This is a genomic window from Aphanothece hegewaldii CCALA 016, assembly GCF_003007785.1.
Lineage (GTDB): Bacteria > Cyanobacteriota > Cyanobacteriia > Cyanobacteriales > Microcystaceae > Chroococcus > Chroococcus hegewaldii.
The window spans coordinates 1-45,616 of record NZ_PXOH01000034.1 but is presented as its reverse complement, the minus strand read 5'-3'; the positions used below and the strand labels follow the sequence as shown (position 1 = coordinate 45,616).

General features: G+C 37.4%; 54 protein-coding genes. 30 read left to right on the top strand and 24 right to left on the bottom strand.

Going from position 1 to position 45,616, the window contains the following annotated elements; genetic code table 11:
* Positions 1-80: 80 nt before the first annotated feature.
* Entirely contained in the window at positions 81-1,166 is a 1,086-nt protein-coding gene (locus tag C7H19_RS20965; protein ID WP_106458872.1) for an ABC transporter ATP-binding protein, read from the top strand.
* 164 nt (positions 1,167-1,330) lie between these two features.
* Complete coding sequence (locus C7H19_RS20960) at positions 1,331-1,624, top strand: hypothetical protein (RefSeq protein WP_106458871.1); 294 nt, start codon at positions 1,331-1,333, stop codon at positions 1,622-1,624.
* Here C7H19_RS20960 and hrcA read toward each other — a convergent pair.
* Both hrcA and C7H19_RS20950 read right to left on the bottom strand, forming a co-directional pair.
* A complete protein-coding gene (gene hrcA / locus C7H19_RS20955; protein WP_106458870.1) occupies positions 1,611-2,693 on the bottom strand; it encodes a heat-inducible transcriptional repressor HrcA in 1,083 nt (360 codons plus the stop codon). The genes C7H19_RS20960 and hrcA overlap by 14 nt on opposite strands.
* 94 nt (positions 2,694-2,787) lie before the next feature.
* Positions 2,788-3,132: a rhodanese-like domain-containing protein gene (locus C7H19_RS20950; RefSeq protein WP_106458869.1), complete on the bottom strand. Its 345-nt coding sequence runs from the start codon at positions 3,130-3,132 to the stop codon at positions 2,788-2,790.
* Positions 3,133-3,248: 116 nt separating this feature from the next.
* On the opposite strand from C7H19_RS20950, the gene C7H19_RS20945 reads away from it, so the two are divergent.
* Positions 3,249-4,937, top strand: a complete 1,689-nt coding sequence (locus C7H19_RS20945; RefSeq protein ID WP_106458868.1) for a DUF3352 domain-containing protein — start codon at positions 3,249-3,251, stop codon at positions 4,935-4,937.
* Here C7H19_RS20945 and C7H19_RS20940 read toward each other — a convergent pair whose 3' ends face one another.
* A complete protein-coding gene (locus tag C7H19_RS20940; RefSeq protein WP_106458867.1) occupies positions 4,938-5,096 on the bottom strand; it encodes a DUF2256 domain-containing protein in 159 nt (52 codons plus the stop codon).
* A gap of 14 nt (positions 5,097-5,110) precedes the next feature.
* On the opposite strand from C7H19_RS20940, the gene C7H19_RS20935 reads away from it, so the two are divergent.
* The 5 genes from C7H19_RS20935 (at position 5,111) to phnE (ending at position 9,763) form a co-directional block, all read left to right on the top strand.
* On the top strand, positions 5,111-5,899 hold the full coding sequence (locus C7H19_RS20935) for an RNA methyltransferase (protein ID WP_106458866.1): 789 nt from the start codon (positions 5,111-5,113) through the stop codon (positions 5,897-5,899).
* A 16-nt stretch (positions 5,900-5,915) separates the two neighbouring features.
* Positions 5,916-7,088, top strand: a complete 1,173-nt coding sequence (locus C7H19_RS20930; protein WP_245927688.1) for a serine hydrolase — start codon at positions 5,916-5,918, stop codon at positions 7,086-7,088.
* 180 nt (positions 7,089-7,268) lie between these two features.
* On the top strand, positions 7,269-8,246 hold the full coding sequence (locus C7H19_RS20925) for a phosphate/phosphite/phosphonate ABC transporter substrate-binding protein (protein WP_106458864.1): 978 nt from the start codon (positions 7,269-7,271) through the stop codon (positions 8,244-8,246).
* A gap of 33 nt (positions 8,247-8,279) precedes the next feature.
* The gene (locus C7H19_RS20920) at positions 8,280-8,996 is read left to right on the top strand and encodes a phosphonate ABC transporter ATP-binding protein (protein WP_106458863.1); all 717 of its coding nucleotides are present in this window, start codon (positions 8,280-8,282) and stop codon (positions 8,994-8,996) included.
* Positions 8,990-9,763, top strand: coding sequence for a phosphonate ABC transporter, permease protein PhnE (phnE, locus tag C7H19_RS20915; RefSeq protein WP_106458862.1), 774 nt, complete (start codon positions 8,990-8,992; stop codon positions 9,761-9,763). The genes C7H19_RS20920 and phnE overlap by 7 nt, the downstream gene beginning before the upstream one ends.
* Positions 9,764-9,783: 20 nt before the next feature.
* Here phnE and C7H19_RS20910 read toward each other — a convergent pair whose 3' ends face one another.
* Entirely contained in the window at positions 9,784-10,182 is a 399-nt protein-coding gene (locus tag C7H19_RS20910; RefSeq protein WP_106458861.1) for a hypothetical protein, read from the bottom strand.
* Positions 10,183-10,329: 147 nt separating this feature from the next.
* Here C7H19_RS20910 and C7H19_RS20905 point away from each other — a divergent pair, with 147 nt between their 5' ends.
* Entirely contained in the window at positions 10,330-10,776 is a 447-nt protein-coding gene (locus C7H19_RS20905) for a hypothetical protein (RefSeq protein ID WP_219907705.1), read from the top strand.
* A gap of 31 nt (positions 10,777-10,807) precedes the next feature.
* On the opposite strand, the gene C7H19_RS20900 is transcribed toward C7H19_RS20905, so the two are convergent.
* The 6 genes from C7H19_RS20900 to C7H19_RS20875 form a co-directional block, all read right to left on the bottom strand.
* Positions 10,808-11,185 (bottom strand): hypothetical protein, encoded by a 378-nt coding sequence (locus C7H19_RS20900; protein ID WP_106458859.1) that lies wholly within the window; start codon positions 11,183-11,185, stop codon positions 10,808-10,810.
* 114 nt (positions 11,186-11,299) lie between these two features.
* A complete protein-coding gene (locus C7H19_RS20895) occupies positions 11,300-11,878 on the bottom strand; it encodes a hypothetical protein (RefSeq protein WP_106458858.1) in 579 nt (192 codons plus the stop codon).
* Positions 11,842-12,543, bottom strand: a complete 702-nt coding sequence (pyrF, locus tag C7H19_RS20890) for an orotidine-5'-phosphate decarboxylase (protein WP_106458857.1) — start codon at positions 12,541-12,543, stop codon at positions 11,842-11,844. Before pyrF ends, C7H19_RS20895 begins: the two co-directional genes overlap by 37 nt.
* 70 nt (positions 12,544-12,613) lie before the next feature.
* A complete protein-coding gene (gene ctpB, locus C7H19_RS20885; RefSeq protein WP_106458856.1) occupies positions 12,614-13,948 on the bottom strand; it encodes a carboxyl-terminal processing protease CtpB in 1,335 nt (444 codons plus the stop codon).
* Between the two features lie 120 nt (positions 13,949-14,068).
* A complete protein-coding gene (locus C7H19_RS20880) occupies positions 14,069-14,527 on the bottom strand; it encodes an NUDIX hydrolase (protein WP_106458855.1) in 459 nt (152 codons plus the stop codon).
* A complete protein-coding gene (locus C7H19_RS20875; protein WP_425428920.1) occupies positions 14,490-14,993 on the bottom strand; it encodes a DNA-binding protein in 504 nt (167 codons plus the stop codon). The genes C7H19_RS20880 and C7H19_RS20875 overlap by 38 nt, the downstream gene beginning before the upstream one ends.
* 139 nt (positions 14,994-15,132) lie before the next feature.
* Between C7H19_RS20875 and folD the strand changes: the two genes are divergently transcribed.
* Positions 15,133-16,011, top strand: coding sequence for a bifunctional methylenetetrahydrofolate dehydrogenase/methenyltetrahydrofolate cyclohydrolase FolD (gene folD / locus C7H19_RS20870; protein WP_106458853.1), 879 nt, complete (start codon positions 15,133-15,135; stop codon positions 16,009-16,011).
* Here folD and rsmI read toward each other — a convergent pair.
* Positions 16,008-16,853: a 16S rRNA (cytidine(1402)-2'-O)-methyltransferase gene (gene rsmI, locus C7H19_RS20865; RefSeq protein ID WP_106458852.1), complete on the bottom strand. Its 846-nt coding sequence runs from the start codon at positions 16,851-16,853 to the stop codon at positions 16,008-16,010. The genes folD and rsmI overlap by 4 nt on opposite strands.
* Positions 16,854-16,867: 14 nt before the next feature.
* On the opposite strand from rsmI, the gene C7H19_RS20860 reads away from it, so the two are divergent.
* From C7H19_RS20860 to C7H19_RS20810, 11 genes are all read left to right on the top strand, one after another.
* Positions 16,868-17,722: a sugar kinase gene (locus C7H19_RS20860; RefSeq protein ID WP_106458851.1), complete on the top strand. Its 855-nt coding sequence runs from the start codon at positions 16,868-16,870 to the stop codon at positions 17,720-17,722.
* 188 nt (positions 17,723-17,910) lie between these two features.
* A complete protein-coding gene (locus C7H19_RS20855) occupies positions 17,911-19,956 on the top strand; it encodes a type I restriction-modification system subunit M (RefSeq protein ID WP_106458850.1) in 2,046 nt (681 codons plus the stop codon).
* Positions 19,957-19,960: 4 nt separating this feature from the next.
* Positions 19,961-20,830, top strand: a complete 870-nt coding sequence (locus C7H19_RS20850; protein WP_106458849.1) for a DUF4351 domain-containing protein — start codon at positions 19,961-19,963, stop codon at positions 20,828-20,830.
* Between the two features lie 18 nt (positions 20,831-20,848).
* The gene (locus C7H19_RS20845) at positions 20,849-21,103 is read left to right on the top strand and encodes a hypothetical protein (RefSeq protein ID WP_106458848.1); all 255 of its coding nucleotides are present in this window, start codon (positions 20,849-20,851) and stop codon (positions 21,101-21,103) included.
* The gene (locus C7H19_RS20840; RefSeq protein WP_106458847.1) at positions 21,100-21,513 is read left to right on the top strand and encodes a putative toxin-antitoxin system toxin component, PIN family; all 414 of its coding nucleotides are present in this window, start codon (positions 21,100-21,102) and stop codon (positions 21,511-21,513) included. Before C7H19_RS20845 ends, C7H19_RS20840 begins: the two co-directional genes overlap by 4 nt.
* Before the next feature lie 140 nt (positions 21,514-21,653).
* On the top strand, positions 21,654-21,890 hold the full coding sequence (locus tag C7H19_RS20835) for a hypothetical protein (protein WP_106458846.1): 237 nt from the start codon (positions 21,654-21,656) through the stop codon (positions 21,888-21,890).
* A complete protein-coding gene (gene vapC / locus C7H19_RS20830) occupies positions 21,887-22,291 on the top strand; it encodes a type II toxin-antitoxin system tRNA(fMet)-specific endonuclease VapC (protein WP_106458845.1) in 405 nt (134 codons plus the stop codon). Before C7H19_RS20835 ends, vapC begins: the two co-directional genes overlap by 4 nt.
* Positions 22,288-23,562, top strand: a complete 1,275-nt coding sequence (locus C7H19_RS20825; RefSeq protein WP_106458844.1) for a restriction endonuclease subunit S — start codon at positions 22,288-22,290, stop codon at positions 23,560-23,562. The genes vapC and C7H19_RS20825 overlap by 4 nt, the downstream gene beginning before the upstream one ends.
* A gap of 72 nt (positions 23,563-23,634) precedes the next feature.
* Positions 23,635-23,895: a hypothetical protein gene (locus C7H19_RS20820; protein ID WP_106458843.1), complete on the top strand. Its 261-nt coding sequence runs from the start codon at positions 23,635-23,637 to the stop codon at positions 23,893-23,895.
* Between the two features lie 260 nt (positions 23,896-24,155).
* The gene (locus C7H19_RS20815) at positions 24,156-24,428 is read left to right on the top strand and encodes a PIN domain-containing protein (protein WP_106458842.1); all 273 of its coding nucleotides are present in this window, start codon (positions 24,156-24,158) and stop codon (positions 24,426-24,428) included.
* 453 nt (positions 24,429-24,881) lie between these two features.
* On the top strand, positions 24,882-27,893 hold the full coding sequence (locus C7H19_RS20810) for a type I restriction endonuclease subunit R (protein WP_106458841.1): 3,012 nt from the start codon (positions 24,882-24,884) through the stop codon (positions 27,891-27,893).
* Between the two features lie 315 nt (positions 27,894-28,208).
* On the opposite strand, the gene C7H19_RS20805 is transcribed toward C7H19_RS20810, so the two are convergent.
* Both C7H19_RS20805 and C7H19_RS20800 read right to left on the bottom strand, forming a co-directional pair.
* Positions 28,209-28,784: a pentapeptide repeat-containing protein gene (locus C7H19_RS20805; protein ID WP_106458840.1), complete on the bottom strand. Its 576-nt coding sequence runs from the start codon at positions 28,782-28,784 to the stop codon at positions 28,209-28,211.
* Between the two features lie 99 nt (positions 28,785-28,883).
* On the bottom strand, positions 28,884-30,275 hold the full coding sequence (locus C7H19_RS20800; RefSeq protein WP_106458839.1) for an HD domain-containing phosphohydrolase: 1,392 nt from the start codon (positions 30,273-30,275) through the stop codon (positions 28,884-28,886).
* A gap of 129 nt (positions 30,276-30,404) precedes the next feature.
* Between C7H19_RS20800 and C7H19_RS20795 the strand changes: the two genes are divergently transcribed.
* From C7H19_RS20795 to pgsA, 3 genes are read left to right on the top strand one after another with little or no spacing between them, the layout of a single operon-like run.
* Positions 30,405-30,923 (top strand): hypothetical protein, encoded by a 519-nt coding sequence (locus C7H19_RS20795; protein ID WP_106458838.1) that lies wholly within the window; start codon positions 30,405-30,407, stop codon positions 30,921-30,923.
* 54 nt (positions 30,924-30,977) lie between these two features.
* The gene (nblR, locus tag C7H19_RS20790) at positions 30,978-31,673 is read left to right on the top strand and encodes a response regulator transcription factor NblR (RefSeq protein ID WP_106458837.1); all 696 of its coding nucleotides are present in this window, start codon (positions 30,978-30,980) and stop codon (positions 31,671-31,673) included.
* Positions 31,674-31,681: 8 nt separating this feature from the next.
* On the top strand, positions 31,682-32,233 hold the full coding sequence (pgsA, locus tag C7H19_RS20785; protein WP_106458836.1) for a CDP-diacylglycerol--glycerol-3-phosphate 3-phosphatidyltransferase: 552 nt from the start codon (positions 31,682-31,684) through the stop codon (positions 32,231-32,233).
* Here the strand turns inward: pgsA and C7H19_RS20780 are convergent.
* From C7H19_RS20780 to aroA, 4 genes are all read right to left on the bottom strand, one after another.
* Entirely contained in the window at positions 32,170-33,114 is a 945-nt protein-coding gene (locus C7H19_RS20780) for an NAD-dependent epimerase/dehydratase family protein (RefSeq protein ID WP_106458835.1), read from the bottom strand. The genes pgsA and C7H19_RS20780 overlap by 64 nt on opposite strands.
* A gap of 143 nt (positions 33,115-33,257) precedes the next feature.
* On the bottom strand, positions 33,258-33,428 hold the full coding sequence (locus C7H19_RS25935; RefSeq protein ID WP_181280696.1) for a hypothetical protein: 171 nt from the start codon (positions 33,426-33,428) through the stop codon (positions 33,258-33,260).
* A complete protein-coding gene (locus C7H19_RS20775; RefSeq protein ID WP_106458834.1) occupies positions 33,425-33,775 on the bottom strand; it encodes a restriction endonuclease subunit S in 351 nt (116 codons plus the stop codon). The genes C7H19_RS25935 and C7H19_RS20775 overlap by 4 nt, the downstream gene beginning before the upstream one ends.
* A 5-nt stretch (positions 33,776-33,780) precedes the next feature.
* A complete protein-coding gene (gene aroA / locus C7H19_RS20770) occupies positions 33,781-35,130 on the bottom strand; it encodes a 3-phosphoshikimate 1-carboxyvinyltransferase (RefSeq protein WP_106458833.1) in 1,350 nt (449 codons plus the stop codon).
* Positions 35,131-35,342: 212 nt separating this feature from the next.
* On the opposite strand from aroA, the gene C7H19_RS20765 reads away from it, so the two are divergent.
* The gene (locus tag C7H19_RS20765) at positions 35,343-35,684 is read left to right on the top strand and encodes a hypothetical protein (protein ID WP_106458832.1); all 342 of its coding nucleotides are present in this window, start codon (positions 35,343-35,345) and stop codon (positions 35,682-35,684) included.
* A 114-nt stretch (positions 35,685-35,798) separates the two neighbouring features.
* Here C7H19_RS20765 and C7H19_RS20760 read toward each other — a convergent pair whose 3' ends face one another.
* Entirely contained in the window at positions 35,799-36,962 is a 1,164-nt protein-coding gene (locus C7H19_RS20760) for a GuaB3 family IMP dehydrogenase-related protein (protein ID WP_106458831.1), read from the bottom strand.
* Positions 36,963-37,149: 187 nt separating this feature from the next.
* On the opposite strand from C7H19_RS20760, the gene C7H19_RS20755 reads away from it, so the two are divergent.
* Complete coding sequence (locus tag C7H19_RS20755; RefSeq protein ID WP_106458830.1) at positions 37,150-37,857, top strand: NnrU family protein; 708 nt, start codon at positions 37,150-37,152, stop codon at positions 37,855-37,857.
* Positions 37,858-37,899: 42 nt separating this feature from the next.
* Here the strand turns inward: C7H19_RS20755 and C7H19_RS25930 are convergent, their stop codons facing one another.
* The 4 genes from C7H19_RS25930 to dusA form a co-directional block, all read right to left on the bottom strand.
* Positions 37,900-38,076 (bottom strand): hypothetical protein, encoded by a 177-nt coding sequence (locus tag C7H19_RS25930; protein WP_181280695.1) that lies wholly within the window; start codon positions 38,074-38,076, stop codon positions 37,900-37,902.
* Between the two features lies 1 nt (position 38,077).
* Positions 38,078-38,551 carry a type II toxin-antitoxin system VapC family toxin gene (locus C7H19_RS20750; protein WP_106458829.1) on the bottom strand — a complete coding sequence of 158 codons (474 nt, stop codon included), beginning with the start codon at positions 38,549-38,551 and terminating at the stop codon, positions 38,078-38,080.
* Positions 38,552-38,592: 41 nt separating this feature from the next.
* Positions 38,593-39,957, bottom strand: coding sequence for an NAD-dependent succinate-semialdehyde dehydrogenase (locus tag C7H19_RS20745; protein WP_106458828.1), 1,365 nt, complete (start codon positions 39,955-39,957; stop codon positions 38,593-38,595).
* Positions 39,958-40,188: 231 nt separating this feature from the next.
* A complete protein-coding gene (gene dusA / locus C7H19_RS20740; RefSeq protein WP_281261735.1) occupies positions 40,189-41,166 on the bottom strand; it encodes a tRNA dihydrouridine(20/20a) synthase DusA in 978 nt (325 codons plus the stop codon).
* Between the two features lie 20 nt (positions 41,167-41,186).
* Between dusA and C7H19_RS20735 the strand changes: the two genes are divergently transcribed.
* The 3 genes from C7H19_RS20735 to C7H19_RS20725 all read left to right on the top strand — a co-directional run bounded on the left by C7H19_RS20735 (position 41,187) and on the right by C7H19_RS20725 (position 43,312).
* Positions 41,187-41,606: a hypothetical protein gene (locus tag C7H19_RS20735; RefSeq protein ID WP_106458826.1), complete on the top strand. Its 420-nt coding sequence runs from the start codon at positions 41,187-41,189 to the stop codon at positions 41,604-41,606.
* Positions 41,607-41,741: 135 nt separating this feature from the next.
* Positions 41,742-42,119 carry a type IV pilus biogenesis protein EbsA gene (gene ebsA, locus C7H19_RS20730; RefSeq protein WP_106458825.1) on the top strand — a complete coding sequence of 126 codons (378 nt, stop codon included), beginning with the start codon at positions 41,742-41,744 and terminating at the stop codon, positions 42,117-42,119.
* A 122-nt stretch (positions 42,120-42,241) separates the two neighbouring features.
* On the top strand, positions 42,242-43,312 hold the full coding sequence (locus C7H19_RS20725) for a phosphotransacetylase family protein (RefSeq protein ID WP_106458824.1): 1,071 nt from the start codon (positions 42,242-42,244) through the stop codon (positions 43,310-43,312).
* A 61-nt stretch (positions 43,313-43,373) separates the two neighbouring features.
* On the opposite strand, the gene C7H19_RS20720 is transcribed toward C7H19_RS20725, so the two are convergent.
* Positions 43,374-44,588: an RNA-guided endonuclease InsQ/TnpB family protein gene (locus C7H19_RS20720; protein WP_106458873.1), complete on the bottom strand. Its 1,215-nt coding sequence runs from the start codon at positions 44,586-44,588 to the stop codon at positions 43,374-43,376.
* A 49-nt stretch (positions 44,589-44,637) separates the two neighbouring features.
* Here C7H19_RS20720 and C7H19_RS20715 point away from each other — a divergent pair, with 49 nt between their 5' ends.
* Positions 44,638-44,946, top strand: coding sequence for a hypothetical protein (locus tag C7H19_RS20715; RefSeq protein WP_106458823.1), 309 nt, complete (start codon positions 44,638-44,640; stop codon positions 44,944-44,946).
* A gap of 65 nt (positions 44,947-45,011) precedes the next feature.
* Here C7H19_RS20715 and C7H19_RS20710 read toward each other — a convergent pair whose 3' ends face one another.
* On the bottom strand, positions 45,012-45,290 hold the full coding sequence (locus C7H19_RS20710; protein WP_106458822.1) for a UPF0367 protein family: 279 nt from the start codon (positions 45,288-45,290) through the stop codon (positions 45,012-45,014).
* Between the last annotated feature and the right edge of the window lie 326 nt (positions 45,291-45,616).

The window sequence follows — 45,616 nt, the reverse complement described above, 5'->3', positions numbered from 1 at the left end:
CAACGAATCCGTCAATTTTAGTTAGTATCTTTATAGAAAAATTTGACGGGGGTATTCACCCGACATTCTAGATAAATTGTATGGCTAAAGTTTCCCTAAATCAGATTACCCGTGAATTTGGTTCAGTAATAGCAGTTTCCGACATTACTTTTGAAATTCCTGATGGCGAATTTTGGGTATTAGTTGGGCCGTCAGGATGCGGAAAATCGACGATTCTACGAATGATTGCGGGTTTAGAATCAATAACAAAGGGAGAAATTTATATTGGGAATACGTTAGTAAATTTAATTCCTCCTAGACAAAGAGATGTTGCGATGGTTTTCCAAAACTATGCGCTTTATCCTCACATGACTATCGCACAAAATTTGTCTTTTGGGTTACGAATGCGAAAAGTCGATCCCGTCACTCAAAATAGACGAGTAGAAAGCGTGGCACGTTCCCTTAATATTGAGCATTTATTACAACGTAAACCCAAACAATTATCAGGAGGACAACAACAAAGAGTAGCTTTAGGACGTGCTATGATTAGAGAGCCTAAAGCATTCTTATTAGATGAACCTTTATCTAATTTAGACGCTCAATTAAGGGATGAAACGAGAGCTTTTTTAAAACAATTACATGGGCAATTAGGAATTACGACTATTTATGTCACTCATGATCAAGTTGAAGCGATGACTTTAGCAGATAAAATCGTGATTCTTGATGAAGGAAAAATTCAACAAATAGGGACACCACAGACGATCTACCATCGTCCTATAAATCGAATGGTTGCTACATTTATCGGTAGCCCAACTATGAATATTTTACCAGCTATTTACAGTCAGGACAATCTATCTATACAAGGACAATTGATTACTCTTTCGGAATTTATTAAAAAGCAAATATCTTTCACAGAGTCTAGTCGGTTTGAAGTGGGAATACGTCCTGAGAATATTAGTCTTTCGTCTTCTTTTAAAGAAGGACAATTTTTAGCTATTGTAGAAGCGATCGAACCTTTAGGACGCGATAATTTAGTTAGAGTTGTTTTACCTAATTCCGAGATAAAATTAAACTTATATACACCGTTTTCTTGGACTGGTAAATTAGGTGATCGTTTAAGAATTTATTGGAGTTTAGATCATCTTTTTATATTTGATTCATTTACGGGTAAAACACTTTATCCTTAATTTTTTTTAAAATAATGACTTAAATCAGTTGAGTTGGAAAACCAAACCCCTACATTGTTGCAATAATTCAACGGGTTTTTAAACCATGTAAAATGAAACAATAAATATACATTTTATCGGCATATTATTGATATAATATAAAACGAAAATTATTAATATTTAACATGAAAGCTTATCTTAGAGAAGATATATTATATATAAAAAATGAAGACATACCGAACTATAAAAAAGGCGGTTCAGTAGTGCGTAATAGCTATTTTTGGGCTTTAAAATCAATTGCTTGTTTTTCTAATCGTGAAAGAGACTGGGAATTTGATCAAGAAATTTGGCTCGCTTTAGCAAGAATGTTACTTTTTTTTAGTCAATCAGGATATTTAGGATATTCTGAAACAATGCTAGAATTTGATTCAGATTCAATTATTCCCGACGATTTAAGATCTGTTTCTACGCGGTTATGAAATCACTCAACGCTTCTGTGAGATAATCGGCTGTAGTCTCAACTAATGAAATTGTATTTTCGTACAACATTCGAGTTGGTCCAATAATTCCGACACTTCCAACTGGATATTCACCCTGTCGATAAACCGCAGAAACTAAAGTACAAATACGCATTGATTTTAAAGGATTTTCTGAACCAATTCTGACATTGACTTTCTTACTTAATGTCTCACTTTCGGAATATTCGCAAATAAGCGGAATAAGTTGATCTTGTTGTTGTTCTAATAAATGTAACAACATTTGAACTTGTTGTAAGTGAGAAAATTCTGGATGACGTAAAACTTCTGAAACACCGTGCATAATAATAGAAGGAGTTTGCTCAACTTGTAATCGTTGACTAATTTCTTGGACTAAATTTTTAATAAAATTCTTATATTGAAGAAATTCTTGATCAATTCTACTCCAATCTAAATTAACTAATTCGGAAACTGAATAACCTTTGAGTTGATGGTTCAAGAAATTTGATAAAATATTCAATTCAGCTAATACTTCTGTCTCATCATCTAAGATTGTTGCAGGAATATCCATTAATACAGATTGTGTTTGATAACCATCCGTCACAATAATTAACATCATCTGTTTTGACGACACTTGAACCAACTGTAAATGTTTTAACTTATTGCTTGCAGTCTGCGGTAAGGTAATAATCGCAATGTAGCCGCTAATATTCGCTAAAATTTGGGTGGCTCTTTGCAAAAGCGTGTCAAAATGCCAAGATTCTCGCTTTAATTGATGTAACAAATTCTGTTCAACTTGTTTACTGATTGTCTCATCAGGACTCATCAATTCATCAACATAAATACGATAGCCTGAGTCAGACGGGACACGTCCAGAGGAGGTATGAGGTTGATAGAGAAAACCTTCTTTTTCTAATTGACCTAATACATTCCGAATAGTGGCTGAACTCACCCTAAAATTATAACCTTCTACTAGGGTTTTTGAACCAACAGGCTCGGCAGTTGCTATATAGTGCTTGACAGTTGCTTTTAAAATTTTTTGATAACGTTCATTAAGGTTGGATTTTGGCATGGCTTTTAAAAACAAGGGTTTTAACTTAATCTAAAGATAGTATAAAATTTTTGTTAGTATAACCTTACCATTCAACAAAAAGCCAGTCAGAGATTTAATATCGAGGAACACTGGTATCGACTAACAATGAATAAGCATCGATCCCACCCGATATATTTTTAACATTTGTAAAACCTTGAGCTTGTAGCCATTGGCACATCTGAGCCGAACGTATACCATGATGACAGAGGACTAAAGTTTCTGCGCCCTGGTTCAACTGAGTGGTAATATTTTGTGACCATTGTTCATACTCACTCAAGGGAAATACCAAAAAACCAGGAATACTAGCGATCGCAACTTCTTGCGGTTCTCGTACATCAATTAACTGAAGATTAGGATCTTGTTCTGCCATACGGAGTCCTAATGCTTCGACACTGATCTGAGTAATATACTGATTCATAATAATTAATTTATCGCAATGAGGTTAACAAATTTAACTTCTTGTTTGATCGAGTTAATTTTAGAAGCCTAGAATAGTTTCTAGCATATACCCACATCAATCAACAAAAAAGACTTGTGAAGCTTCGATCATTTTTTATCGCTTTAGGAATAGCTGTCGCTGTGTTATTACTGCTGAGTGCGACAACTCTTTCTTGGATCTTAGGGGAAAGTTCTTTAAGTTTGTTCAAAGGGGGTGTTACAAGAGAACCGATCGCCTCACTTTTTGTTTCCCGACAAGCACCTGTGATGATATCGTTGTTGGTTAACCCAGAACGATTAGAATCTTTTAGCCAGTATATCGCCTCTGTTGCTAATCGTAGACGATCGCGCCAAGAATTAAAAGACCTCGAAAAAACACTTTTAGCCAACACTGGACTAAACTACGATCAGGAAATCAAACCTTGGTTAGGTGAAGAAATTACCCTTGCTGTCACCTCACTCGACTATAATCATAATCCAACAGATGGCGTACAACCGGGATATTTACTTGCTGTAGCGACAAAAGATCCCCAACTCGCTAAAGAATTTCTCCAAGTATCTTATTCTAAAAAAGCGATCGCCGGCACATCCGATTTAGTCTTCAATGAATACAAAGGTATTAATATAGTAGACCAACGTTCCAGCAAAACAATTGTAAGTCGAAACTTTACGTCAAGTGCAGTGGTTGGTAATTTTGTATTATTTGCCAACGAAGCCAAAATATTACGCAATGCTATCAATAATGCCCAAGTTCCGGATCTTAATTTAAAAAATTCTCCCACCTATCAAGACTCACTAAAAACCATATCAGATCCCCGTATCGGAGTCGTTTACGCGAACCTTCCCGCATTGTCTGCATGGATCGGTAATTTGCCCGTTCCTGAAACTCCAGAAGCCCTACAAACCCTTTCTGTTGCCCTGAGCATCAAATCAGAAGGAATCGTCGCTCAAACCGCCCTCATTGGCGTTACAGGTGAAGAAAATCAGCCGCCCGCACTATCGGAGTTAGTCAGTGCATTAGGGTATGTTCCTGCTAATAGTATGTTAGCCGCCGCCGGAACTAACTTAGATCAATTGTGGCAGCAAGTAGAAACGGGTTTAGACGAAGATAGCCCATTACAACAGCTTTTTAAGGAGCTTTTAAACCGCTTCCAAGAGCCTTTAGGTTTGAATTTACCAAAAGATGTTTTTAGCTGGGTCAAAGGCGAATATAGTTTAGCGCTTGTGCCTTCTTTTAGGGGGGGTCAACCCGATTTAGTCTTTATTGCCGAACGAATGCCGGATGTAGAAATTGCTCCAGCTATTGCCCATTTAGATGAATTAGCGGTTAATCAAGGTTATAGTGTGATTGATCTGCCGATACAAAATACTAAGGTAAAAGTATGGACGAAATTAATCAAGAATTCTGATCCACAAAACTTAGCGCTTCTCAATGCGATCGTTAAAGGGGTTCACGCTACGATAACACAAGGCAATCAATACGAAATTTTTACATCATCTGTTGCAGCAATGGAGAAAATCTTATCAGATAAACAAACAATTATGGATAGTCGTAAGTTTCAACAGGCTATTTCTGCTTTACCGACTGATAATGATGGTTACTTTTATATTGATTGGAATGAAATTCAACCCTTGCTAGAACAGAAATTACCTATCGTTAAAGTCGCCGAATTTGCTGTTAAACCCTTTTTCAAAAATTTACGTTCTTTAACACTGAGTAGTCAAGGTAGCGAAAATGGAGTGCGTCGGGCGACTGTATTTCTAAATTTGGGTGTTAGAAAATAATTAATCTTCACCCGTTTGAGAGCGACGACGACGACATCGCTCAGAACAATATTTTACCTCATCCCAACAATTCGCCCATTTTTTGCGCCAAGTAAAAGGAAGTCCACACACGGGACAAATTTTAGTTGGTAAATCAGACTTAGAGCGTTGACGTGCCATATTACAAGATTAAAATGAACACTAATAGACTTGACAAAATTCGCATCGTGTTGGTTGAACCTGCTGGGCCATTAAATGTGGGTTCTATTGCTAGAGTAATGAAAAACATGGGGTTACAGCATTTAGTCATCGTTAACCCACAGTGTGATCCTTTGAGTGAACCCGCGAGGATAATGGCAGTACATGGCGTAGATATTTTAGAATCAGCCCAACAAGTTAATAGTTTGCCAGAAGCGTTGATTGGATGTCAAAGAGCGATCGCAACTACCGCCCGTACTCGTCATTTATCGACTCCTTTGGAATCCCCTAAAACTATTCTGCCCAAATTGCTGCAAGAAAATCTACCATCTGCACTAATTTTTGGGCCAGAAGATCGAGGCTTAAGTAATACTGAACTCAATTACGCTCAATGGTTTTTGCGTATTCCCTCAAATCCTAATTATCCTTCTCTTAATTTAGCGCAATCTGTGGCCGTCTGTGCTTATGAACTTTATCACACAGCATCAGCACCCATAAAACCAAGTGAAGAGACAGAAATACAAAATATAGCTACACTGGATATGCTAGAAGGCTATTATCAACATTTAGAGCGTGTTTTGTTGCAAATGGGCTATCTTTATCCTCATACGACAACAGCGAGGATGGAAAAATTTCGCCAAGTATATAACCGTGCCTCACTAACACCCGAAGAATTAGCATTATTACGAGGAATTCTCGGACATACTGAATGGTTATTGCAACATTTACCGCCGATTTCTAGTCTCAAAAGCAATAAAAAGCCCTCTGATTCAGAACAACCCTAATTAATCTTTTCTATTCATGATGCGTAAGAAAAACCCGACGGCACGACTGGTTACTAAAACAAAAACATTTTCGGTTCAACCTCGTAAAATTCAACCTTCTTTTTCTAATAAAACGTCTCTTCAAAAAAGCCAGTTAAATAGTAAAAAACGAATTCCTTCGCCAGTAATTTTACTTGTTACTTATTTACTTCGTCTATTGATTTTGGGCGGAGGTTTAGCCGCGATCGCTGGAACTTTATTAACGGTTTTTGATCCAACTAAGTTAGTATCTCCTCAAAACAATACAGCCTCTAAAAATGTGCAAAAAAGTACAGTGATTCAGCCTATTGAATCTTCAATTACGCACGATATATTACTAAAACAAGAATTAGTCCCACTTAAACAAAAAATTGAAAAGATTGCTGCTAAATATCCAAAATTACAATTAGGAACTTTTGTTGTTGATTTGGATAATGGAGCTTATGTTAATTTATCTGGGGATAGTATTTTCGCGGCGGCAAGTACAATTAAAATACCAATTTTAGTAGCTTTCTTACAAGATGTTGATGCGAAGAAAATATATTTAGATGAATCTTTAGTAATGGATAAAAATGTCATCGCTACAGGTTCAGGTAATATGCAGTATCTCAAACCAGATCAGAAATTTACTGCACTTGAAACAGCAACTAAAATGATTACTATTAGCGATAACACGGCGACTAATATGATAATTCGTCGGCTAGGAGGCAAAGAAGTTTTAAATCAAAGATTTCTAGAATGGGGACTTCAACAAACAGTTATTAATAATATATTGCCAGATTTAGAAGGAACAAATACAACAAGTTCTAAAGATTTAGTTTATATTTTAAATCGAGTGAATCAAGGAGATTTACTGTCGATAAAAATGCGCGATCGCCTGATTGAGATTATGCAAGGAACAATGACTAAAACCCTTTTGCCAGCAGGTTTAGAAAAAAGCGCGATGATTGCTCACAAAACAGGAGATATTGGCACAACTTTAGGAGATGCTGGCATAATTGATATGCCTAATGGAAAACGCTATTTAATGTCGATAATGGTTAAGCGCCCTCACAATGATGAAAATGGTAGAAAATTGATTCAAGAAGTTTCACGTGTCGTTTATCAACATTTAAAATGGTCTACACCTCATCCCATTACTCAAGCTAAACCAGAGCCGAAAAAAATTTAGACCGTCCTCTCTTCGTAATGAGATCGAGAACATAGCTCATTTAAGAACAAATATACTATAAAAATAGCGATCGCAAATTTGAAGTGTTTACCTGAATCCGACTGACTCATCTCATTTAAGGACAAACGCTCAATTATAATGTATATTAAAGAATTGTTGATTATCTTTTGCAAGAAGTAAATGTTATATAAACTATTAGTAGGGGTAGCATCCCTGTCCTTATTAGTGTCTGCTGGACTGAGCTTAAATTCAATTAATAATAAGATTAATCCGGCTTTTGCTGAAACTGATGATATTTCTCAAAAAGAAAAACTGGTTGCACAAGCACCGAACAATCGTATTGTTATTGTTTTTGCGACCCGTCGAGATGCTACAGATTTAGATAAAAAAGCACAAGCTGTTACTGATTTTCTTTCTAAACAAACAGGTTTAAAAGTAGAAGCAGTTGTGGCCGATGAAACAGCAGCCATCGAAGCATTACGCTCAAACCGTGCCGATGTAGCCTTTTTGGGAGGTCGTGGCGCAATCAAAGCAGAACAGCTTACTGGTGCAAGAATGTATTTAGCTGAAATTCGCTCTGATTATTCTGGAGGGAAAACCTATCGCTCAGTTTTAGTGGTTAGAAAAGATAGCAAGTTAGAAACCGAAAACAATGTCAAAAAAACACTGAGACAGCTAAAAGGCAAAAAAATCGCTTTTGCTTCTCGCACTTCTGGTTCAGGCTATATTATACCAACTAGCGAATTTGTCGGACAAGGTATGATTAAAAGCCCTGATGACTATGGCAAATTCTTTAGCCAAGTCATATATGGAGATGGTTATAGTAGTGCATTACAAGCAGTATTAAGAGGGCAAGTTGATGTCGCGGCTGTTTCTGAATATGCGTTAAACCCCCCTTGGATCACTGCCGAAGAAGCTAAACAATTAAAAGTAATTTTAGGAATTCCTGGTGTTCCTGCTCATGGTATTGTGATTGATAATGATGTTCCTGCAGCAACAAGAGAAAAATTAATTAATGCGCTTTTAGCGTTAAATGAACCGAAAAATAAAGCAATGTTTACGACTCTTTATAACTCTACCCAACTGGTGCGAGTTGATCATGATCAGCATTTAGCACCGATGAAAACCGCTTTACAAAGAGCAAAAATTGACCCGTAATTGAGTTGTTTTTGTTTTTTGCCGTCATATAATATGATTGAATGCCACGATATTTATAGTAATTACAATACGTCTTTGAGTCGTCCGATTCTCAATGGGATAACCTTGAAAATTAATCAGGGTGAATGTGTGGCACTCTTAGGACTTAATGGTGCAGGAAAGTCTAGTCTATTAAAAGCAATGGTGGGACTTTTACCATTACAAAAAGGGGAAATCTACATTAATAATTTAGTGATGACTCAAAAGACTCTTAATCGTGTGCGTCGTCAAATTGGTATGATTTGGCAAGGGGGAGGTTTGATCCCCCAACTCTCTGCATTAGATAATGTTCTTTGTGGTAAGTTGGGAACTGTGTCTAGTTGGTCTTCTTTATGGGGATTTTCGGCAAACGATCGCATCACAGCACAATCTTTATTAAGACAGTTGGGATTAGAACAACACGAAAAGCAAAAAGTGAGTAAACTGAGTGGTGGACAACAACAACGAGTAGCGATCGCACGTGCTTTAATGGAATCACCTAAAATTCTTTTCGCAGATGAACCCACATCAGGATTAGATTTAGTCGCCACTCAACAGATGATGAATATTATTACAGATCTCCGCAAACAAGGAATGACGATAGTTTTAGTACTACACGATTTAGCGATGGCTAGTGAATATACTGATCGTTCAATTATTCTCGATAAAGGCCGTGTAATTTATGATGGCAAAAGTGAAAATATACAGCATCAATTTGCACATCTATGTTAAAAAAATCTCAATCTTATCTACCTTCATTACTGCTCGGTTTATTATTGATTGGTGTATATATATGGGCATGGCAAGGCTTAAAAGTTGATCTAAATACTATAAAAGATGGTGGAAAATATATAGCGGTCTTTTTAAGTGATTTTTTTCCCCCTAATTGGCAAGTTTTACCCTTAGCGTTAGAAGCATTGCTAGAAACGATTCAAATGTCAATTATTGGAACAACGATCGGTGCATTTCTTTCTCTACCCATAGCAATTATTAGCGCACATAATTTATCGCCCTATGGCTTACAATTTTTGGGCAATCTCATACAAAATACTTTACGCTCAATTCCTTCAATTATTCTCGCTTTAATTTTTGTCTCAGCAATTGGTTTAGGTGCGACTGCGGGAACTTTTGCTCTAGGAATCTATAGTATTGGCTATTTGGCTAAGTTTTATCAAGAGGCGATCGAATCAGTAGAAGCTAATTCTTTACAAGCTTTAGAGGTAACGGGTGCATCTTGGTTACAAATTGCTCAATATGGGATTCTTCCTCAGATCTTACCATTGGCTTTGGGTTATACACTGTATATGTTTGAATATAATATCCGTGCTGCTTCTATTTTAGGCGTTGTGGGTGCGGGTGGTATTGGTTTTGAATTAGTCAGCTATATTAATGGATTTGAACGTACAAAAGCTTCTACTTTTATGATAGTTATGTTAGTGGTTGTGACTACAATTGATTGGGGAAGTTCTAAATTAAGACAAAAACTAGCCGATCGTTAAAGGCAATTTTTAGGATTTGCTTAAGGATTTGGGAAAAATACAACTTTTCCAATAATTCCTAATAATCCTGTTACTAAAACTCCAACGATACCTAAGAAACCTAGGGTAAATGTATTAATACGAGCATTGACCTGCTCAAATTGTTTGTCAACTTGCTCAAATCGCTTGTTAACCTGCTCAAATTGTTTGTCAACCTGCTCAAATCGTTTATCAACCTGCTCAAATCGCTTGTCAACCTGCTCAAATCGTTGATCAATCTGTAACTGAAGATCATTAAAACGTTGATCAATTTGGTCAAAGCGTTGATCTATCGATTTAAAACGTTCATCGGTTCTAGCTATGTGTACATCTAATTTCTTATCTATACCTAAAATTAAATCTTTTAATTCTTTAAGGTCTGAGTCGGTTACTGTTGACATTTGCGCTCACTCCTATTAATTAAAGGTCTTTTGGCTAAATTATTACGCTATCAAGTCAGTTTTGGTATAATTTTAACAAAGAAACTCGTTGCCTTCAACAACATTTTTTAATAAGCGTAAAATATTTCTTTTAAATAAAATATGTTCTTGTACACTCAGCTTTTAACTCTAGAACAAGATTCTAAAGTTATTAATCTATTACATTTTCCCAAAACTCCTTTATTGCCAACCGTATTTAAGCTTAGGTCGAGATTGTGGTCTAAAGGTCGTACTTTTGTCACAACTCCAAAAGATATTAGTCAATTAATCAATAACCTTTCAAAAAATAAATTTAATGAAGTCAAAGTTATTTATAATTTTGCTCCTGATAATATTCTATCAATAGATATTACCATTCATAAAATTACAAATATTTTAACGCTGGCTCCTTCTAATTCTCTTTGGGAACCTACAGGAACATATAAAGCTCTAAAAAAAACTGATGAATCGCTCCGTGCTAGTTTTGAATCTCAAGAAATTTTTGTGAAGCGAAACAATTCAATTTATCCTAATTTATTAGAAATATTTATAGAATTTGAGCTTGGATTAAACTAGCCGATCATTAAAGGCAATTTTTATGATTCTTTTAAGGATTTGGGAAAAATACAACTTTTCCAATAATTCCTAATAATCCTGTTACTAAAACTCCAACGATACCTAAGAAACCTAGGGTAAATGTATTAATACGAGCATTGACCGACTCAAATTGTTTGTCAACTTGCTCAAATCGCTTGTTAACCTGCTCAAATTGTTTGTCAACTTGCTCAAATCGCTTGTCAACCTGCTCAAATCGTTGATCTATTTGTAACTGAAGATCGTTAAAACGTTGATCAATTTGGTCAAAGCGTTGATCTATCGATTTAAAACGTTCATCGGTTCTAGCTATTTGTACATCTAATTTCTTATCTATACCTAAAATTAAATCTTTTAATTCTTTAAGGTCTGAGTCGGATACTGTTGACATTTGCGCTCACTCCTATTAGTTAAAAGTTTTTCAGTATCCCAAAGTTCGTACTAATTATATTATGGGTTTAATAGTATTATGATTGATGAACGCGTAGGGATTTGGTCTTACAAGTCACTTTTCTAAATTAGCTCCAGTTTTTAATACTCCAGCTTCACAATCTCTAAGCCATAATTGAACAGCTTGACCGATTACACCATTTGTTGTATCTATGGGGGGTAATGGTGGATCATTGGGTTGAGTCGGTTCTAAGGATGCTAATTGAGATAAACTCATGACTAACCGCCATCCTTTTTCAGTTGGCACTAAAAATAACCAATTGTAGTTATGAAATCTGACTAATTTATTATTGCTATATTGCCGTTCAAATGTTGTAAAAAAAACTTGCGGTTTAACTTCAGAAAAAATAGCTTGATATTGACTGGGACTTTGACGTAAAGGAAGGGGTTGAGTTTCACCTTGTCCAGATACAATAACATAGGTTTGAACGAATGAGCCTAAATCGGTTTTTTTGGAGCGATGCAAAACTCTATTAGCATAACTTGGTAAATCTTGCAAGAGTAATTGAGATAATTTTTCTGTATCTGTGGGACAAGTGGAGGTTGTTGGGAGGGCGCTTACTGTTAAATTCACCCCCAATAGACCCAAGAATCCGATTAAACTGTAGCTAACTCGTCGCAGATTTTTGACCATGCTTGTAGCGGATTTTCTGCCGCCGTAATGGGACGACCGATCACTAAATAGTTAGCCCCTGCTTGAATTGCTTGTTTTGGAGTCATGACCCGTTTTTGATCCCCAGATTCTGCCCAAGTTGGCCGTACACCAGGACAAACGAGCAAGAAATCATCACCACAAATTTGTCTTAGTTGGCTAACTTCGTGGGGAGAACACACGGCCCCATCAATGCCAGATTCTTTGGCTAGAATCGCCATTTGTAAGGCATACTCTGGCAATTCTAAGGGTATTTTTAGATCAAAGGCTAACTCTCGTGAGTTTATACTGGTAAGGACAGTAATAGCAAGTAATTTAGTTGAACTATTAGCCGTAGTAATTGCTTCTTTAGATGCTTGTAGGGCGTGACGACCTGCTGTCGCATGGATGGTGAGTAAATCAACTTGATAGGAAGCAACGGAACGACAAGCCCCCGCCATTGTATTTGGGATATCGTGTAGTTTCAGGTCTAAAAAGATTTGTTTTCCTTGATCTTTAAGGATTTGCAGAATTGAAGGTCCAACACTGGTAAATAGTTCGAGACCCACTTTCCAAAAACTTACTTGAGGCAGTTGCTCGACTAATGCGATCGCCGCTTCTGTACTGTTAACATCTAAGGGTACAATAATTCTTTCTTCTGGATTCATTAAAAAAGAGTTAGGAGTTACACACTGACTATTTTATTTTCTTTTCAGGATAACTCCAAAGAAATCTTTTTTATTCAGGACGAATCGTTAAAGGTTTGGGAATTTCTGGGGGTTTGATCTGAGCAGATGGATGAGTTTGCAATACTGAGATCGCACGTTTGTATTGTGGATCGGCACTTGTTCCCACTAAATCAGGATTATTTCTTAACTGAAGTTTTTGTTCAGTTGTGAGACCAATTTGTACATCTGGTTTGATGCCTTTTTTACTAATATTTTCGCCATTGGGGGGAAAATAACGTGCAATGGTTACAGCTAACCCAGAACCATCAGAAAGAGAATGGACAGATTGAACGGTTGCTTTACCATAGGTTGGCATTCCGACAAGGGTTGCTCGTCCGTTTTCTTTTAATGCTCCTGCTAAAATTTCACTAGCACTGGCTGATCCTTCATTGACTAGAAGAACCAAGGGAAGCTCAGTTATAGCGGTTCCATTAGCTTGATAATGACGATCGCCACCACGCCGATCAATTGTACTAACGATTTCGCCAGACTTCATCCACATCCGAGCAATATCAACACTAGCAAAAAGTAACCCACCTGGATTTCCTCGCAAATCTAAGACAAAACCTGATACATTTTTTTGACTAAGGTCTTCTATAGCGAGTTTCATTTGTTCGGCTGCATGAGAACTAAACTCATCAAGACGAATGTAACCGACTTTAATCTGTGCTTCTTCTTTAATAGAATAGCTGACTGAGGGAATTTCGAGTTGAGCGCGAGTCAGTGTTACTTCAAAAATCCCTTTACTTTTACGAGATATTTGTAAATTAACATCGGTCCCGACTTCGCCTTCCATTTCCTTAATAGCTTGTTCGAGTGTCATCAAAGCGGTTGGTTTACCATTAATTCTGATCACGCGATCGCCTTGTTGAACGCCGCCAGCTAATGCGGGAGAATTTTTGAGTGCTTCAATAACAATTAAATCTTTAGTGCGTTTATCAACTGCTAGACGTACCCCCACCCCGGATAATTCCCCAGATGTTTGAGTCGTTAAAGCGGTAAATTCTTCGGGTTCTAGAAAACGAGTATAAGGATCACCTATTTCTTTTAGAGCTTCTCTAATTGCTAAATAAGCTTGTTTGCGGTTAGCATAGTTACGGCTTAAAAGTTCTTGTCGTTTACGTTGCCAGTCAACATGATGAAAACTGCGATCAACAAATTCATTATTTACCAGTTGCCAAACTTCATCAATGACGGCTTTAGGACTATTTTCTAGAGTGTCGTCTTTTGAGGTGGCATTTGTTGCCATTACCGGAGTTAAAAAAGACGTTACAGCTAAGGTTGTAATGCTACTGCCTAAGAAGATATGTTGACCAACAGACAGGGAATGCCGAGACTGTTTCATAAGAAAAAATAGTTGGGGTTGAGCGTTGAAACTGTTAAGAATCAGCCAGCTTTTATAGTGCGACTATACACCAGACTTAAAGTAATTCTGGGGTGTTATGAAATTGGCTAGTACTTTCCACTATAATTCTAACTTTAAAAAATCGAGTAATATTTGTTGATGAATTTTTCCTAAAGGTCTAGATTGCTGAATTTTGCTAGAGTAAGCATAACCTTGCTGAATGTCTTCTGGGGTTAGCAACGCCAGATCTTGACCTTCTTGGAGATTAAGTTCTGTTAAAGCGACTGTCAAAGGTATATAAAAAATATGACGTGTCACATTTTCATCAGCATAACAAGACATTTTCTGAGACTGTGAAACTTTGTAGTTAATTTCTTCGATTAACTCTCGTTTTAAGCCTTCTTCTGGGGTTTCCCCTAGTTCTAAATGACCGCCAAATAGACCCCAATGACCGGGATAGGCAATATGAGGAAAATCGTCTCGTAGCTGCATTAGAAGATGACCATCTTGCTGAATAATGGCTAATGCAACTTCTAGATGATTATTTGTGTTGCTGTTTATGGGGAAGGAAGAGATCATCTGTCGGATCGGGTATGGGTTGAGGTAAGACAGCAGGAGGTTTAATTGGGATCGCGGTTGGTTTTGGCGTAGTGGTGGGTTGAGTTGGGGGCGTTGGTGTAGCAGGAGTTTGGGCATTTTGTTCCAGTTGCTCCAATTCTACGACATAAAATTCGCCTAACTCTTGGTTTCCTACGGCAATACTTTGATAATCAAGTTTTCCTTTAATTATCACTTCTTTACCAGAAGTAGGGGGTTTTTTTTCTGTGCGAATCCAAATCATACCCGTTTTATCTTGCACTTGATAGGCATTACTATTTAAAAATGGTGCAGATCCTTTAACAATTCCTTTGATGTAAACGATCGTACCCCGTTTTTGTTTGGTCAGATCGTTGACGCTATTTAGAGGAGGATCACCCAGATAAGGAACAGCGATACCTAGTTCAGCTAAGGTACTACAACCTATTAATCCTCCGATTAACAACAATATACAACTGTGCCTAACGAGGCTACTTTTGATTACCATGAGCGTTAAGTACAACAAAACATGACATCTTGAGATATCATAGCCAACAATTTATCTAGAATTGATTAAGATCATTTTTGTTCTCTCGTTTTACTTTAGAATGTCTGTTGCTACTGCTAAAATTCTAGATGGAAAAGCCCTAGCTCAAAAGATTCAAAACAATCTTAAAGCCCAAATCCCAACTTTACAAGAACAGATCGGACGATCGCCAGGACTTGCAGTATTAATGGTTGGTGATAACCCCGCAAGTGCCGCTTATGTTCGCAATAAAGAGAAAGCTTGTATAAATGTCGGTATGGCTTCTTTTGGTCGTCATTTTCCCACCGAAACAACCCAAACTGAGTTAGAATCGGTTATCCATGAACTCAACCAAGACAGTCGAGTTGATGGAATTCTCGTTCAACTTCCTTTACCTAAACATTTAGATGCGGTTAGTTTACTTCATCAAATTGATCCCGATAAAGATGCTGATGGTTTACATCCAACGAATTTGGGTAAGTTAGTCCGAGGTGAAATGGGTTTACGCAGTTGTACACCCGCCGGAGTGATGGAACTGCTCAAAGAGTATAATATTTCTGTTCAAGGTAAACATTCTGTTGTTATTGGACGAAGTATTCTAGTCGGCAAACCTCTAGCTTTGATGTTACTCGAAGAAAACGCGACCGTTACTGTTGCTCATTCTCGAACGATAGATTTAGCTAGTATGACTCGTCAAGCTGATATTCTGATCCCTGCTGTTGGTAAACCTAATCTCATTACAAAAGATATGGTTAAACCTGGGGCTATTGTAATTGATGTGGGAATTAATCGAGTCGTTGATGAAGTTACACCAAAAGGTCGTTTAGTGGGTGATGTCGCTTATGATGAAGTTGCCCAAGTTGCTGAATATATTACCCCAGTTCCAGGCGGTGTGGGTCCAATGACAGTAGCGATGTTATTACAAAATACTTTTTTAAGTTATAAAAAAAAGGTAACTTAATCCTCGATTTCTAAGGCAAGTTGATAGATTTGACGACGGGATAAACTGCTAGTTTCTGCTAGATGACGACTTGCTTGCGATCGCGTCATTCCCTGAGTCATTAATTTTTGTAATTCGATTTTTAATTGTGATTCTGATAAGTCTGGAGTATCGGAAAAATTAGCCCCCGCTACAACTAATGTGTATTCTCCTTTCGGTTGCTGTGAAGGGGAATAAAGAGCGATCGCATCTTTAATCGTTCCTCGCCATATTTCTTCGTAAAGTTTTGTTAACTCTCTAGCTAAAACAATCATTCGACTTTCGCCAAAATAGGTTTTAAAGTCTTGTAAAGTTTCTTCAAGACGATGGGGTGCTTCATAAAAAATGAGAGTACGAGATTCTAATTTTAGTGTATCGAGTCGATCAAGTCGTTCTTTAGTTTTAGTTGGTAAAAACCCTTCAAAACAGAATCTTTCCGTGGATAAACCAGATACAGCTAATGCGGTAACGGCTGCGGTGACACCGGGAATGGGAATGACTAAAATCTGATGCTCATGACAAGCTTTGACCAAATCATAACCAGGATCGGAAATTCCTGGCATTCCTGCATCAGTCACTAAAGCGATATTTTTTCCTTGTTGGAGAGTGGAAAGTAAATCTGCGGAGCGCTCAAAACGATTATGTTGATGATAGCTAATCGCTGGCGTGGTAATTTCAAAGTGTTGTAATAACTTACCCGTGTGACGTGTATCTTCAGCAGCTATTAAATCAACATTTTTCAGAATACGAACCGCCCTAAACGTCATATCTTCCAAATTGCCGATCGGTGTTCCGACTAGATAAAGTATACCCTGTTGCCCCATTTTAAATTCAACCCATGAAAGGATTATTTATTGGTTTAACCACTATAGACCTAATTTATCTTACGTCCGAACTTCCACAAACTAATCAAAAAATTGTCGCTCTTGATCAAACAATAGCAGCAGGTGGGCCAGCAACCAACGCGGCGGTTACATTTAGTTATCTCAATAATCAAGCCACTGTAGTAGGTATTCTTGGTAAACATCCTCTGAGTCAGCTTATTTTGAGTGATTTAGATGCTTGTTTAATAAATTTTGTTGATTTACTACCCCAACGTATAGAAAGCCCTGCTGTGTCTTCTATCTTTGTTTTAGAGAAGACTGGGGAACGTAGCGTTATTTCGGTGAATGCACGTTACGCACAAGCGACACCCGAACAATTACCCAAGGATATTTTACAGGGAATTGATTTAGTATTAATCGATGGTCATCAGATGGCGGTGAGTTATGCGATCGCTTCTCAAGCTAAAATAGCAGGTATTCCTATTGTGGTTGATGGTGGAAGTTGGAAAACAGGATTTAATCAAGTTCTACCATTAGCAGATTATGTGATATGTTCGGCTAATTTTTATCCTCCTCAATGTCGAACTCAAGCGGATGTTTTTCAGTATTTATCTAGTCTAAGTATTCCTTTTATAGCCATTACTCAAGGAAATCAACCTATTTTGTTACAAATTGAGGGAAAATTAGAGGAAATTAAGATTAATCCGATTCAAGCGGTTGATACACTAGGTGCAGGTGATATTTTACACGGGGCATTTTGTCATTATATTTTGGAAACACAGAATTTTGCAGAAGCGTTAGAAAGTGCGTCGAAAATTGCGGCCAAATCTTGTCAATATTTTGGGACAAGAAATTGGATGACTGAATGAGCAAGATAGGATTTTGGGAAAACTAATTTTATAATGACTCAGGTACAGTTAAGCCATATTCTTTTAAAGCATCACTAATCAATAAAAGCACGTCTGTACAAATTAAATGTAGGGGTTTGGTCTCCAAACCCAGTGTTTATAGGGATTTGGGATAAAATAGTTTATTTATCAAGTAAGAGAGTGAATTAATGAACAATTTTGGTGAAAAAGTTAGCTTTATTTGGTCAGTTGCGGATTTAATTCGGGATACATTTAAACGGGGAAAATATCAAGATATCATTCTTCCCTTTACTGTACTGCGTCGATTAGATTGTGTCTTGGAACCAACTAAAGCAGTAGTTTTAGAAACATACCTTCAATATAAAGACCAATTAGATAACCCCCATAATCTTCTCTGCAAAAAATCGGGATTTGCTTTTTATAATCACTCTCGCTATGATTTCGGTAAGTTGTTAGATGACCCGAATAACCTTGCTGCTAACCTGAAACTCTACATCAACAGTTTTAGTAGTAATATGCGGGAAGTTCTAGAAAAGTTCGATTTTCCCAACACCATCGATAAGCTAAACAATGCTAACCTGTTATTTTTGGTGATGGAGAGGTTTAAAAATATCGACCTTCATCCTGACAAAGTATCTAACCTAGAGATGGGTTATATTTTTGAAGAACTGATACGAAAATTTAATGAAGCACTAGACGAAAATCCTGGGGAACACTTCACCCCTAGAGAAGTAATTAGTCTGATGGTGAGTTTATTACTATCGCAGGATCAAGCTACACTATCTCAAGCTTACATCACCCGTACCATTTATGATCCTTGTTGTGGTAGCGGAGGAATGATTACAACCGCTAAAGACAGGATATTAGAACTAAATCCAAATGCAAATGTATTTTTATTCGGTCAAGAAGTCAATCCCGAAACCTTTGCGGTGTGTAAGTCTGATTTGTATATGAAGAGTATCGATGGTAAGGACGCTGAAAATATTAAGTTTGGTAGTACCTTATCTAATGACCAACATAGTGATAAAACCTTTGATTATTTATTAGCTAATCCTCCCTATGGGAAAGACTGGAAACGCGATGAAGCAAGCGTAAAACAAGAAGCAGAAAAAGCAGGAAGTCGATTTAGCGCAGGTTTACCCCGTATTAGTGACGGACAATTATTATTTCTGCAACAGATGTTAGGAAGAATCAAACCTGTAACAGATGGTGGAAGTCGAGTAGCAATCGTTATGAATGGTTCTCCTTTGTTTACGGGGGATGCAGGAAGCGGAGAAAGTGAGATTAGACGATGGATTTTAGAAAATGATTGGTTAGAAACAATTATCGCGTTACCTGAGCAATTATTTTACAATACAGGGATTGCGACTTATATTTGGATACTGACGAATAATAAAACAGCACAGAAAAAAGGGAAAGTACAGTTAATTAATGCTTCCCAATTTTGGACACCCATGCGGAAAAGTTTGGGAGATAAGCGACGAGAAATTAGTACAAAACAGATTGAAGAGATAACTAAGATTTTCCAGCAGTTTGAAACTGTAGAGACGGAAGATATGACCTCTGTAAGCAGGATTTTTGAGAGTACGGATTTTGGTTATCGTAAGATTACGGTAGAACGTCCATTACGGTTAAATTTTCAAGCAACTTCAGAAAGAATTGACCGAGTGAAAGAGCAAACGGCTTTTATTAATCTAGCAGTTAGTAAAAAAAAAGCAACTCAGATAAAAGAAATAGAAGAACAAGCAGGAAGAGAACAACAAAAGTTAATTCTATCGGTTTTGAGTGGGTTAACGGATGAATTATACAAAGACCGAACCGAGTTTGAGAAGTTGTTAAAGAAAGCATTTAAAGCAGAGGGAATTAAGGTTAGTGCTACAGTTCATAAAGCGATATTAACGGGATTATCAGAACGGGATGAAACCGCAGAGATTTGTCTGGATAGTGAGGGAAATCCCGAACCTGATACAAGTTTGAGAGATACTGAAAATGTCCCGTTAAAGCAGGATGTTTATGAGTATTTCGAGAAAGAAGTTAAACCTCATGTCCCCGATGCTTGGATTAATGAAAGTGTTAGAGATGAAAAAGATAACGGAGTAGGAAAAGTGGGATATGAAATTAACTTTAATCGCTACTTTTATAAGTATGTGCCACCCCGTTCCTTAGAAGAGATAGAAGCTGATATCAAACAGGTTGAAGCAGATATATTAGAAATGTTAAAGGATATGATTTAGAAAAATGAGTTATGACAGTATATTAAAGTTTGTAGTAGAAACTTATCCCCATACTTTTGTTAAATGGTTGCTAAATGTAGAGACAGAAAATGTAACTTTACTTCAAGCAGAATTAAATGTAGAACCAATCCGCGCTGATGGATTATTTTTTATGCAAGTTGCCGAAACTATTTTGCATTTAGAATTCCAAACCTTACCTAAATCGACTCCCCCTTTACCGTTACGAATGTTAGATTATTGGGTGAGATTATATCGCCAGTATAATTGTTTAATTGAACAGGTGGTTATTTTTTTGAAACCAACTACAACAGAAGCGGTATTTATTGATTATTTTCGAGAACAAAATACAACTCATCTTTATCGAATAATTAGAATTTGGGAGTTAGAGAGTGAGTCATTGATAAAAATACCTGGATTATTACCCCTAGCAGTGTTAGCAAAGGGAGAAAGTTCAGAAAGAATTTTACAGCAAGTAGCAGAAGCAATCAATATAATCGAAGATAGGAGAGAAAAAAGTAATGTATCTGCTTGCGTACAATTGTTAGCGGGTTTGAAATTTGACCAAAATCTCATTAATTTATATTTAAGTGAGGAACTTATGCAGGAATCGGTTATTTACAACAGTATTTTAGAAAAAGGGCTACAAAAAGGCTTTCAACAGGGAATGCAACAAGGAGTACAACAGGGAATACAACAAGGAGAAGTTAATTTACTGTTACGACAACTTAAGCGACGATTTCCCGATTTAACAGAAGCGGTAGAGGAAAGAATTAAACAGTTATCTATCGAACAGATTGAAGCTTTATCGGATGCTTTTTTTGAGTTTCAAGAAACAGCAGATTTAGTTCAGTGGTTAGATAGAGTTTTTTCGTAATTATTTTAGGTAAGAACAATGCAACAAATTACTTTACGTTCTCGTGTTGGTGAAGATGGAATATTACATTTAGATATTCCTGTCGGTATGAAAGAAACTGATTTAGAGGTAACAGTTATGGTTAAATATATCAATCAAAATGACCGTTCTAAGAATCAGTTATTGCAAGAGTTGAAAGAACTTTTTAAAGAAACTCAGGCTTTACACTTAGATAATCCTTTAACAGAAGCAGATATTCAAGCTGAAATTGATGCTTATAGACGAGGAGAATGAAAATAGTTATCGATACTAATGTTTTAGTTTCTGCTGCTGTAGCAAATAGAAATCCAGAAGCAATTATTCTGTTTGTAACTTCTCAAATAGATTATCAATGGCTGGTTTCAGAAGAAATATTAAGAGAATACAAAGAAGTATTAAGTAGAAAACGTTTAAAATTAAATGAAGACAAAAAGCAAAGATGGTTTTTTGTGTTAGATACTTTTACGACTTGGGTAGATATTAGACTGGTTATAGATTTTCCGAGAGATAGAAAAGATGCTAAGTTTTTAGCTTGTGCTGTGGAGACTCAAGCAGACTATCTGATTACTGGGGATAAAGATTTTGATGAAATTAAAAGCTTGGGTAATACAAAAATTATTTCTGTGTCTTTATTTAAAAATTTGGTAATTGATAGAAATGAATAATTAGTATATATCTGTATAATGTAAGAAATTAAAGTTATATTAAAAAGGAAAAAATTAGAATTTATGAGAATGAATGACTAAAAAAAATAAGTTTTTTACGGGTGTATAATTATTAATACTAAATTTTAGAGGTGACAAAAATGCAACAAATTACTTTACGTTCTCATGTTGGTCAAGATGGAATATTACATCTAGATATTCCGTCAGAATATAAAGGGGTTGAAGTTGATATTACTGTAACAATTAAAACCGTTACAGAAGATTTTAGTCAATTAGAATGGCATGAGTTTCTTAACAAAACTGCTGGTTCTATAAATGATGAAAGTTTTATCAGACATCCTCAAGGAGAATACGAAGTTAGGGAGTCATTAGAATGAGATATTTATTAGATAGCAATACTTGTATTATTTATTTAAAATATTCTAATTCTACAATCAGAAATCGCTTAGACAGTTTATTATCTAATGATGTTGCTGTTTGCTCTGTCGTCAAAGCCGAGTTATTTTATGGTGCTATTAAGAGTAGAAAAGTAGCTGAAAATTTACAAGCTCAAAATAACTTTTTTAGTAAGTTTGTCTCGTTTCCTTTTAATGACCAAGCAGCTATAATTTATGGCAATATCCGTACTCAGTTAGCAATTAGAGGAACTCCCATCGGCCCATATGATTTACAAATTGCCTCTATTGCTATAGCTAATAATCTTATATTAGTCACTCATAATATAAGAGAGTTTAGTAGGATTGAGGGGTTAAGTTATGAAGATTGGGAGGAAGAATGATGGATGATTTTAAGCAATGGAAACAATACCCAAAATATAAAGATTCAGGGGTTAAGTGGTTGGGGATGATTCCTGAACATTGGGAGGTTAAAAGATTAAAATTTATCTCTAATATTATTATGGGACAATCTCCTAATTCTGATGACTATAGTTATGAAGAAGGTGTTCCGTTTCTTCAAGGAAATGCAGAATTTGGTGAGCAATATCCCCAAGCTAAAATTTATTGCTCTACTGCTAATAAATATGCGAATAAAGGTAATATTTTGTTATCAGTTCGTGCGCCTGTTGGAGCTTTAAATATAGCTAATCAAAAGTATGGAATTGGTCGAGGTTTATGCGCTATTAAAAATTGTGAAACATTAATTAATAAAGATTTTGCTTGGTATTTATTAAATGTAATAAAAATAGGATTAAGTTTTTTAAGTACTGGCAGCACTTATGAGGCTGTAACTGTTGACGATGTATCAAATCTTGTTAGCGTAATTCCATCCCTCACCGAACAAAAAAAAATCGCACAATTTCTCGGCAAAGAAACTGCAAAAATCGACAATCTAATTAATAAAAAACAACATTTAATCGAACTCCTGCAAGAAAAACGTACAGCAATCATTAGTCATGCAGTTACTAAAGGTCTTAACCCAGATGTACCGATGAAGTATTCAGGGGTTGAGTGGTTGGGGATGATTCCTGAACATTGGGAGGTTAAAAGATTAAAATTTATCTCTAATATTATTATGGGACAATCTCCTAATTCTGATGACTATAGTTATGAAGAAGGTGTTCCGTTTCTTCAAGGAAATGCAGAATTTGGTGAGCAATATCCCCAAGCTAAAATTTATTGCTCTACTGCTAATAAATATGCGAATAAAGGTAATATTTTGTTATCAGTTCGTGCGCCTGTTGGAGCTTTAAATATAGCTAATCAAAAGTATGGAATTGGTCGAGGTTTATGCGCTATTAAAAATTGTGAAACATTAATTAATAAAGATTTTGCTTGGTATTTATTAAATGTAATAAAAATAGGATTAAGTTTTTTAAGTACTGGCAGCACTTATGAGGCTGTAACTGTTGACGATGTATCAAATCTTGTTAGTGTAATTCCTCCTCTCACCGAACAACAAAAAATCGCCGAATACCTCGACATCCAAACCCAAAAAATAGACACACTCATTAACAAAACACAAACCAGCATCGAATACTTAAAAGAATACCGTACCGCTTTAATATCTGCCGCCGTAACAGGTAAAATTGATGTTAGGGAGGAGATATAATAAAAATGCCAGCTAGAGATATTTATCATAATGCTGAATTTACTTTTGCTATTAATTAGAAACACTCTAACTATGAATACAAACACTGACCAAACTGCTTTAAATTTCGAGCAGTTTTTAAAATTAGTTAAAAAACTTTCTAACTCAGAAAAAGTGCAACTTCATCAAGAATTAGGACAAGAAATAGTTAGTCACAATTTATTAGAGTCTAGCGAAAATACAAACACAGATAAACCCTTACTTTTTTATCAAGATAATGTCTTAGTCTTTGAAGCTGAATCTATAGAAAATTCTGAAGTAATTAATACGCCAGAGATTAAAATCCCTGTCTGATAGCTGAAGTCCATTAAAATGGACTAAAACTCTGACTTCGGAGTCGGTTTGAACAAGGGGCTGTCTGGGCGACCTGCGCGCCCAGCTTGTAAGCTCCGCCGACTTTAGCTGTGAGCCGTGAAATTAATTTCACGGTAGTTTATTGGACTAACATTCTAACAGAATTGATTTTTTAACTTTCATAAACCGACTAACTTTTATGGCATTCAAGTCCATTAAAATGGACTTTAGCTGTGAGACAGTGAATTCATTCACTGGCTATGCTTCCTCTCAAACCGCTTATTTTTCCTGCCATAGCGAAACAGTTAATAGAGCAAAATTTACAATTATTTATGGTTATTCCTCTTACGGCTGTCGATTATAATGAAGTTATTCAACGTATGGTAACTAAAAATATAATTGGTGGTGGGATTTATGATGCTTTAATTGCTCAAATTGTTTTGAAAGAAGAAATTAGTTATTTACTGACACTTAATGCTAATCACTTTACTCGATTAGGTGAAGAGATTGCAGCTAAAGTTAAAATTCCTTAATATTTTTAATTGGGAAATATTATAGAAATAAATAAATTTACTATGAACTTTATTTGAATAACAACTATTTAAACTTAATAATTGTATTAATTAAGGACACTCTAACCATGAATACAAACACCGACCAAACTGCTGTAAATTTCGAGCAAATTTTAGAATTAGTAATTAATACGCCAAGGATTAAAATCCCTGTCTGATAGCTGAAGTCCATTAAAATGGACTAAAATTCAGATAATGAGTCGGTTAAAACCGACTTTAGCTATGAGCAGTAAAATTTATTTCACGGTAGTTTATTGGACTATCATTATAATAGAATTAATTTTTTAACTTTCGTAAACAGACTAACTTTTAGGACATTTAAGTCCATTTTAATGGACTTTAGCTGTGAGACAGTAAATTCATTTACTGGCTGGCTATGCTAAGATAGTAAACTTTCCAAAAGAAATAATTTTAATGATAGACACCTCAGAAAAGAACTTTGAAGAAGCAATAGAAACTTACCTACTCGCTAATGGCTATCACAAAAGCACCTCAAACAACTATGATAAAACCCTTTGCCTCATTCCAGATGATGTTATCAATTTCCTTATAGCTACCCAACCGAAAGAATGGCAAAAATTCCAAACTCAATACGGAACCGACGCTAAACAAAAACTTCTCAAACGTCTCGCCGATGTCATCCAAAAACAAGGTACATTAGAAGTTCTCCGCAACGGTATCAAAACGAATGGCTGTCGCTTTCAACTGGCTTATTTTTGTCCTGTTAGTGGACTGAATGAAGAAACCCAAAAACTCTATCAAGCGAATTTTTTCAGTGTCATCCGCCAATTCTACTACAGCGAGAAAACTCCCGACAAAAGCATCGACTTAGGTTTATTCCTCAATGGTATCCCTATCTTTACTGCCGAACTCAAAAACCCCTTTAAAGGACAAACCGTAGAAAATGCCGTCACACAATACCGAACCACCCGCAACCCCAGAGAACCTGTACTCAGTTTCGGTGTCTGTCTGTCTCATTTTGCTGTAGACCCTGATACAGTCTACATGACAACCCATCTACAAGGGACAAAAACCGAATTTCTTCCCTTTAATCAAGGTTACAACAACGGCGCAGGAAATCCACCTAAACTATTTTCCCCTCGTCTAGATGGAGAGGGGTCAGGGGTGAGGTCATATTTCAGTACCGCTTATCTGTGGGAAAACATCTGGAATAAAAATAGCATCCTCGACCTTGTACAGAACTTTATCACTCTTGTCGAAGAAGATAACCAAGGACGCAAAACAGGAAACAAAAGCCTACTGTTTCCCCGCTATCACCAACTTGATACCGTCCGAAGATTGATAAAAGATGCTAAAGCTAAAGGTTCTGGACAAAAATATCTCATTCAACACAGCGCAGGTAGTGGTAAAAGTAATACAATTGCTTGGCTATCTCATCAACTCGCTTGCTTACACGACAGCAAAGATAATCGTATTTTCGACTCTATCATTATTATTACCGATCGCAGAATACTCGATCGCCAATTACAGCGAACCGTCAAACAATTTCAGCAAGTAGACGGAGTAGTCGAAAACATCGATAAAACATCTCGCCAACTCAAAGAAGCTTTAGAAAATGGCAAAAATATCATAGTCACCACCCTCCAGAAGTTCCCCCGCATCGTAGACCAAATTCAACAACTTTCAGGGCAACACTTCGCCGTTATTATAGATGAAGCCCATTCCTCCCAGTCTGGAGAAAGCAGTAAATATCTTAAAAGCGTCTTAAATGTCAGTAGTTTAGAAGCTGCCGCCCAAGAAGAGGAAAATATCGAAAATGACCTCGAAGACCGCATCACCGAAGAAGCGAGAAAACGAGGCAACTTACTTAACCTGAGTTATTTCGCCTTCACTGCAACACCCAAAGCGAAAACCCTAGAATTATTTGGCATCAAACAACCCAACGGAGAATATGTCCCTTTTAGTCTCTATTCCATGCGTCAGGCAATAGAAGAAGGATTTATTTTAGACGTACTCCAAAACTACACCACCTATCAAACCTATTTTAATCTGATTAAAACGGCTGAAACTGACCCGCATTTCGATAGAAGTCAAGCCACTCGCTTACTGAGAAATTTCGTCGAACTGCATCAACACACCATTAACAAGAAAGTAGCTATCATCGTCGAACACTTCAAGGATACCGTCGCCCATCAACTCAACGGAAAAGCCAAAGCCATGATAGTCACTCCTTCTAGGCTTCATGCCGTCCGCTACAAACTCGCATTAGACCAATATTTGAGAGAGAATAGCTACCCTTATCAATCTCTAGTTGCTTTTACGGATACTGTCAAAGATGGTGGCAGTGATTTTACTGAAACGGGCATGAATACCGCCTCAGCCCAAACAAGCATCCCTGAAACCGCCACAGCCGAAACCTTTAACCAAGACCCCTACAAATTCCTCATCGTTGCCAATAAGTTTCAAACAGGGTTTAACCAACCTTTGCTAGTAGCGATGTATGTAGACAAACGGCTAGGAGGAGTCAACGCCGTACAAACCCTATCTCGTCTCAACCGTACTTATTTGAATAAAAACAGTACAATAGTTCTAGATTTTGCCAATGATGCTGGGACAATACAGAGTGCATTTGAAGTATATTACGATCGTACTGCCCTCGCCACAGAAACAGACCCTAATCTACTCTACGATATTCAGTATCAGTTAGAAAACTTCGAGCTATATACGGATACGGAGGTAGACAACTTTGCCCGTATCTATTATGACCCCAAAGCCACACAAGATCAATTACACGCTATATTAGTACCCGTCATTGACCGTTATCAAGCCACAACAGAAGAAGAACAATTTACATTTAGAAACCAATTAAAAGACTTTGTGCGTCTCTATGGTTTTATTTCCCAATTACTTTCTATTCCTGATGGCGAATTAGAAAAACTCTACGAATTTAGCCGTCATCTAGCGCGTAAGTTACCGATATCCAGCCAACGTTTACCCATTGAAGTACAGCAAAATATCGCATTTTTTACATACAGCATCCAACCAACCCATATAGGAAGAATACCACTAACACAGGGTATCCGAGAATTAGACCCTATCGTCAGTGCAGGGATAAGTCAACTTCCTATCGAGGAACTAGAACCGCTATCCCAGATTCTACAACAGCTTAACCAACAATTCGGCACTAATTTTACTGAAGATGAACGAGTATTTATTCAACAAATAGAAACAAAATTAGATCAACATGAAGCCTTAAAAGCGAGTCTTCAGGTCAACAGTTCCGAAAATGTGAGATTAACCTTTAATACTATCATCAATGATCTAATGCAGGATTTAATTGAGTCTAACTTCCAGTTCTATCGTCAGTTCAATGATAATAAAACTTTCGCTCAATACTTATCAGATATGCTATTCCAACGCTATTTAGAGAAAACAACTCAAAACAGCGATCGTCAAATTTCTTAAAGTTTTTGTACAATTATATAAAAGTGTGATATGGAATCCGCTATAAATACCCGATAAAAATGACCTGTAGGGATTTGGTCTCCAAATCCAAATATGTATAGGGTTTGGCAACCAATCCCCTACAATTGTATTAAAGGGGATAAAACTCTATTTTGAGTTTAATTGAACTCTTTAAATTCAAATCACGAATGTAAGAATATTTTTTAGAAAGCAATCATCCTAAAGTAAGGTTGCTCTCTAAATTTTATTTGGGAACAAATTAGGGTTACGTTCTTCATCGCATCAATAGGCTAATTTTTTTAAAATTAAATTTAACTATTTTTGAATATTCGTTCCCTCTAAACAACAATCATCAAAAATTGCGCCTGTCAGTATAGCTTGTTCTATTTGAACACATAATAAATTAGCTTGAGTAAAATTTGTTCCTCTTAAAACAGCACCATTTAAAATAGCTTCTTCTAAATCTGCTTGCGATAAATCTGCACCTGAAAGATTGGAACTACTAAAATCAGTTCTGTTTAAAATAGCACTAATTAAATTAACTCCCCGCAAGTCTGCACCACGAAAATCAACGGCGGTTAAATCTAAATGACTTAAGATTGCTCCTGCTAAAAACGCACCTGCAAAACTCGCGTTATAAGCATTAACATCTAATAGTATTGCTCCTCTTAAATCAGCATTTCTCAAATCAGCACCGACTAAATTCGCACCCGTTAAATCAGCCCCTTTTAGATTTGCTCTTAAAATAGTATTTTGTAAGTTTGCACCCGAAAGATTAGCACCCGTTAAATTCGCTTGAGATAAATCTAATCCTTCTAAATTTACGCCAGCTAGGTTTTTAATTTCTCCTTGGATAATGGCGTTTAAATCGATTTGAGTAATGGTATTCATGTTAATTTGTTGTTTTTAAAAATGAATGATTTGTGACAAAGATGAGGGTTTGGAGACCAAACCCCTACAATAACGAATGGGGTTTAAAAAAATTGGCGTTTAACTTTTATTAGTAATCGTTTCTTCTAACCAAACAGTGGGTAATTGACTAGGACGATCGGGTAATTTCATTAAACCAATTTCAACTAAGCGAATCACTGTACTTAATGATTCTACCAAAGCGGGATCAAAGCGAATACCACTGTATTCCAGACATTTATCTAAGGCTTCTGTAAGACTCATGGCAGCGCGATCGCCTCTTGGTTGTGTTTGTTCTTGGAAATATGCGACTAACCCTAAAATACGGGCTTCTAAGCTAATTCCCTCGCCTTTTAAACCATTGGGTTTACCGCTACCATCCCAGTATTCTAGGTGTTGTAGAACGATTTTTTGGATGGGTACTAATTCGGGCATTGTAGCCAGAAGTTGCGCCCCAAAAACCGAGCGATCGCGCCAAAATGCGGCACTTGCTTCATCTAGCTGACTGGCACGATGGGTAAAGACTTCGATGGGTGCTTCTGCTAACCCAATACGGTACAATAAACCTGCTAAACGGAGTCGTCTCAGTTTAAGGGTGGGTAAGTCGAGAATTTGCCCTAAAACTTCAGCTAATGCGGAAACCTGTAACGATGCGATGGGGTTATCGTGATCCCGTTCATCGATTTTTTGTGCCATCCTTAAAAAGGCCTGTAATTTATTCGCGGCTAAATTACGATTGAGTTTTAAAGCTTGCCCTTCTAACTCTACTAATTCTCTTTTTTGACGGTTTATGGTAATTAGCTGTTGTTGACTGGTTTGGAGATAGGTCACAATACGAGAAACCACACCAGTTAGATCGACAGGTGTCGTATTGGTAATTTCACTAATTTGTTGTTGCTTTTCTAACAGACGATCGGCCAAACTAGAATTATAAGGGCGATATCGTTCGGTTAAAATATGGGCTGCGGTTTGAACTAAAGTCCGATCAAACGTCCAAAGTCCATAAAATTTTCGTTCCGTATCGACTTGGGGATAGCCATCAGCGCGGTATTCATCGGGGGATAGTTCATGACACAATACCATTGCTGCATAATTTGGCGCAAAGATAATTAAATTCCATTCCTCGACTAAGCTATCATCTAAATTGAGATGAATCAGGGAAACATTATCGAGTTGCCCTGTTTTATGGGTAGCAAAACCGCTATCGGCTACCGCAGCGATCGCAACTTCCGAGGAACACTGAGCAATGTCATAATAGCGATCGGCTTCTTGTAAATACCATTTACCTTGTTGGAAGGTGACGAGTAATAATGGTTTTTCTTCGCTGATCACGGAACAAGTTTGTAATACATGATCCTCTAACGCATGACAGAGGGCAACTAAGGTATTTTTAAAATAGACTCCGTAACTAGAGGGAAGTTGACCATGATCGAGAACGTTTTTCAGTTGGTTAAGAGTGGCTTCGGGTTGCATTCTATCTAGACAAATGTGCAGTATTTTCTATTTTGATGGTTTTTCTCGGATTAATCAAACTGATCTTATTGTCTTTGCTTGATTGTTTTATCTTTAAAATTGCTCAATAATACAGGGATTAGATGAAAAATGACGATTATTATTTGTCCAGGAATACACGATCCCGCACTCACTCAAGAATTTATCACCAATTTACAAAGACATTCGATTGAACTAAAAGATTATCTCATTTTTCCGACGGAACGTTATCCAGCGTTTTCGGGGTTTCACCTGTGGCAGTTTCTCCAAGAAAAAAATTTCTTACAAAAAGACTTGACTTTTTTAGCGTTTAGTGCTGGGGTTGTAGCAGCGATCGCAGCAGCACAATTTCATCAACTTGGTGGGGGTAAGGTAAAAAAAATGATTGCTCTTGATGGTTGGGGTGTGCCGCTATTCAGCAATTTTTCGAGCTATCGTGTTAGCCATGACTATTTTACTCATTGGAGTTCTGCTTTAATGGGAGATGGGGAAATTAGTTTTTATGCTGATCCACCTGTCGAACATTTAACCTTGTGGCGTATGCCTCATCAAGTTTCAGGGTGGATGATCAATAAGAATAGTTACTCATTGACAACATTGGCTACCTTTCTCGCTACTCTGTTAACCTAAGCGCTACTTTTTAATGTCGATTTTTTATAATAGATGATTATCAATAATAAAAATATGTCCACTACAATGACTGTATTAAATCCTTGTATTTTTTTCGTACAAACGGAAGAAGGATTTGCACAAAAGGCTAGTCTTGATCTAACAGAAGCGGGTTATCATCCGATGATTATTCCCGACTTACAAGAAGCAAGTGCCGAGGTTGAAAAATTCCGCCCATCAATGCTAGTTATTGATCGTACTTTAGCAGGTGACGCGGGTTTAACTTTGTGTCAGCAACTACGGAAAACAGAAACGCAAATTTTTATTATTATGCTTATTCCCAAAGAAACAGTAGAGGAACGAGTAGCCTGTTTAGAATCTGGTGCTGATGATTATCTAGTTAAACCATATCATCCAGAAGCCTTTTTACGGTTAGTTCGTTTTTATTTACAGCCCACGATTACAGTAAAAGAACAATTACGCTTTAGAGAGTTAGTATTAGATTTAACTACGCGGCGTTTATTTCTTAATGATAAAGCAATTGATTTGACAATGAAAGAATTTGAACTTTTGAAATACATGATGTCACACCCTAGGGAAGTTTTAACCAGAGACCAGATTTTAGAAAATGTATGGGGCTATGATTTTCAAGGTGAGTCTAATGTCATCGAAGTCTATATTCGTTATTTACGTCTAAAGATGGAATCAGAAGGACAAAAACGCTTGATTCATACAGTACGCGGTGTTGGCTATGTTTTAAAAGAAAGTTGATTAATATGATGAATTTACCTAACCTAATTACTTTTTCTCGTCTTTTAGGAATTCCTTTTATTTTATATTTACTGCAAGAGCCTACGCCCGAAAAACGTTGGATCTGCGTTATTATTTTTATCATTGCGGCGAGTACCGATTGGCTAGATGGTTATTTAGCTCGTAAACTGAACCAAATTACTGATTTAGGCAAGTTTCTTGATCCCTTAGTCGATAAATTACTCGTTTTAGCCCCATTATTATCTCTGATCGACTTACAACAAGTTCCCGCGTGGGGAGTCTTTTTAATTTTAACGAGAGAATTAGCGATCGCAGGATGGCGCGTCAACCCAAATCAAAAAACAATACAAGGGGCTAATCTTTGGGGAAAACTAAAAACGATTAGTCAAATCATTGCAATTTCCCTACTCATTGCCCCTATAACTCAATCTTGGCACACAATAGCCATCATTGCTTTTTGGTTCTCTGTAATTCTAACAATTGTTTCGGGATTGATTTATGTTTTACCAGAAGCTGATAAAATCTCATCATCTACAGAAAAATCCACATCTGCATCCTGACGACCTGATGGGAGATAATCATTATTAAAAGAATCTTTTAAACCCGAAATCAGATCATATTCAGGTTTCCAGTTTAGTTCCTCCATTGCTTTATGTACATCTGCAAAGAAATGTTGCGCCCGTAGTGGAAAGGCTTTCTTTTTGCCAAAATCAAAATCTTTCGGGTTGTAATGGACTATTTTTAGCTCATCAGGTGATTTCCCTGCGGCAACTGCACAAGCTTTCGCTAAACCATCGAAAGTCACATAACGAGTATCGGAAATATTATAAATCTGCCCTACTGCTTGAGAATTTCTTAAAATAGCCGCCATCGCCCTAGCTAAATCTTTAACGTGACCAAATTGGGTAAAATGTTGACCATGACTCGGAATAGGAATCGGACGATCGTTCACTATCCGATCAAAAAACCATGCTTCTAAATCATTATAATTCTGTGGGCCATAAATATAAGTAGGACGTACCGAAGTCCAAGGAATACCCGATGCTTCTAAATAGCTTTCGGTTTCAAACTTTCCTTTATGACGACTTTTTGGATCAACTGTATCACCTTCAATATGCGGCATTTGATCCGATTTTAGATAAACTCCTGCTGAACTAACATAAACAAAATGTTGGACTTTATCTTTAAAAATTTCGACTAAAGGCTGTGTGTCGCTGAGTTCTCGCCCATTGTTATCGTATATAGCATCAAAATGCTGATTTGTCAACTTTTCTTTTAACTGAGTGGCATCAGTGCGATCGCCATGTATTTGTTGTATCCCTTCTACAGGTGATGGTTTCTTTCCTCGATTGAATAATACGACATCGTGACCCTGTTCAACTAAAATGTTAGTGAGATAAACGCCGATAAAGCGAGTTCCCCCCATAATCAAAATACGCATAGCTTTTCCTTTACATCTAATAATCTTCAGTAAACAGGTTTTTGGTTAAACCCGTCAATCGTATAAATCGCCATACTGTTCGCGGTATCTTTGTAAAAGGGATTCTAATTCTTCAGCACGTTGACGTTCTTGTTCTACGAAATTCATTTCACGGTAGATTTGAGAGTTGATTTGTGTTTTTTTTCTGCCCAAATTTGCCATTTAAGGGCTATTTTTGCCGATTCATCATTAAAAACTTTTAGCTTCTCGTCAAGCTGTTCACTCAGTTTAAGAAGATCTTCTAATTCTTGCTGATTTAATGAATGATGAGTCATTGTAAGTTTTCCAAACGTTGTTTTAAGGTGCTAACTATTATTTTAGTTTCTAAAACTTTACCTAGTTCATTTGATAGATCCTCTCCTACTTCCTGTCTTTCTGCATCAGTAAGTTGCTCAACAAAGGTAAGATTTACTAAAATACTTTGGATTCGTCTTCTTTCAATTTCTGCAAACAGAATAGCATTACTAAAAGAAGCAAAAAATTGGATTAATCTAGCATTGTCTGGAAATCGTGCCAAAAAATCTCGTACTAAGCTTAAACCCACTGTGGCATCTTCGTCAATTTGTGCTATTTCTTGGTTTAATTGCTCAATCAGAGCATTAAGAGATGGAGGAATAGACATATAATCTACTCACCACAAACCTGTTTTAAGGTACTGACGAAAGTTGGATAAGAGATCCCTGCGGCTTCGGCACGATGGATAATAGTAGAGTGCTTGGCGTTTAAAGCTGCGATCGCTAAACTCATTGCAATACGATGATCTGTATAACTATCGACTTCTGTACCCGTTAAACCTGTTCCCCCGATAATTTCTAATCCATCGGGTAATTCTGTCACATTTGCACCCATTTTATTTAATGCGGATGCCATTACTGCAAGTCTGTCACTTTCTTTGACTCTTAACTCTGCTGCATCTTTAATAATAGTTGTTCCTTGGGCAAAGGTCGCCGCAACTGCAATAATCGGAATTTCATCGATTAAACGCGGAATCAGATCCCCTTCAATGGTACAAGCTTTAAGATGACTGTGTTTGACTCGCAAATCTGCGACAGGTTCCCCAGTAACAATCCGTTCATTTTCGAGGGTAATATCTGCACCCATCGCTTGCATGACTTCTAAGATTCCAGTACGAGTCGGGTTAATTCCCACATTTTCGATGAGTAAATTAGAGTCAGGTACAATAGCCGCAGCAATCATCCAAAACGCCGCCGAACTAATATCCCCAGGGACAATTACAGTTTGCCCTTTTAAAGTAGGATGTCCCATAATTGAAACACTATTCGTCGCTGGATCGACATCAATTTTAGCCCCAAATGCTTGTAACATTCGTTCGCTATGATCTCTCGACAACGCAGGTTCTGTTACTTTTGTCAAGCCCTCTGTCATTAATCCTGCTAAGAGAATACAAGATTTAACCTGAGCCGAAGCAATGGGAGAATGATAATGTATTGGTTTTAATGCTTGTCCTTGTATAGCAAGTGGTGCAAGTGTATTAGTTTTTCTTCCCCAAATTTGCGCCCCCATTTCCTGTAGTGGTTTGACAACACGAGACATGGGACGCGAACATAAAGAATGATCGCCCGTTACAGTGAAAAAACGATCGGGATGGGAAGCGAGTAACCCTAACATTAATCTTAAAGTCGTTCCCGAATTACCTGCATTTAATACCTCAGTCGGTTCTAAGAGGTTTCCTAAACCATTACCTTTTACTGTAACGCGATCGCTATTAAGTTCCGATATTTCCACGCCCATCGCTTGAAAACAACTTGCGGTACTACGAGGATCTTCACCGAGTAATAACCCGTGAATAATCGTTTCACCCTCAGAAATCGCCCCTAACATCAAAGAACGATGAGAAATCGATTTATCTCCTGGTATTTTGATGGTTCCCTGTAGTGATAATCCTGACGCGGGAGTTGTGATGATTAAATCTTGATGTTGTTCGACGGGTTGCAGTTGAATGATGGGAGAAGACATAAAACGTTATAAGTATTCAAACATTCGTCATTATCCCATTTTCGCGTTGTTCTAGAAATGACCATTATTTTGAAATCTGAAAAAAAACTGAGAAGAAAATAAATAATCAATCATTTAATCATTATCTAAGCTTTAGGAGCCACTCAGGGGCTTTTCAGGTGTGTCAGTCATCTTAGTAAGTATAGAAAATTACATCAAAAGAGGAAAAGATTATGCAACGTCTAATACTTACTAGCTTATCTGTTTTATTAATTTCCGCCTTACAAACGCCTTCTGTTAAAGCCGAAATGACAGCATACAAACCGAGTTTAAATGCTATGATCACAGAAGTTTTACCGTTTAATTTGGTTTATTTGGGTTATCAAGGTTATTTTACAGATCAAGGTATTCCGAGTAATGGTGCTTTTGTTGCGGGTATTCATTCAGGGCGAGTTGATGCAATGAAGTTAGTACAAGTAGCAATTGAACGGGGTAGACTCTCTCCTGAAACCATTAATGATCAAGGTTATCTTAATGCGGTTGAAAGTCAATTGCAGAATTTCGATGGGAATTAAACAGAAATTCTGGTCAATTTGTCGAGACACAGTATTATTTGTAGGGGCTTGGAAACCAAGCCCAAAAAACAAGAATTAGAATAGATAAGGCGCAAGCGACCAAACCCCTACAATTTATTTACCCATGCCTAACTGTTGGGCTTTTTGATAAACTTTGCCTTCAGTTAATAAAGATGGTGCAATGACTACCTCTATTTGCTGCATTTCTTTAATATTTTTCGCGCCCAAAGTTCCCATACTGGTTTTGAGTGCGCCGAGTAGGTTATGAGTCCCATCATCTAATTTAGCAGGCCCTGTGAGGATTTCTTTAATCGTTCCCGTTGTACCGACACTAATACGGGTACCTCTGGGTAAAACAGGACTAGGGGTAGCCATTCCCCAATGATAACCTCTTCCAGGGGCTTCAGCAGCACGAGCGATCGGAGAGCCAATCATTACCGCATCGGCACCACAGGCAATACATTTACAGATATCTCCTCCCGTAATGATTCCACCATCGGCAATGACAGGAATATATTTCCCCGTTTCTCGATAATAATCTTCTCTAGCTGCGGTACAGTCAGCTACGGCAGTCGCTTGGGGTACACCAACCCCTAGCACACCACGAGACGTACAAGCAGCACCGGGGCCAATTCCTACTAAAACGGCTGCTGCACCCGCTTTCATGAGGTTTAATGCGACTTCATAGGTAACACAATTTCCCAATGCAACGGGTATCGGCATTTCTTGGCACAATTGTACTAAATCTAGTGGAGTGATAGACTCAGGGGATAAATGCGCGGTAGAAACGACTGTCGCTTGTACAAATAAAATATCTGCTCCTGCTTCTGCGACTATTTTGCCAAATTTGGCCGCACCAACTGGGGTTAAACTAACCGCAGCAATACCGCCTTTTTCTTTAACTTCAGAGATGCGTTTTTGAATTAGTTCGGGTTTGATGGGTTCTGCGTAAAGTTCTTGCATTAACCCAACAAATTCGGTTTTACTCACCTGTGCAATGCGATCGAGAATTGGATTAGGATCATCATAACGGGTTTGAATACCTTCTAAGTTAATGACTCCCATTGCTCCTAATTCTGACAGAAGTGCCGCCATTTTCGTATCGACTACGCCATCCATCGCACTTGCAATAATGGGTATTTCTCTTTCGATACCGCCAATTGTCCAACGAGTATCGGCTAAACTCGGATCAAGAGTTCGCGCTCCGGGGACTAATGCAATTTCATCAATTCCATAGGCTCGACGAGCCGTTTTATTACGCCCTATTACTATATCCACGTCTTGTTACCCGTTCCCAAAAAAGCTGTTTTTCGTTTGCTATCACTCTTAGGATTGCTTATTTAAAATAGTCTAGCCCATTTTTTGTCCTGCTAGAGATGCGATATGTCTCGTCTGTACAAAACAAATCGTATCAAAATCTAAGATAAGATAGGATTTGGTAAAAAATGTAAAGATTGGCGATCGCATGGGAACTTGGACAACTAGCCATTGGGTGATGCTAGGGCTATTATTTTTATTTGCTTTGGTACATAGTGGTTTGGCGGCTTTGCGAATGTGGGCAGAAACAAAAATCGGTGCAAGACTATATCGAGTTTTCTTTGCTTTGTGTAGTATTTCTTTAGCAGTCGTACTAATTATTTATTTTTTCAATCACCGCTACGATGGTTTAATCTTGTGGAACGCACAAAATGTTCCTAATGTCAAGTTTTTTGTGTGGATTCTTTCGGCAATTTCTTTTTTGTTTCTCTATCCCGCTACTTTTAATTTACTCGAAGTCGCCGCAGTCGCTAAACCTCAAGTCCATCTGTATGAAAGTGGGATCATTCGCATTACTCGACATCCGCAAATGGTCGGTCAAGTGATTTGGTGTATCGCTCATACCCTTTGGCTCGGAACAAGTTTTACTCTATTAACTTCTATTGGACTGGTTGCTCATCATCTATTTGCCGTGTGGCATGGCGATCGTCGTCTTGAAAAACGTTATGGTGATGCTTTTCTCAAGGTTAAAGAACGCACTTCAGTTATACCTTTTTTAGCTATTCTTGATGGTCGTCAAACACTTAAGTTAGAAGAATTTTTACGCCCCGCTTATTTAGGAGTGGCAGGATTTGTTTTATTATTCTGGTGGGGTCATCCTTGGTTAATGCAGGTTACATCTAGAGTCCCTTGGTAATAAATCTTAAACACTCAGGAAATAATCTTTAAGTAATCAAGTTTACTGATGAGTTAAGCTTTTTTTGTTAGGTTTGAGAGGTTGCGATATTAATTTTCTACCACTCTCCAATTGCTTTTTCCGCAAATCATTACAAATAGCCTGTAAATCGTAGTTGAAAGCTTGAGCGTATTCTTCTCGGATTTCATGAATCTCTTCTAAAACTTCATCCTTCCACATTTTACTCTCCCATTAGCTCATAAGGTGTACAAATCGTTGGTAGTTCGTAACCAGCATCATTACTGATTTGTGATAATTTTTTCTGAATTTGAGCATTAGCAATATGCTTACAGTTCCATGTTAACAAATAGTCTAAACCATAAATTGTAGCTATTGCTATATGAATGGCATCATTAGTAGCTTTAGATGGTAGATTACTTTTGGCAAGAAACTGCGCTGCTAAATTCTCAACAATATCATTAACTACAAGTAGTGAAAAATTTTGTAACATTTGGAGTCGTCTAGTTGCTATCTCATCATCACCTCGCGCTACTTCATTCAAAACGACTTGAGAGATATATAAAGTAAACTGATTGCGTCGATTTTCCCACCATTCTCTCGTTATTTCTGCATTAGCCATAAGAATTAGATTATTGCTCTTGCGTACAGTCAAATACCCAACTATACTTGTTTCAATATAAACAGTCTCATTCATGTATGCTTATTACTTAACTTGACTTTTAGATCTTCTTTTAATTATTTAATCCAAATCGTTTTAATATTGACAAATTCATGAATTCCTTCTTTTGCTAATTCACGTCCGTAACCCGATCGCTTGATCCCTCCAAATGGTAAACGTGGATCAGACTTGACTAAACCATTAATAAATACTGAACCTGCTTCGATCTCATTTATCAGTCTTTCTTGTTCATTGGGATCATTCGTCCAAACACTCGAACCTAAACCAAAAGGACTATCATTAGCTAAGGCGATCGCTTCATCAATATCTTTAACTCGAAATAGTAGCGCGACTGGCCCAAAAAATTCGTCTTTTTCCCCTGGTGAACCTTTGGGAATATCAGTCAGAACGGTTGGTAAATAATAATTCCCTTGACGATCTAACTTTTTCCCACCGACTAATACTTTACCCCCCATTGCTACGGTTTTTTGAACTTGTTGATCAATATCTGACAAAATAGAAGGTGTCGCTAATGGACCTACATCTACCGTTTCATCCATCGGATCACCAATTTTTAAAGCTTGAAACTTTTGTACTAATAATTGTTCAAACTGATCAGCTATAGCATCGACAACAATAAACCGTTTAGCTGCAATACAAGATTGTCCGTTATTCAGCATTCTAGATGTTACTGCTGTGGTTGCTGCGGTTTCTATATCAGCACTTTCTAGAACAATAAACGGATCACTTCCCCCTAATTCTAAAACGACTTTTTTGATTTGTTTTCCTGCACTAGAAGCTAGACTCATTCCTGCGGGTTCACTTCCAGTCAGTGTAGCTGCTTTAACACGATCGTCATTAATAATATTTTCGACTTGAGAGGCACCGATGAGCAAGGTTTGGAAAACTCCATCGGGGAAACCTGCTTCAGTTAAAATTGCTTCGATGGCTAAGGCACATTGTGGTACATTAGAAGCGTGTTTTAATAGTCCTACATTTCCTGCTGTGAGAGTTGGTGCAACAAAACGAAAAACTTGCCACAAGGGAAAATTCCAAGGCATGACCGCTAGAATAATTCCAAGGGGTTCATAATGTACATAACTAGAACTTGCATCGGTGGTTATGGGAATATCTTTGAGAAAGTCTGCACCATTTTCGGCATAATAACGACAAACTAGGGCGCATTTTTGAACTTCTGCGATCGCACTTTTAATCGTTTTTCCCATTTCTAGGGTCATGGTTTCCCCTAGTTTAACCTGATCTCGTTCTAGAATATCGGCTGCTGCATTAAGCCATTGACTGCGTTGACTAAAAGATGTTTTTCGATAACTCAAAAAAGCCGTCTGAGCAAGTTTTAGTTTAGCTTCAATTTCTGCTTTACTCAGAGGTTCAAACGTTTTAATCGTTTCTCCAGTTGCGGGGTTAATTGTGGCGATACCCATAATCTATATTTACTCCCATGATGATTCTAGAGTACCAGTCCATTAGACCGCCAGAGAATAAATTCTCTGTCTCACAGCTAAAGTCGGTTTAAACCGACTATTTTTTTTAAGGTTATTAGTCCATTTTAATGGACTTCCGCTATAAGCCGTGAAATTCATTTCACGGTGGTTTGTAGGATTGATGTTATAACCGAATTAATTTGTTATCTTCCATTATTCTAAACGCGATATTCATGGAATTTTTGCTAAAGCTTCGGTAATAACTTCGACTCCTGCGTGTTCAAGATGAGCATTATCGCTAATATGTCGTTTCCAAGCTTTTGTCCCGCTTTGTCCGACAAATACTTGCAATAAATGCCGACTTATGCTATTGAGTTTTAATCCTTTACCCAACCAAAACTCCAGATAAGGCAACATATTTTCTATAACTTCATGACGTGTCGGAGGTATAGTATTTTCGCCATAAATATCTTGATCGACAGTAGCAAACAAATAAGGATTATCATAAGCAGCACGTCCGATCATTACTGCATCAACTTTTTGTAAATGTTGTTGAACTTGTTCTAGGGTAGTAATACCGCCATTAATTTCGATGAGTAAATGAGGATATTCTGCTTTTAAACGATAAACATCATCGTAACGCAATGGGGGAATTGTGCGATTTTCTTTGGGACTCAAACCCTTTAACCAAGCTTTACGCGCATGAACTGTAAACCGACGACAGCCAGCATCTGAGACAATCTTAATAAAATTTAACATATCTTCATAACGATCGCGTTCATCAATTCCAATGCGATGTTTAACGGTTACAGGAATCATTACAGCTTTTTGCATTGCTTCAATACATCTAGCAACGGTTTCGGGTTGTGCCATCAAACACGCGCCAAAATGTCCATTTTGTACCCGCGAACTAGGACAACCGACATTTAGATTAATCTCATCGTAGCCCAAATCCTCCGCAATTCTGGCACATTCGGCAAGTAAGAGCGGATTATCGCCACCCAGTTGTAGAGAGATAGGTTTTTCTTCGGGAGAGAAACCGAGTAACTTAGTACGATCGCCATGAGTTATCGCCGCCGTTGTAATCATTTCGGTGTAAAGTAGAGTCCGACGGGTGATCTGACGCATCAAATAACGAAAATGACGATCAGTACGTTCCATCATTGGTGCAACGCTTAAAGGATTCATTGATCGCTTATCATATTTCATACACGTTGGATAAAACGATTATGCTGACTGGCCCTGAATTTTTAACCACTTTTTTGTATTATTTTGTCTGTACCGCACTGATTGTACTTTTAGTCATTTCTCAGGGAATGGAAATGAGTTTAGATCGCTCTTCCTATGTTATCGGAATGAGCGCGGGTTTAGTGGCGGGTTTAGTGGGGGCTTATTTTAATCGTAGTGTAACGTTTTCGTCATCTTTTAAGGGTAATGAGAAAAACTTTCTAAAAACTTTTCAAAAAACCCTTGCAGAAATGGGGTTTGAGCAAAACGGACAAATGGAAGACTTTACGATCTATACTAAATCTCTTTTTGCGGGTCGTGTTTTTGTCAAGACGGAAAAAAATACGGTGACTATTGTTAGTCGATCGAGTACAGTTAAACGATTACAAGAAGAATTGAATCTAAAGTCTAACAATTCGTAAAGCGTTTGTTTAATTGAGCGTGAAAAATAGGGAATACTAGAATTGAAGTCGATCTTAAGAGTTAGGTCTACAGTAAACCTGACAATAGAAGATCCTTTCTTTCATAAAGCTAAATTTTATCTGATCAGACTCAATATGCCTACGCTCGAACAATTAGAAGCTGCTAATAAATCTGAAGTACTCGTTTATACGCCATATTATCCCAAAGACAAACACGGTATTCTTCCTTATGCCATCACATTGTACAACCAAGGATTTTTAGAAGGTGCGCGTCATATAGAAGGAAGTGAACAAATCCCGTTTGCAGCATCTTGGTATGTTTCTAAACTTCCTGCTGAGTTAACGCGCTGTCGAATTCAATTCGATGGACAAGCGGATCTAAGCTATGAGATTACAATACTTAATGCTGAATTTATTGACTATCTAATTGATGTGATCAAAAGTTCTAAACAATTTGGTACAGCAGATTTTCCTCAAGGTTTTTACCGAAAATTGTTACGCTTTGATGATTAATCAACCCAAATTAGTAAAAATAAGCTTATAAATTACTGATTTACAAGATTTGCTTTTCCTATAATTCTTGTAAGCTAGAGGAATACGTCAAAAAAAGGAGTTTAGATGTGGCAAAATCTACTATGTCTTTATCTACTATGTCTTTGCTGATTGGGTCGATTGAACCCTATAGTGGTAAGTCTGGAACTATAGTAGGTCTGGCCCATCAGTTTAAGCAAAAGGGTTTAAGCGTTTCTTATGGGAAACCTGTCGGAACGAGTTTTCAATCAGATTTAGCCGAAGATGATGTACAGTTTATGCAGCAGCTACTCGGTTTATCTGATAGTCATGTTCGATCGCCTCTGTTTTATCTTAATCCTGAAACGGTCGAAAAAAGTCTTTATGAAAAAGATGTCAGAGACTACACCGTAGAGCTAAAAAATTATCTTAATTCTATAGAAGGTGATATTTGTATTCTAGAAGGTGCTGGAAGTTTATCGGAAGGTACTTTATTTAATTTATCGGTTCCGCAAATTGCCGAAATTTTAGATCTACAAGTCTTACTGGTGACTCGTTATACGTCTCCTCTTATTGTAGATAGTTTACTTAAAGCCAAACTAGAACTAGGTGATCATTTATTGGGTGCGATCATTAATGATATTCCTTTAGACGCGGTTGAAGATTGCCAAACTTTGCTCAAACCTTTTTTAGAAAAACACAATATACCCGTTTTAGGATTATTACCCAGAAGTAGTCTACTTCGTAGTGTTAGTGTTCGAGAAATTGCTAAACAACTTAAAGCAGAAATCTTATGTCGTCCTGATCGGCTAGATTTAATGGTAGAAAGCTTGACAATTGGTGCAATGAATGTTAATGCTGCAATTGAATATTTTCGCAAAGGTCAAAATATGGCAGTGATTACGGGAGGCGATCGGACCGATGTTCAACTCGCAGCACTCGAAACCTCTACCAGTTGTCTGATTTTAACGGGTCATATTGCCCCTAATCCTCTAATTTTAAGCCGGGCTGAATATTTAGAAGTCCCGATTTTATCAGTCGATTTAGATACTTTAACCGCCGTCGAGATTGTTGATCAAGCTTTTGGGAAAGCTCGTATTCAAGAACCGATTAAAGTCGAGTGTATGCAGCAATTGATGAACACTTATTTTGATCTAGAGCGTCTACTAAATTTACTGTCCTTTCACAAGCTTTAAAACATGGATTTTTCGAGCGGTATTGACGGAATGCCTCAATCGTGGGTGAACTACCCACGCATTACGCGTTAGCTTCATGCGGGGCTTCTGAACTCACTGGGGAATGCCTCAAGACAGACTTACGTCCCCCTTTTGGTCTTACTTCCCCTCCTTCAGCAGCAGTCCTAGTTCCTAAGACCGATAATTGTCTGATGCCTTCTGCTCTTATATTCTTACTTGCATTCTCGTCTCTATCATGATGTGTGCCACAACTAGGACAGGCCCATTCTCGAATGTCTAAGGGCATATCCAACATTTGATAAAGACAATTAGAGCAGGTTTTAGAGCTAGGGAACCATCTATCAATTTCAACCAATAAACCACCTTTTTCTTTTAGCTTATAGTCCAAGAAATTAACAAACATTCCCCATCCAACATCAGAGATTGCTTTAGCTAAGTTGTGATTACGAACCATACCCTTGATGTTCAAATTTTCAACAACCACTACTTGATTATCATTGACAATTTTTCTTGATAATTTATGTAGAAAGTCTTGACGGGCATTGCTTATACGTTCGTGAACTTTGGCTACTAGCTTGCGTGTTTTTTCTCTTGATTTACTTCCCTTTTTCTTACGGGCTAACAAGAGTTGTTTTCTGGCTAAATTTTTTTCATGTTTTTTAATGTGCCTAGGATTAGCAAACTTAGACGTTTTTTGTCCGTCGTGGGTAATACAAAAGTCTTTAAGTCCTAAGTCAATACCAATTGTTTTACCTGTTACTACTAATTCAGGAGTTTCTTGTTCAGTGTCAAATAACAATGAAGCATAATATTTTCCTGTTGGTGTTTTAGTAATGGTTACAGTTTTCAATTGCCCATCAAATAGCCGATGAATTGAAGCTTTTATAATTCCAACTTGAGGAACTTTGACTGCTTTTTCAACCACTTGGCAGTTTTGTGGATATTGGCAAGATTGCTTCCCGTGATAGGATTTGAATCTAGGATATTTAGCTCTTTTATCAAAGAAGTTTTTAAACGCTTTGGTTAGATTAAGTGTCGTTGACTGCAAAACCTGAGAATAACACTCTCCTAGCCATGCTGTTTCTTTTTCCTTTTTTAGTTTAGGTAAAACTTTATTGAGAGCTATCTGCGTTAACCCAAAACCAGTTTCTTTATAAGTTTGATTGCATAGATTCAAGGCGTAATTCCACCAAAACCTTGCACATCCCATAACTTGACTAAGTTTTTGAGATTGTTCTGGCGTTGGATAAATTCGGACTTTGACGGCTCTATACAAGGTTTTCAGGTAAACTGGGGTTAACAGTAAATATTCTAGCACAAGATTTTTGGTTTGTGTCAAAAACCCTGCCCTTGCTTTCATCCCTCGAACTTCATTCCTTGTTCGGGGATTTCTCGCTCGGCACCGTTTAAAATTTAAGCATGAAATCGAAGGCGGCTTAACTATTAACCCCGAAATTCCCGAATCTGCACTCGCTTATAAACCCGAACTGGTTCGAGATATGTATCACAAATACGGTTTTACAATCGAAGAACCGAGCCATTATGGCGCGTGGAGTGGACGAGAAAACGGAATTAGTTATCAGGACATTGTATCGCTCGTAAACAATAAGTTTCGCGTCACTACAAAAGATTAAGATTTGTAAGGGGAGATGAAAAAACATTAATTTTCTCCCCTTATTCAATTTAAAATCAAGGCTCGTTATGAGTTATCACCTGCTGCAATGGAGAAAAAGCCTGGAACATTTCCCCGTGCTGAGGCTCCCGTTTTTTCCGAAACAATCACAGCACTAATTTGATCGCTCAACAGAGCCACTTTTTTATCTGGCTGTTTGTCGCAAGTCAACTCTAAAAGCTGCGAGGATTGCGATCGCATAGCGGCGATAATCGATTGAAACAGGGCTTCCGCGCCTTCCGCTTCCTTACGCTGTACCGAAATTGGAATCGGCGAATATTTTAGAGTCACATCAATAGTATACATATACTGTTTTTCTCCTTGCCTTCTCTCTTGTATTATCTCGCAAAAATTTTAGAGATTTTTGTTTTTTTTAAGAATCGGACTGGAAATCTGAGAAAGTTTATTTTAAGATAGTATAAGTTAAGAAAAGTAAACATTTCTCACAAACCGTCTAGACCACTTAAATTAAGTGTGGAAAAATCTAGGCTAGACCCGTCATAGTTATGTCATACATTTTGTTTAGTTCACCATATTGACACGGAGATTAGTTTCATGACCATAGCAGTAGGCCGCCAGAGTGTCGAAAGAGGCATATTTGATGTCGTCGATGACTGGCTAAAACGCGACCG

Bases quoted from the DNA above. Each gene is read 5' to 3' on its own strand.
- C7H19_RS20965 (WP_106458872.1), top strand. From the start codon at position 81: ATGGCTAAAGTTTCCCTAAATCAGATTACCCGTGAATTTGGTTCAGTA.
- C7H19_RS20960 (WP_106458871.1), top strand. From the start codon at position 1,331: ATGAAAGCTTATCTTAGAGAAGATATATTATATATAAAAAATGAAGAC.
- hrcA (WP_106458870.1), bottom strand. From the start codon at position 2,693: ATGCCAAAATCCAACCTTAATGAACGTTATCAAAAAATTTTAAAAGCA.
- C7H19_RS20950 (WP_106458869.1), bottom strand. From the start codon at position 3,132: ATGAATCAGTATATTACTCAGATCAGTGTCGAAGCATTAGGACTCCGT.
- C7H19_RS20940 (WP_106458867.1), bottom strand. From the start codon at position 5,096: ATGGCACGTCAACGCTCTAAGTCTGATTTACCAACTAAAATTTGTCCC.
- C7H19_RS20935 (WP_106458866.1), top strand. From the start codon at position 5,111: ATGAACACTAATAGACTTGACAAAATTCGCATCGTGTTGGTTGAACCT.
- C7H19_RS20930 (WP_245927688.1), top strand. From the start codon at position 5,916: ATGATGCGTAAGAAAAACCCGACGGCACGACTGGTTACTAAAACAAAA.
- C7H19_RS20925 (WP_106458864.1), top strand. From the start codon at position 7,269: ATGTTATATAAACTATTAGTAGGGGTAGCATCCCTGTCCTTATTAGTG.
- C7H19_RS20920 (WP_106458863.1), top strand. From the start codon at position 8,280: ATGATTGAATGCCACGATATTTATAGTAATTACAATACGTCTTTGAGT.
- phnE (WP_106458862.1), top strand. From the start codon at position 8,990: ATGTTAAAAAAATCTCAATCTTATCTACCTTCATTACTGCTCGGTTTA.
- C7H19_RS20910 (WP_106458861.1), bottom strand. From the start codon at position 10,182: ATGTCAACAGTAACCGACTCAGACCTTAAAGAATTAAAAGATTTAATT.
- C7H19_RS20900 (WP_106458859.1), bottom strand. From the start codon at position 11,185: ATGTCAACAGTATCCGACTCAGACCTTAAAGAATTAAAAGATTTAATT.
- C7H19_RS20895 (WP_106458858.1), bottom strand. From the start codon at position 11,878: ATGGTCAAAAATCTGCGACGAGTTAGCTACAGTTTAATCGGATTCTTG.
- pyrF (WP_106458857.1), bottom strand. From the start codon at position 12,543: ATGAATCCAGAAGAAAGAATTATTGTACCCTTAGATGTTAACAGTACA.
- ctpB (WP_106458856.1), bottom strand. From the start codon at position 13,948: ATGAAACAGTCTCGGCATTCCCTGTCTGTTGGTCAACATATCTTCTTA.
- C7H19_RS20880 (WP_106458855.1), bottom strand. From the start codon at position 14,527: ATGATCTCTTCCTTCCCCATAAACAGCAACACAAATAATCATCTAGAA.
- folD (WP_106458853.1), top strand. From the start codon at position 15,133: ATGTCTGTTGCTACTGCTAAAATTCTAGATGGAAAAGCCCTAGCTCAA.
- rsmI (WP_106458852.1), bottom strand. From the start codon at position 16,853: ATGGGGCAACAGGGTATACTTTATCTAGTCGGAACACCGATCGGCAAT.
- C7H19_RS20860 (WP_106458851.1), top strand. From the start codon at position 16,868: ATGAAAGGATTATTTATTGGTTTAACCACTATAGACCTAATTTATCTT.
- C7H19_RS20855 (WP_106458850.1), top strand. From the start codon at position 17,911: ATGAACAATTTTGGTGAAAAAGTTAGCTTTATTTGGTCAGTTGCGGAT.
- C7H19_RS20850 (WP_106458849.1), top strand. From the start codon at position 19,961: ATGAGTTATGACAGTATATTAAAGTTTGTAGTAGAAACTTATCCCCAT.
- C7H19_RS20845 (WP_106458848.1), top strand. From the start codon at position 20,849: ATGCAACAAATTACTTTACGTTCTCGTGTTGGTGAAGATGGAATATTA.
- C7H19_RS20840 (WP_106458847.1), top strand. From the start codon at position 21,100: ATGAAAATAGTTATCGATACTAATGTTTTAGTTTCTGCTGCTGTAGCA.
- C7H19_RS20835 (WP_106458846.1), top strand. From the start codon at position 21,654: ATGCAACAAATTACTTTACGTTCTCATGTTGGTCAAGATGGAATATTA.
- vapC (WP_106458845.1), top strand. From the start codon at position 21,887: ATGAGATATTTATTAGATAGCAATACTTGTATTATTTATTTAAAATAT.
- C7H19_RS20825 (WP_106458844.1), top strand. From the start codon at position 22,288: ATGATGGATGATTTTAAGCAATGGAAACAATACCCAAAATATAAAGAT.
- C7H19_RS20820 (WP_106458843.1), top strand. From the start codon at position 23,635: ATGAATACAAACACTGACCAAACTGCTTTAAATTTCGAGCAGTTTTTA.
- C7H19_RS20815 (WP_106458842.1), top strand. From the start codon at position 24,156: ATGCTTCCTCTCAAACCGCTTATTTTTCCTGCCATAGCGAAACAGTTA.
- C7H19_RS20810 (WP_106458841.1), top strand. From the start codon at position 24,882: ATGATAGACACCTCAGAAAAGAACTTTGAAGAAGCAATAGAAACTTAC.
- C7H19_RS20805 (WP_106458840.1), bottom strand. From the start codon at position 28,784: ATGAATACCATTACTCAAATCGATTTAAACGCCATTATCCAAGGAGAA.
- C7H19_RS20800 (WP_106458839.1), bottom strand. From the start codon at position 30,275: ATGCAACCCGAAGCCACTCTTAACCAACTGAAAAACGTTCTCGATCAT.
- C7H19_RS20795 (WP_106458838.1), top strand. From the start codon at position 30,405: ATGACGATTATTATTTGTCCAGGAATACACGATCCCGCACTCACTCAA.
- nblR (WP_106458837.1), top strand. From the start codon at position 30,978: ATGTCCACTACAATGACTGTATTAAATCCTTGTATTTTTTTCGTACAA.
- pgsA (WP_106458836.1), top strand. From the start codon at position 31,682: ATGAATTTACCTAACCTAATTACTTTTTCTCGTCTTTTAGGAATTCCT.
- C7H19_RS20780 (WP_106458835.1), bottom strand. From the start codon at position 33,114: ATGCGTATTTTGATTATGGGGGGAACTCGCTTTATCGGCGTTTATCTC.
- C7H19_RS25935 (WP_181280696.1), bottom strand. From the start codon at position 33,428: ATGACTCATCATTCATTAAATCAGCAAGAATTAGAAGATCTTCTTAAA.
- C7H19_RS20775 (WP_106458834.1), bottom strand. From the start codon at position 33,775: ATGTCTATTCCTCCATCTCTTAATGCTCTGATTGAGCAATTAAACCAA.
- aroA (WP_106458833.1), bottom strand. From the start codon at position 35,130: ATGTCTTCTCCCATCATTCAACTGCAACCCGTCGAACAACATCAAGAT.
- C7H19_RS20765 (WP_106458832.1), top strand. From the start codon at position 35,343: ATGCAACGTCTAATACTTACTAGCTTATCTGTTTTATTAATTTCCGCC.
- C7H19_RS20755 (WP_106458830.1), top strand. From the start codon at position 37,150: ATGGGAACTTGGACAACTAGCCATTGGGTGATGCTAGGGCTATTATTT.
- C7H19_RS25930 (WP_181280695.1), bottom strand. From the start codon at position 38,076: ATGTGGAAGGATGAAGTTTTAGAAGAGATTCATGAAATCCGAGAAGAA.
- C7H19_RS20750 (WP_106458829.1), bottom strand. From the start codon at position 38,551: ATGAATGAGACTGTTTATATTGAAACAAGTATAGTTGGGTATTTGACT.
- C7H19_RS20745 (WP_106458828.1), bottom strand. From the start codon at position 39,957: ATGGGTATCGCCACAATTAACCCCGCAACTGGAGAAACGATTAAAACG.
- dusA (WP_281261735.1), bottom strand. From the start codon at position 41,166: ATGAAATATGATAAGCGATCAATGAATCCTTTAAGCGTTGCACCAATG.
- C7H19_RS20735 (WP_106458826.1), top strand. From the start codon at position 41,187: ATGCTGACTGGCCCTGAATTTTTAACCACTTTTTTGTATTATTTTGTC.
- ebsA (WP_106458825.1), top strand. From the start codon at position 41,742: ATGCCTACGCTCGAACAATTAGAAGCTGCTAATAAATCTGAAGTACTC.
- C7H19_RS20725 (WP_106458824.1), top strand. From the start codon at position 42,242: ATGTCTTTATCTACTATGTCTTTGCTGATTGGGTCGATTGAACCCTAT.
- C7H19_RS20710 (WP_106458822.1), bottom strand. From the start codon at position 45,290: ATGTATACTATTGATGTGACTCTAAAATATTCGCCGATTCCAATTTCG.